Consider the following 50,821-nt stretch of genomic DNA (forward strand, 5'->3'; position numbering starts at 1 on the left):
ACCTCCTCCAACTCGAGGGCGTCGCGCGGCTGCTCGAGTACCCACCGGGATCGGCAGGCGTGTTCGAGGAGCAGTACCTCCGGGTGACGCGGCTGGCACGCCAGGTGTTCGAGCGCCGCTTCTACGGCACCACGTCGAAGCCGCCGCCCACGACCTGACCGGATGCCCGGCATCCCGGGACATCGCACCCTGTACTTCAGGCTGCGAGGACCGACAGCGTGATGGATGCCGCGACCGCGGCGAACATCCGAAAGGAAAGGTCTCCCATGTCAACACCCGTCTCGACTGATGCCCCCGTTCCGGTACCCGCGGCGCCGACAGTGGTCAGCCGCGGCTGGGCGGTGGTAGGAATCGTCGCCGCACTGACCTCGGGGGCAAGCGTCTTCCTCTCCATGAGCCTGTCGCCGGAGTACGTGCCAGGCTCGGTCATCACGTCCGAGATCATGGACGCAGGTTTCGCCGAGAAGCGACCGCTACTCGTCGCGTTCCACATCACGACCGTGGTCTCCGCACTGCTCCTGGTTGTGTTCGCAGCTGGCCTCCACCGGAGGCTCCAGAGTGTCCACCGAACGCAGACGCTCGCGCCGACCATCGCGCTGGTGGGCATCGCTCTGGTGTCTGTGGCTCAGCTCCTCGGCAGTGGCCTCGATACCGAGTTCTTGTTCGGTGTGGGGGATACCGCCATCAACCTTCCGTCCGATATCGGCATGTACTCGCACTGGATCGCCACGATCCCGTGGCTGTGGGCTGGCGCCGGCATCGCTGCCCTCGCCGCAGGGGCTTCACGACGCGGGGCGCTCGTGCCCGCGTGGCTCGCCGTCGTCAGCATCATCCTCGGCGGGCTCACCGTGCTCATCGCCGTGTCGCCGCTGCAGTACATGTCGGCGGGCCCCGGCATCCTGTGGCTCCTCATCGCATCGCTGGGGTTCACGCTGGGGGACCGGGCGCTGCGTCGAAAGAGCTAAACCGCCACGAACGCGCACGAGCCCGCCACGATTGACGTGGCGGGCTCGTGTGACTGACGTCGCAGCGATTAGACCGAGAAGTACAGCTCGTACTCGAACGGGTGCGGACGCTGGGAAGCGGGAATGATCTCCTTCTCCCACTTGTAGGCGATCCACGTGTCGATGAGGTCCTTCGTGAAGACGTTGCCCTCCATCAGGAACTCGTGGTCGGCCTCGAGCGCCTTGAGGCACTCAGCGAGCGAACCGGGAACCTGCGGGATGAGCTTGGCCTCCTCGGGCGGGAGTTCGTAGAGGTCCTTGTCGACGGGCTCGTGCGGCTCGATCTTGTTCTTGATTCCGTCGAGGCCAGCCATGAGCTGCGCCGCGAAGGCCAGGTACGGGTTACCTGATGCGTCCGGCGCGCGGAACTCGATGCGCTTGGCCTTCGGGTTGGTTCCCGTGATCGGGATACGGATCGAGGCCGAACGGTTACCGGCCGAGTAGACCAGGTTGACCGGAGCCTCGAAGCCCGGAACCAGGCGGTGGAACGAGTTGAGCGTCGGGTTGGTGAACGCGAGCACCGCGGGGGCGTGCTTGAGCAGACCACCGATGTACCAGCGAGCAACGTCGCTGAGGCCACCGTAGCCCTGCTCGTCGTAGAAGAGCGGCTTGCCGTCGTTCCACAGCGACTGGTGCGTGTGCATGCCCGAACCGTTGTCGCCGAAGAGCGGCTTCGGCATGAAGGTTGCGACCTTGCCCCACTCGAGGGCGGTGTTCTTGACGATGTACTTGAACTTGAGGATGTCGTCTGCCGCGTGCACCATCGTGTCGAAGCGGTAGTTGATCTCAGCCTGACCACCCGTTCCCACCTCGTGGTGGGCGCGCTCGAGGATGAGGCCGGCGTCGATCAGCTTGAGGCTGATGTCGTCACGCAGGTCGGCCTGCTTGTCGATGGGGCTGACGGGGAAGTAGCCACCCTTGTACGGGGTCTTGTTGGCGAGGTTTCCGCCCTCCTCGACGCGACCGGTGTTCCAGGCGCCTTCCTCGGAGTCCACCGAGTAGAAGCTCTGGTTCTGAGTCACGGAGTAACGAACATCGTCGAAGATGTAGAACTCGGCCTCAGGGGCGAAGTACGCGGTGTCTGCGATGCCGGTCGAGGCGAGGTACTTCTCAGCCTTCTTGGCGACCTGACGGGGGTCCTTGCCGTAGATCTCGCCGTTACGCGGGTTGTAAATGTCGAACACCATGATGAGCGTGCGCTCAGTGCGGAACGGGTCGACGTACGCGGTCGTGACATCGGGGATCAGCTGCATGTCCGACTCGTGGATGTTCGCGAACCCGCGGATCGACGAACCGTCGAAGAGCTGGCCGACGGAGAAGAACTCCTCGTCGACGGTGGACGCCGGGATGTTGAAGTGCTGCTGGACCCCGGGTAGGTCCGTGAAGCGAATATCAAGGAACTTGACGTCGGTGTCCTTGATGAACTTGAGCACTTCTGAAGAATCACTGAACATGTGAAGGACTCCAATGAGCTTGGTGCTGAACGGCAGCAGACGCGGCCACAACGAGGTTATGGTGCAGGGGTTTCGCGAGGGTCACGCAAATGTTTCCGGCATGTTACGCGTCGGTGCCGCGATAGTCTCGAAGCATGTCATCGAGCTCGTCCGTGTCGTCCGATTGGCCGGGCAAACGTCTCGGACTTCCCGAGACGGGGCCGCGCTCGGTGGGGCGTATCGGTCGTCGCATCGCTGCCCTCGCGATCGACTGGGGAGCCGCTGTTCTCATCTCGGTTGCGTTCTTCCGCTACGACCCGTGGGCGACTCTCGCGATCTTTGCGGTCACGCAGATCGTGTTCTTGCTGACTGTTTCGGGGAGTGTTGGACACCTCATCTTGGGCCTCCGGGTGGTACCCATCGCGGGAGGCTATCTCGGTGCGTGGCGCCCGTTCGTCCGCACCGCTTTGCTCTGCCTCGTCATCCCCGCGGTGATTTGGGACAAGGACCAGCGAGGGATGCACGACAGGCTGGCCGGCACCGTTCTGGTGCGTCGCTAACGAACGAGCGCTGATCGGCCGTTAGCGCGGGCGAGGCGCACGGGCCTTCATCGGGTCCATTCCCTTCGGGATCGGCAGTCCGTTCTTGCCGAGGGAGTTCAGTCGATTGGAGACTGCGAGCACCTCGTTCTTGCGGAGGGCCGACTTGAAACTGTTGAGCTTGGCCGGCAGCTTGTGCAGAGCTGTCGAGTCCTCGTCCGGACCCACGAAGACGAAGTTGATCGGCACGTTCGGGAGGATGCGTGCCACAACCTTGCGCTGGTCCTCGAGCATCGGGCGGGTTCGGCTCTGGGGGCCCTCGCCGATGAGCGCAACCCCTCCACGCCCTACCGCGCGGTAGACGGCATCCTGAGTCTTCGGGCTCACGGTGATGGGCATCTCGCTTGCCGTCCATCCACGACGGAGCGAACTCTTGAGTACCGCGCCCACCGCACCGGGCTGTCCCGCGATCTGTGAGTACGCCGCCCGCTCGGCACGACGGCCAAGCACGATGAGGAAAAGCAGAATTCCGCCCAGCAGGCCGGCGACGATGTAGAGGATCAGGCCGACGACGTTGGCGCCGGAGAGAAGGACGCCGAGGCCGATACCCGCAACGAGCGGCAGAACGAAGCTCGCCAGGAGGTACCAGATCGCCCTCTTGTCGTAGCGTGTGGTCATCTGGAAGACCTGGTACATCTGCTTGAGACGACCGGGCTCCTTCGGTGCCTTTGACGGGGACGAGGAGGAGGTGCGAGCCATACTCTCTAGGATACCGTCCTTCCGGAACCCGCCCGGCGGCGGCCATCGGGGGCCGGAGGCTACGTGGGGTGAGTGCGGGAGGGGGACTTCTCCTCCACAACGCTGCCGCGGAGCGATGTCTCTCGGAGTTCTTGTCATGGTGATGCGAGCACACCGAGGCTTGGCACGATCGGCGAATGGGCAGTGACATCGTCGGTGGATACCGGTTGACCCGCCTTCTCGCTGAGGGAAGGCGTGCCGAGGTTTACCTCGCTCACTGTGCGGAGCCCTCTGGCGAGGCCGAACCCGTTGCCGTCAAGCTCTACCGATCGGTTGCCGAACTCGCGGAGATCCAGGCCGAAATGGATGTCCTCGCTGCGGCGGCGGGTCCGCACGTTGTGCGCCTCATCGATGTCGCGTCAGCGCCGGACCGACGACCGGCGCTGATCATGGAGCGGCACGGGCCGCGAACTCTCGGGGAATTGCTCGCGTCGAGAACGCGCCTCGAGATCGGAGAAGCGGCAACGATACTGGTGCCCCTCGCGCGCGCAGTGGAGCGGATGCACGGTACTGGCGCCGTGCACGGTCGGATCTCACCGGAGAGTGTGCTGTTCTCGGCGGACGGCGCCCCCGTCCTCGCGAGGTTCGGCCGGGGACAGGTGACGGATGCATCGACCCCAGCCGAAAGGGACGCCAATCCTCTTTTCGCCGCCGACCTCGAGAGCTATCGCCGACTCGCCGAGGCAGTTCTCGCGCTGGCGGATGCTCATGAACTCGCCACTACCCTGATGCCCTCCACTTCGTCGGAGAGCTGGGCTGACCTTTTCTCGGCGCGGCTCTTCGAGCGAGACCGTCCTCGAGCTGTCGATTTTGAGGGCGCGGAGGACCGCCAGTCCTTCGCAATCGTGTCACACGCGAGCGGCCAGAACCCCGGACGGCGACGGGATATCCACACTGATCGCCGACCCGCTGCGGGGGCGGCGGATCGATGGGCGCGTGCCCTGCGTGTGACGCGGACCATGGCAGCCACCGTGCGCCCCCGCTTTTGGATAGTCGGCGCCGCTGCACTGGCTACATTGCTTATTGCCGTCATCGCGGTACCTCCGCCCGCCACCGACGCCGTGCCACCCGCGAGTCCGCGGGCGTCTCCGTCGACTACGTTGCCGCCGAGTGGAGTGGTGGTCTCAGACGATCCCGTTGAGGCAGTCGGGGAGCTACTGCTGGAGCGTGAGAAGTGCTTCGAGCAGGCGTCACTGCTGTGCCTCGACGGTGTCGATCATCTCGGATCGGCTGCGATGGAAGCCGATTCGCGGGCAATTCAGATGCTCCACGATGGAGCGGACGACGACGGTACCGTGCCGAGATTCAGGCACCCTGTCCAGGCAGAGCTCCGAGAGCAGCTCGGCGGTTCGGTAGTGGTCTCTCTGACGTTGGCAGAAAAACAACCGGCTTCGGTCCTGATGATCAGGACCGAAGCCGGTTGGAGGATCAGAGCGTTTCTGCTGTGATTCAGATGCCCAGGTTCGCGGCGAAGTCGCCCGACTCGAGACGCTTCTTCACCGCGGTGAGGAAGCGGGCAGCATCTGCGCCGTCAACGATGCGGTGGTCGTAGGAGAGAGCCAGGTAAACCATCGAACGAATGGCGATCGCATCGCCGCCAGCGTCGGTGACGACGACAGGCTTCTTGGTCACGATTCCCGTTCCGAGGATTGCGGACTGCGGGAGGAACACGATCGGTGTATCGAAGAGCGCCCCGCGCGAACCCGTGTTCGTGAGGGTGAACGTGCCACCTGCGAGCTCGTCGGGCTTGAGCTTGTTGTCACGCGTACGCTCGGCGAGATCGGCAATCTGAGTGGCAAGGCCTGCGAGGTCGAGCTCGCCGGCATCGCGCACCACGGGCGTCAGAAGACCACGCTCGGTGTCAACGGCGATGCTGAGGTTCTCCTGCGCGGGGTACACGATGGAATCGCCGTCAACGGTGGCGTTGATGATCGGATAGGTACGGAGGGCTTCGGCGGCCGCGAGGGCGAAGAACGGCAGGAACGAGAGCTTGACGCCGGTCTTCTGCTGGAAGTCGCCCTTCACCTTGTCGCGGAACTGAGCGACAGCCGTGACATCCACCTCGACAACGGACGTCAGCTGAGCGGACGACTGCATGGAGATGACGGCACGCTCGGCGATCACCTTACGCAAGCGGGACATGGGAGCGGTGGTACCGCGCAGCGGAGAAACCTCGACAGCGGTGGGCGCACTCGGTGCACTCTCCACCTGAGCCTCCGGTGCCGAGGTCGGCGCGGAGGCTTCGAGGATGTCCTGCTTGCGGATGCGTCCTCCGACACCCGTTCCCGTCACCGTGGCGAGATCGATGCCCTTGTCGTGGGCGAGCTTGCGCACGATCGGGGTCACATAGCCAGCAAACGAACCACTCGCTGCGGGAGCGGCCTCGGCTGCGGGTGCAGGCGCGGCGGGTGCAGGTGTCGACTCCGGGGCGGGCGCTGGTGCCGCCTCGGGCGCGGGAGCCGGTGCCGACTCGGGTGCGGGCGTTGCCTCCGGTGCAGGAGCGGCCTGAGGAGCGGGTGCTGCCTCGGGCGCGGGTGCCGCCTCCGGTGCGGGAGCGGGAGCCTCAGCGGCGGGAGCAGGTGCGACCTCAGCGGCGGGAGCAGGTGCGGCCTCGGGTGCGGGAGCGGGCTCCTCAGCTGCGGGGGCCGCCTCGGCTGCGGGAGCCGGTGCTGCTTCCGCAGCAGGCTCGGCCGGTGCAGCGTCGCCGCCACCCGAGCCATCACCGATCGTCACGAGCGCAGTGCCGACCTCAACGGTCTCGTCCTCGGCGACCAGGATCGCCTCGATCACGCCCGCGATCGGGGAAGGGATCTCAGTGTCTACCTTGTCCGTTGAAACCTCGAGCAGTGGCTCGTCGACCTCGACTCGATCGCCGACCTGCTTGAGCCAGCGGGTAACCGTACCCTCGGTGACACTCTCGCCGAGTGCCGGAAGGTTGACGGATTCGCTCATCAGTGATGCTCCTTATAACGCTTCTCGAATGAAAGCTTAGTTCGTGGGGTGGTGGACGGGTCAGATTCCGTGGAGCGGCTTGCCCGCGAGCGCGAGGAATGCCTCGCCGAGCGCCTCGTTCTGAGTCGGGTGCGCGTGGATGAAGGGCGCGATGTCCTCCGGGTACGCTTCCCAGTTCACGGCGAGCTGAGCTTCGCCGATGAGCTCACCGACGCGAGCGCCGATCATGTGCACGCCGACAACCGGGCCGTCGACAACACGTACGACCTTGACAGAACCGGACGTGCCGATGATGTGGCTCTTGCCGTTTCCGGCCAGGTTGTAGTCGTAGGCCTTGACCGACTCGGCACCGTACTTCTCGACAGCCTTGGCCTGGCTGAGACCGATCGATGCGACCTCGGGGTCGCTGTACGTGACCTTGGGGATGTTGAGGTCGTCGACGACGATCGGGTTGAGACCCGCGATCTCCTCGGCGACAAAGATGCCCTGCTGGAATCCGCGGTGCGCCAACTGCAGGCCGGGCACGATGTCTCCGACGGCGTAGACCCCGGGGACGTTGGTGGCGAGCCGCTCATTGGTGAGCACAAAACCGCGGTCCATCGCGATGCCCGCTTCCTCGAAGCCGAGACCAGCGGTGCTGGGGCCGCGCCCGACGGCAACCAGGAGGAGCTCAGCCTCGACGGTTTCACCGTTCTCGAGGGTCACGACAACGCCGTTGTCATCCTGGGTCACCGACTGGAAACGCACGCCGAGCTTGAAGTTGATTCCGCGCTTGCGGAAGGCACGCTCGAACTGCTTGGAGATCGCCTCGTCCTCGTTGGGCACAAGGTGGGGGAGAGCCTCGATGATCGTGACATCCGCGCCCCATGACTTCCATACGCTCGAGAACTCGACACCGATCACACCGCCACCGAGAACGGCAACCTTGCTGGGCACGAAGTCGAGCTCGAGCGCCTGCTCTGACGTGATGACTCGACCACCGATCTCCAGGCCGGGGAGCGTGCGGGAGTAGGACCCAGTCGCCAGGATCACGTTCTTGCCGGTGTAGGTGTCGTCACCGACCTGAACGGTCGTGGGCGAGACCAGGCGGCCAGCCCCCTCGACAACGGTGATGCCGCGGGACTTGATGAGGCCCTGGAGTCCCTTGTACTTGCTGGCGACGACCTCTTCGCGGTATCCGGTGACCGCGGCGATGTCGATACCGCCGAACGTTGTGGTGACTCCGTACTTGGCGGACTCACGCGAGACATCCGCCACCTCGGCGGAGTGCAGGAGGGCCTTGGTGGGGATACACCCGACGTGGAGGCAGGTACCGCCGAGCTTGTTCTTCTCGATCAACGCGACAGACATACCCAGTTGCGTGGCGCGCAGAGCTGCGGCGTAGCCGCCACTCCCGCCGCCGAGGACTACGAGGTCAAAAGTGTGCTCAGACAATGTGCAGCTACTCCTCTGTGGGGATCCATCGGTGAGGACCCGTGGCGTCGGATCCCGTGGTGTGTTCGGGCCCGAATTGAGAGGCGGACCATTCCGCCTAAAAAACCTTACTACCTGGCTGTCAACGACTCGGCCAGTTCGATGAGGGCTCTCACGGCGACCCCCGTCGGTCCCTTGCCGGTAAAGCCCCATCCCGCTGCGCCGTTGTTGGCGGGCCCCGCGATGTCGAGATGTGCCCACGGGATCGTGCGGCGGTTGTCCTCGGGGCCAGAGGATCCGACGAAGTCCCGCAGGAATGCCGCGGCAATGAGCATGCCGCCCGCTGTGTTGCCCGGCTTGATGTTCGCGATGTCCGCGATGTCCGAGTTGAGTAGCGGCCGCACCTCGGAGGGGATGGGCATGGGCCAGAGCGTCTCACCAACGCGAGTCCCGGCATCCACAACCTGGGTGACGAGGTCGGTGTCGCCCATGGTCCCGACATAACGATTACCGAGGGCGACGGATGCTGCCCCGGTGAGTGTCGCGACGTCGATGATGGCGTCGGGCTCCTCCTCGCTGGCCGCGACGAGCCCGTCAGCGAGGACGAGCCGGCCCTCCGCATCGGTATTGAGCACTTCAACGGTCTTGCCGCCACGGATGCGAATGACGTCGCCCGGACGTGTCGCGGTGCCCGACGGCATGTTCTCAGCGAGGCACATCCACGCTGTGATCTGAATCGGCGCTTTGAGTGCTGCTGCGGCGATCGTCACGGCGAGCACGGTTGCCGCGCCCGTCATGTCGTACTTCATCCCGATCATCGAGGTCGGAGGCTTGAGCGAAAGACCACCCGTGTCAAACGTGATGCCCTTTCCGACGAGGGCAAGGTGAGTGGTCGCCCCGGCCGGCGAGTAGGTGATCTTCACGAGGCGGGGCCCACGGCTGGATCCCTGACCGACGCCGACGAGTCCACCGAAGCCACCTGCGGCGAGCGCGTCGTCGTCGAGGATGTCGACGGAGAGGCCGGCGTCGGTTGCCAGCACACGGGCGCGATCGGCGAGGGTCTCCGGGTACAGGTCGGATGCCGGGGTGTTCACGAGATCGCGAACGGTGTGGACTGCCGTAGCGATAATGTGTGCGCGCTCGGCGAGCTCATCGTCGCCAGCAGCCGCCACGACGATGGACGACGCGGGTTCCTTTGTGCCCTGTAGCGACGCAGACCGATACTCAGTAAACGAGTAGGCGCCCAACGCTGCCCCCTCGAGAATCGCGAGTGTCTCCTCGGGGCTTTCGGACGGCAGGCCGAAGACGATGGACTCGATCCCGCGCAACTGGCGTGTTGCCGACCCAGCGGCGTAACGAAGATCATCCACCGTCACCGCGCCAGAACCTACGCCGACGAGCGCGAGACTCTCCGTCGCTGCAACATCACTGGGAATGCGTCGCACCTCGTCGAGCGCTCCCGTGACGCCGATGCTGTCGAGCGCCAGCGCGAGGGTTGCGAGCTCGGGGAAGTTGCCGAGGAGCTCTGGTCCCTCTTCCGTCTTTCGCACCCCCAGGACGAGGACGTCACCCTCGATGGAGAGCGGGGATTCAGAGGTGAGCGAGAGCGCTGGCACAGTCATCCGGCCATCGTACGGCGTGTTCGCTCACGGCATGTTTCTAGGCCCGAGGTGCGTGGTGGGGCGCAGTTACAGTTGAGTTATGCAAGATCCAGCGGGACTTTTCGACTTGTCGCTCGATGCGAATGAGGTTCCGAGCGGTCTCCCACTCGTTGCCGCACTGACCGGGTTTGCGGATGCCGGATCCGCGGTCACGCAGTTCAGCTCGCACTTGCTCGAGACCCTGCAGCACCGACCGATCGCGACATTCGACTCGGACGCCCTGCTCGATTACCGTGCGCGGCGCCCGACGATCTACTTCGATCAGGATCACGTGTCGGAGTACCGACCCCCGTCCCTCGCTCTGTACCTTGCAGAAGACGAACTCGAGCAGCCCTTCCTTTTTCTGACCGGTTACGAGCCCGACTTCCAGTGGGAGCGCTTCACGGCAGCGGTGCTCTCCCTGATCGATCGATTCCAGGTGCGTACGACCACGTGGGTACACGCGATTCCGATGCCCGTGCCTCACACGAGACCCATTGGCGTCACCGTGAGTGGCAACCGCTCCGAGCTGACCGACGCAATGTCGATTTGGAAGCCGCGCACGCAAGCGCCGGCTAACGCCCTGCACCTCATCGAGTATCGGTTGCAGGAGGTCGGGCACCCGATCGCCGGATTTGTTCTCCTGGTTCCCCACTACTTGGCGGAGACGGAGTTCCCGAGTGCGGTCGTGGCAGCTCTGGAAAGCGTGAGCGCCGCGACGGGGCTTCTCTTCGCCACCGATCAGCTCCGCGAGGAGGGCCGCGACTTCATTGCGCGGATCGAAAGCCAGGTGGAAGGCAACCAAGAGCTCGCCCGTCTCGTGGGCACGCTCGAAGAGCGCCACGACAGTTACATGCAAGACAACCCGCTCCGCTCGCCGCTTATCGACGAGGACGGCGAGTTGCCGACCGCCGACGAGATTGCGGCCGAGCTCCAGAACTTCCTGGCGTCGCGAAGCGACGGGGGAGAGGAACCCACCCCGTAGCGGTGCGGCTAGCATTGCGTCGGTGAACTCGCGGCGCTCCTGGCTCGTTTTCGCCGTCGCCATGACGGCGTATTTCGTCGCTGTGCTGCACCGTACGTCGCTGGGCGTTGCAGCCGTGGAAGCGACCGAGCGCTTCGGCGTCACCGCCGCGGCACTATCGAGCCTGGCAGTCGTTCAACTCGTCGTCTACGCCGCGCTGCAGGTGCCCGTCGGGGTCATGATCGACCGCGTCGGGCCACGATTTCTTATCGTCGTCGGCGCGGCACTGATGTGCATCGGTCAGGCGGTCCTAGCCCTCGCGCCGTCAATCGAGATCGCGGTGCTCGGTCGTGTGGGTGTGGGCGCGGGCGACGCCATGACGTTTCTGTCGTGCATCCGGCTCCTTGCGACATGGTTCGAAGGCAAAACTCTCCCGATCGTCACTCAAGTTCTCGGCACCGGGGGCCAGGTCGGTCAGATCCTCTCTGCGCTTCCCCTCGTGGCGGCTCTGCACACGTGGGGCTGGGAGTGGACCTACCTCGGTATCGCGAGTCTGTCCGTCATCGTTATCGTTGTGGTGCTCGTCGCGGTGCAAGGAAAACCACGCACCACCGACAGTGACGTGTCCTGGGGAGCTTCCCTTCGGCAACTCCGCGAGTCGCTCTCGAGACCAGGGACGCAACTGGGCTTCTGGTCACACTTCGTCTCGCAGCCCTCCGTCACGATGTTCTCGCTTCTGTGGGGTTTCCCCTTCCTGTCCATTGGACTCGGATACGGTCCAGAAGCCGCGGCGCTTCTCCTCACTCTCGTTGTGGTGGTCGCCGCAGTGTCGGGCCCGATCTTGGGTTTGCTCTCGGCGCGCTTCCCGCTGAGGCGGTCCTCGCTCGTGCTCGGCATCGTCGCTGCGATGGGGATCCTGTGGGCGCTCGTTCTGCTCTGGCCCGGCGCTGCTCCGGTATGGCTGATCGTTGCGCTCGTTGTCGCGATTGCCGTCGGTGGGCCGGGTTCCCTGATCGGATTCGATTTCGCGCGGACGTTCAATCCCCTCCGATCAATGGGGTCGGCCACGGGGGTTGTCAATGCTGGCGGGTTCACGGCGAGCTTCACCATCATGCTTCTTGTTGGCTTCGCGCTGGACGAGATCGACCGTGTGCGAGGGGGAACGGGCATCCCGGCCGAGCTCTATTCGCTGGACTCATTCCGAATCGCGTTCGTTGCGCAGTACCTCGTGATCGGTTTCGGAGTGGTCATGCTGTTGCGTGCTCGGCGACGCACTCGTGCGCGACTGCATGAGGAGGAGGGAATAACTGTCGCCCCCCTCTGGGTTGTACTGGTGAGACGCTGGCGCCGGCGCGAGAAATAGTGGGCGACGGCGAGGCCGCGACGACACCGCCTCGCGTCGAGTTCTCTAGGGCTATTCACACCGCGTGTCAAGAGCGCAGCCAAAGCGTGCAATAATTGTGGACAAGACCCGGTCTGTCTATGGGTGGATCATCTCGCGAGAGGTGGCCGTCGGCCCAAGACTTGACATGGGTCTTAGTACTGCCCTGAAACCCCTGAAAGGTGTTGGAATGGCAACCCGAACGACGACTGCTTCCGCCGAAAAGAAGGCTCCGAGAACGCGCAAGGCCGCCAGTGCCGAGCCCGAGGCGACAGTCGAGAGTGATAAGGACGAGCCGAAGGCCGCTCCCGCCAAGAAGACGGCAGCAGCGAAGGCTCCGGCGAGCAAGAAGCCTGCAGCCAAGAAGCCTGCAGCCAAGTCGACGCGCGCTTCCAAGTCCGCGAAGGACGATCCTGAGATCGACGCCGAGGACGCCGAAGATATCGAGGACGAAGAAGAAGTTGTTGTGGCGGATGAGACGCCGGACGAGGGCGAGGCGGTAGTCGAGGGCGCTGAGACCGCGAGCGACGACGAGGACGAGGAGAAGTCGACGGGCAAGGACGAGGAGCTTCCGACCGGGGCGCTTGTTCTGTCGCTTGTTGATGACGAGGACGAGGTCCCGGTCTACTCCGCGGCCATCACCGGTGCAACGGCTGATCCCGTCAAGGACTACCTCAAGCAGATCGGTAAGGTCGCCCTCCTTAACGCCGCTGAAGAGGTTGAACTCGCGATGCGCATCGAGGCCGGCCTCTTCGCTGAGGACAAGCTCTCGACGATGTCGGCCAGTGAGCAGCGCTCCCAGTTGGGTCGCGAGCTGCAGTGGGTCGCCAAGGACGGTCAGCGCGCGAAGAGCCACCTGCTCGGTGCGAACCTCCGTCTCGTGGTGTCGCTCGCTAAGCGTTACACCGGACGCGGGATGCAGTTCCTGGACCTGATCCAGGAAGGAAACCTGGGACTCATCCGTGCGGTCGAGAAGTTCGACTACACCAAGGGCTTCAAGTTCTCGACCTACGCGACATGGTGGATCCGCCAGGCGATCACCCGCGCGATGGCCGACCAGGCTCGCACCATCCGTATCCCGGTGCACATGGTGGAGGTCATCAATAAGCTTGCGCGCGTCCAGCGCCAGATGCTGCAGGACCTGGGACGCGAGCCCACCCCAGAGGAACTCAGCCGCGAGTTGGACATGACGCCCGAAAAGGTCATCGAGGTCCAGAAGTACGGCCGCGAGCCCATTTCGTTGCACACGCCTCTTGGCGAGGACGGCGACAGTGAGTTCGGTGATCTCATCGAGGACACCGAGGCGGTCGTCCCCGCGGATGCTGTCGGCTTCACGATGCTGCAGAAGCAGCTGGAAAGTCTCCTCGATTCGCTGTCCGAGCGTGAGGCCGGAGTGATCCGGATGCGCTTTGGTCTGGGCGACGGTATGCCGAAGACCCTGGACCAGATCGGCGACACGTTTGGCGTCACGCGCGAGCGTATCCGTCAGATCGAGTCCAAGACGATGGCGAAGCTCCGGCACCCCTCGCGGTCACAGTCGCTGCGCGACTACCTCGAGTAGGAACACGATCCTGACGGCCGTCGCAATCCTCGCTGGCCGCCTCGCACGGTGGCTGCTGCGCCTGCGCGGCGGCGGTTCAGCGGTGCCCGGGCGCGTGCTGCTCGCGCTGTCGCCTCGTTTTCTCTCTCGCGCTGTCGAGCGGATGCCCCTCGGGGTGGTGTTCGTGTCGGGTTCCAACGGCAAGTCGACCACGACGCACATGCTCGTGAGCATTCTGCGAGCCCACGGGGTGTCGGTGTTCTCCAATCCCACCGGCGCCAATCTTCCGCAGGGCATCGCGTCAGCGATGCTGGCATCCGTCCCTCTTGACGGCAGGCTTCGCGAGGACGTTGCCGTGCTCGAGGTCGACGAGGCCTTCGGGCCGCGCCTCGCCCGCCAGCTCGCGCCCCACAGCGTTCTGCTCGTCAACCTGCAAGTGGATCAGCTCAATCGGTTCTACGAGCCCGCGCGAGTTGCCGGGATGCTCGAAGACTTCGCGCGCGCTGCGACTGGTCACCTCGTTGTGAACGGGGACGATCAGAACCTCGTGGCACTCGCTGACCGGATCTCGGGATCGGGAGCGGTGCGGACAGAATTCGCCGTGGAACCGTCCCTGCTCGCGGCAGGTCCTGCGTGGCTCGCGCGTGGGGACAACCCGGCTCTCGCCGTGGCCACTGCGCGCAAGAACGCCGCGGTCACCGTCGAGGCGCTTACAGGTCGTTCGGCCACTCTCAGCGCTGCGGGCGAGGAGTTCAGCGTCTCGCTTCCGGCGCGCGGCCTCCACTACGCGGTTGACGCTGCCGCAGCATCCGCGATGGCTCTCGCACTCCTGGGTGACTCGTTCGAATCGGACGCGGTTTCGGCAGGACTCGCGGCAATGGAGCCCGTGTACGGACGCGGCGAAGTGCTCCGCGTCGGTGACGAGGACGTCGAGCTCCTGACGATGAAAAACCCGCCGAGTCTTCAGGTCAACCTCGACTATCTCGAGCGCTTCCCGGAGCAGGTCATGGTTGCCGTGGACGAGGGGACACCCGATCCTTCATGGATCTACGGGTCCGACCTGTCCATGCTCGACCACGTCGATGTCGTGACGGGAACAAAGGCGTGGCAGCTGGCCACACGATTCGGGTATTCCGAGATTGCCGTTCATCACGTGATACCCGACCTGGGTCCTGCGCTGGCTGCGTTCCTCGCGCTACCCCCACCGACGCGGGGCATGAAGACGATGATCCTCAACTACGAGCAGATGATGCTCGTGCGTAAACACCTGGGATACCTGGAGCTGGAGGGTTCGGCGTGATCTCCATCCTTCACCTTTATCCTCGGGAGCTGGGCATCAACGGCGACGTCGGAAACGTTCTCGCGCTGACCAAACGTGCGCAATGGCGGGGTGTCGACGTGTCCGTGCACAACCACGACGTCGGAGATGAGCTTCCCGACGAGGTTCACGTGGTTCACATCGGTAGTGGGCCAGCGTCGGGGGTGGACCTTGTCCGCTCTGATCTCGCGCGTATTGCCCCGCGCCTGCGTGAGTGGGCAGACGAGGGTGTGCCGTTCTTGGCCGTGGCGGCCGGTTGGCAGCTGCTTGGCCGCACCTTCACGGCGGAAAACGGCGAGCTTGTTGATGGCGCGGGAGTTCTTCCCACGGATGCCCGTGCGCGCGACAACCGCGTTGTGCGAGAAGTGTGGCGTGACGGAGTCGCCGGCTTCGAGAACCACGGTGTGAGCTTCACGACCGATGGGGTCGCCGCTGAGTGGCCGGTTGCGCGCTTCGGCTCCTCGCTGGCCACCACCTTGCACGGGCCATTCCTCCCCATGAACCCGGCCTTCGCGGACGACGTGCTCACGGTTGCCGCCGACCTGTCGGGCGATGTGCTCGGACAGCCAGAACCCGCTTTGGCAGAGGTGGACGAGCGTGCTCGGCTCTCGCGTGAGGCGGTCCGTTCGCGCGTCTAGTCGGGGCTCAGTCCCGATAGAACCGCGGCAGTCTTTCGCCTGCACGCGCGACGATCTCGTCTCCGATCGTCTCGCACCAGCGAGCCCATTCCTCAGCGGTCGCCTCGCCGTCGTCGCCCGGGCCGAACACGATGACGTCGTCGCCGGCCTCCGCGGCGGACTCGCCCAACTCGAAAGCGAGTCGATCGATGTCGACGGAGACGACACGGTGGCGGCGCCCTCGCACGGTGACTTCCCCCCGACCGGCGGCGTTCGGCGGGACGCCATCGGCGGTGCCGAGAGCAATGATGCCTTCGCCACCTTCCGTCTTTGACAGCGGTGCGCGCATGGTCATGACTCCGCGCAGTCCGAGGTCGCGCCCGCTTTCGTCGTCGAAGGGCGAAATGCCGTAGGCAGCGATTCCGAAACGCACGAGGTCCAGTCGAGCTTCTGGTTCGCGAATACCCGCAGAGCTCGCAGCCAAGTGGAGCAGGGGTGGGGTGCATCCGAGATCACGTGCGGTCTCCACAGCCTCCAGTAGTTTTGTGAGCGCCTCGGCATCGTCTTCGGGCGACGCGTCTGCAAGATGCGACCAGATTCCTTCGATGCGAAGGTAACCGTCACGCGCTGCGACCATGGCGGCCGACACGAGAGCGGGCCAGTCCTCGGGTCGAGCCCCGTTGCGGTGAAGCCCGGTGTCGATCTTCAGGTGCACACGAGCCGGCTTACCGTGCCACGCAGCCACGATGGCCTCGAGTTCCCACAGAGAGGAGATGCCGAGGTCGACGTCGGCTTCGATGGCACGTTCGAAGTCGGTCTCGGGGGAGTGGAGCCAGGCGAAGAGCTGGGCGTCGATACCGTCGCGTCGAAGCGCGAGCGCAGCCGGAACGTCGAGAACGGCGAGACTGTCGGCACCCGACTCGAGCGCGCGACGCGCCAGCGGTACCATCCCGTGGCCGTAGGCGTTCGCCTTGACAGCGAGCATGGTGCGCGAGGGCTTTGCGATCTCCGAAAGCACCCCCACGTTGTGCGCGAAGGCGCCGAGATCGATGTCGAGGCGAGGGCTGGTCATGAGTGCACCCGAGTGATTCTCGATCCCAGACCTGCGGTGAGGTCGAGTGCCCGGCGTTCGGTCACGACACCCCAATCGGTCGCTGTCGGATGCCCGAATCCCGGGTCGCCCCACAGCGTGACGTCGTCACCGACCGACACGCGCGCGCTCCCGCAGTCCACAACAAACTGGTCCATGGCAATGCGGCCGACGATCGGCGCGAATCGTCCACCGATCGCAACCGTGGCGCGGTTGGATGCCAGACGCGGGATACCGTCCGCATACCCGAGTCCGACGAGGGCGAGCGTTGTGGGCTCTTCGGTCCGATAGGTGTACCCGTAGGAGACTCCAGCTCCCTCCTCTGTGGGTTTAACAGCGATCACTTCGCCGACCAGTGTCATGACGGGTTTGGCTACGCCGTCGAACCCGTACGCGGCGTCGGCCGCGGTCGGTCGCACCGAGGGTACGGTCATGAGCATCGACCGCCGGATGCCGCGGGGCGGCGTATCACGCAGGCCGATGCGAATCGTCCCGATGCCAGCATCCACTGCTGCCTGTGCGACGTGGGTCAGACCGTGTCCGTAGGCGTCGGCGCGAGCATCCAGAACCACGGAGGAGTCCTCTGCCACGAGCGCGGCGAGGTTCGCCCGTAACGCTTCGAGGTCGATGCGTGCAACGCGCCTGACCCCAGAGGCAACGGTGCCCTGGCTCATCGAACTCTCGTGGTACTCCGCGATTACTCGGCGGAAGCGTTCTCGAGGAGCTTCGAGGACTCGTCGTGCCATGACAGAGCGTTCGGGTACAGCTTCTCCTTGAACTTCGCCGCGTGGTGCGCACAGAAGAGAAGCTCGCCACTGGCGAGGGTCACCCGAACGTAGGCCTGGGCTCCGCAGCTGTCGCAGCGATCGAGCGCCGTGAGGTTGCGCTCCAGTTCGTCGGTGCCGATGTTCTCGCTGGTGATCTGAGACATGATCTGCTCCTTACGACTGAATGCCCGGGTGGCGTGTATCAATACAAGCACGCCCGTGTTACCGCATTGCGTCATGAGACGGGTATTTCGCTGAACGCGTACGTCGTCCCCGCCGCTTAGGGTTGAGTGCCCGGCCTGTCAGATCGAGGAGAACGAATGGCATCGAACGACTATTCCGCACGGCATCTCTCGGTGCTCGAAGGCCTCGAAGCTGTGCGGAAGCGTCCGGGAATGTACATCGGTTCGACGGACTCGCGTGGGCTCATGCACTGCCTCTGGGAGATCATCGATAACTCGGTGGACGAGGCCCTCGGCGGTTTCGGTACCCGCATCGGCGTCATCCTTCATCCCGACGGGAGTGTCGAGGTGCGCGACACGGCGCGAGGCATTCCTGTCGATATCGAGCCCAAGACTGGCCTCACCGGAGTCGAGGTCGTCTTCACGAAGCTGCACGCTGGTGGCAAGTTCGGTTCTGGTTCGTACGCGGCCTCCGGTGGACTGCACGGCGTCGGGGCTTCTGTGGTCAACGCACTCTCCGAGCGACTCGATGTTGAGGTCGATCGCGACGGCAAAACCTGGGCGATGTCGTTCCATCGCGGCGAACCGGGTGTGTTCGCCGACGAGGGCGCTCCCACCCCGGACGCGCCGTTTACGCCGTTCATCTCGGGAAGTGAGCTCCGTGTGATCGGCCGCGTGGCCAAGGGCGTGACCGGCACGCGGGTGCGCTACTGGGCCGACCGTCAGATTTTTACCAAGGGCGCGTCGTTCCAGACCGACGATCTGGTCGACCGCTTGCGGCAGACCGCTTTTCTGGTGCCATCGCTCGCACTAGAACTGAGCGACCTCCGCGGCGAGGAGCCTCGCGCCGAATCGTTCCACTTCGAGGGCGGGATCGCGGAGTTCGTTGAGCACCTTGCCCAGGATGCCCCGATCACCGACACGTGGCGTCTGACAGGCGACGGTGCCTTCACTGAGACCGTGCCCGTGCTTCAGGACAACGGCGCAATGGTGCCCACGGAACTCCAGCGTGAGTGCACCGTCGACATCGCTCTTCGGTGGGGAACCGGCTACGACACCGTTTTCAAGAGTTTTGTGAACATCATCGCGACCCCGAAGGGTGGAACCCACCAGTCCGGATTCGAGCAGGGCCTCCTGAAGTTCCTCAGGTCCGAGGTGGAGAAGAACGCCCGTCGGCTGAAGGCGGGTAACGACAAGCTCGAGAAAGACGATGTGCTCGCTGGGCTGACGGCGGTACTGACCGTTCGCCTACCGGAACCGCAGTTCGAGGGGCAGACCAAGGAGGTGCTGGGCACGCCAGCTGTGCGTTCCATCGTCTCGAGTGTTGTGGCCAAGCAGCTGGCGGCACGATTTGGGTCGCCGAAGCGCGACGATAAGGCGCAGACATCCCTCGTCCTCGACAAGATCGTGTCGGAGATGAAGTCGCGCATCTCGGCGCGCGCACACAAGGAGACTCAGCGTCGCAAGAACGCGCTCGAAAGCTCGACCCTCCCGGCGAAGCTTGTCGATTGTCGGTCACACGATGTAGCGAATAGCGAGCTTTTTATCGTCGAGGGTGATTCCGCGCTCGGTACAGCCAAACTCGCGCGAGACAGTGAGTACCAGGCGTTGTTGCCCATCCGAGGCAAAATCCTCAACGTGCAGAAGGCCTCTGTGTCGGACATGCTCTCGAACACCGAATGCGCGTCGATCATTCAGGTGATCGGTGCGGGATCGGGGCGCAGCTTCGACCTCGAATCGGCCCGATACGGCAAGGTCATCATCATGAGTGATGCCGACGTGGACGGCGCCCACATCCGCACGCTTCTGCTCACCCTCTTCTTCCGGTATATGCCGGACATGATTCGTGACGGACGGGTGTACGCCGCCGTGCCGCCGTTGCACCGCGTTGTCGTCATCAACCCGGGCTCGAAACCGAACGAGACGATCTACACCTACTCCGAGGCCGAGCTGACCGCGGTTCTGGCGGGCCTGCGGAAGTCAGGAAAGAAATACCAGGACCCCATCCAGCGCTATAAGGGTTTGGGTGAGATGGATGCCGATCAGCTCGCCATCACGACGATGGACCGCACTCATCGCACCCTTCGTCGCGTAAATATCGGTGACGCGGAGATGGCCACCTCGGTGTTCGAGTTGCTCATGGGCAACGAAGTGGCTCCGCGCAAAGAGTTCATCATCGCGGGTCAGGGATTGAATCGCGACCGTATCGACGTGTGATGTTCACCCGCGCTTCCTAGGATGCGCGCATGCGTGTGGAGGTCACGGGGGGTGTCGTCGAGGGCGCCATGCGTCGCGGTCTGCGAATGTGGCGTGGGATACCGTACGCCGCGCCACCGATCGACGATCTCCGCTTTCGAGCACCCGCCCCGGTTGTGCCGTGGACCCGGATTCGTTCGGCCGCCGCGTTTGGCCCGGTAGCACCCCAGGACCGCAATGGACAGTTCGCCGGGCCACCAACGCACGTACCGATGTCAGAAGATTGTTTGACCATCAATGTGATCGCGCCGCCGTCTACGCAACAGGCGCCGCGACCGGTGATGGTATTCATCCACGGTGGCGCATACAGCGTCGGCTCCGCTCGCGAGATCCATGGTCAGGGTGAGGGGCTGGTGCGCGAAGGCGGCGTCGTATTCGTGAACATGAACTATCGCCTCGGCGCGCTCGGGTATCTCGACTTCTCCGCGTGGTCCACGCCAGAACGTCGCCTGGACAACAATCTTGGTTTGCGCGATCAGCTCGCGGCACTCGAATGGGTGCGCGACAACATCGCAGCATTCGGTGGAGACCCGGAGTGCGTCACCGTCTTCGGCGAATCGGCCGGGGCGAATGCCGTGACGACCCTCATGGCCGTGCCGAGAGCGGCCGGACTGTTCCAGCGCGCGATCGCTCAAAGTGCGCCAGCAAATGCGGTGTATCCAGCCGAGGTGGCCGCCGAGTGGGCGAGGGACTACCTCGAACTACTGAGCGAAGCTGTCGACGACAGCGATACCGAGAGTACGTCGGTCGAGGACGCGGCGTCGCTCCTCATGACGGCACCGGTCGACGCGATTGTTGCGGCGACAACACGGATGCAGCGTTCCGTGCCCGATTCCAGGCCCGGCACCATGCCTCTGGCCCCCGTCATCGACGGCGATCTTGTGACCGAACGCCCGCTCGATGTATTCCGAGCCGGACGACAGCACCCCGTTCCGCTCATCATCGGAACCAACGATCGGGAGGGTTCGCTGTTCCGCGGACGCCTTGACATCCTTGCGAGCAACCCGCGGCGCATTCGCGCCATCTTCTCTCGAACCAAAAAGAAAGCCAGAAAGGCACTCAAGGCACAGTATCCGGGCCTACCCGCGAGGCGCCCCGCTGCCGATTTCGGCGGAGATTTTGCCTTCTGGTACCCGAGCGTCAAACTCGCCGAGCGCCACAGCAGCATAGGCGCCACCTTCATGTATCGGTTTGATGCCACGACCCGACTTCTCAAGCTCACCGGCCACGACGCCACCCATGGCCTCGAACTCTTCGCGCTCTTCGAACGAATGAACGGTGCGTTCGGACGTGTGCTCGGGGCACTGGGTGGGCGACGAGGGTTCATCCGCGCGGGCGAACGGATGCGGGAACACTGGATCGCCTTCGCCCGCACAGGTCGTCCGCTCGAGTCGTGGCCGCGGTACACGAAGCGGCGGCGTCGAACGCTCATCATCGGCGAACGTGATCGGGTCGAAGAGGACCCTCGACACGACAAGCGCATCGCATGGCAGGCGTTCGTCCCGCACGTGTAGCGTTCTGGTCGGTCCACGTTCTCTCAATCGGACGTGGCGCCCACCGCCAACACGGTGCAAGAGTGAGTCGGTGAGTCGGGACCTTTCAGCGCGCGAGCCACTTCGTTCGGTCAGACTGTCTGCGGCGAGGGACGCGGGCCTCGTTGTTCTCGGCTACATACCGTTCGGTCTTGCCGCTGGCGCCGCCATGGCCTCGACCGGGGTCGATCCCGTGCTGGCCTTTCTCAGTTCGCCGCTGATCTTCGCGGGAGCGGCGCAATTGGCAGCGGTGCAATTGCTTGGCATGGGAACGGGAATCGCCCTTGTCGTCGCTACGGTCGCGATCATCAACGCTCGCCACCTGCTCTACAGCGCGGCACTCGCTCCGCACCTCGCAGAGTGGACTCCGCTGCAACGTTTCGCTGCCGCGTATCTGCTGGCAGACCCGGTCTACGCTCTTGCTGCAGCCCGGTTTGACGGTGAGGGCGGGGGAGGGGACGCCGATCGGAAGCGTGCCTACTACTTCACCGCCGGCCTGACGTGTCTCGTGGGGTGGACGGCTCTCGTCACCATAGGACTGGCCGTTGGCGGGCTCATCCCGGTGTGGGTGCCCCTCGAGCTGGCGATCCCGCTGACATTCCTTCTGCTCGCTCTGCCACTCATTCGCGACATGCCTGGGCTCGTCGCGGCAACGGTCGGCGGAGTGGCTGCCCTCGCAGCTCACGATCTGCCCTTCGGAGTGGGGATCCTCGTCGGCGCGGCTGCGGGGATCGCGGCGGGAGTTGTGGCGATGAATGTGAAGGACCGACGCGATGCATGAGCTGCTCGCCCTCATTGCATCGGGAGTAGTGACGTTCGCCTCTCGGGTGGTCTTCCTCGTCAACAGGAAGGTCCGACCTCCCCAGCGTGTCGCGAAGTACCTCCCCCTCATCGGCCCTGCCGTACTCGCTGCCATCGCTGTGCCCGGAATTCTCGCGCCGCGCGGTTCCCTCAGTCTCGCCGAAACGGTTCCGGCCATCGTGGCTGCCGTGGCCAGCTGGCTGTCGTGGCGCGCAAGCAAACAAATCTGGGTCGGTCTGCTCGCAGGCCTCGCGAGTTGGTGGGGAATCCTCGCGGTGCTCGCTGCGATGGGGGTCGACCGTTAGCCCGAGGTAGTCTCCGGGCTCAGCGCTTGTCCGATCGATCCCACAACCGCATCCAGTGGTGTACCGGATGCATCACGTCGAGCGCCGCTCGCGGGCAGAGTACGTGCGGCACCGTCGGTTCCTACCGCGAGTGCGGGAGACGGACCCGCCCAGGCGAGGCCGAGCACATCTTCGCCCTTGAGGAAGGCGTGCGCTCTCACGCCGCCCGTTGCGCGGCCCTTGCCGGGAAACTCGGACAGGTCGGAAACCTTCGCTCGACCAGCATCCGTGCCTGCAATCGTGGACGACGACGTCGATACTGTGGCCACGACGTTCTCGACTGCCGGATCGACGACTCCGAAATAGATGACGTTCGCACCGGCGGCAAGCGAAATACCCGCCATCCCTCCAGCCGCGAGACCCTGCGGACGGACCGTTGACGCGCCGAAACGGAGAAGCTGTGCGGAGGACGTGATGAACACGAGTTCCCGGTCGTCGGGGGCGAGGGCGGCACCGACAACATCATCACCGGGCTTCAGGCTCACGACCTCGAACTCCGGCCGCGAGGGCCACGCCCCCGGGGTCACCCGCTTGACGACACCCTGCCGGGTGCCAAGAGCAATCGGTATCTCGGATGAGAGCGGGACAAGCGCGACGATTGTCTCTTTCGCGCTGAGGGCGAGGTAGTCGGTGATGCGAGCGCCCGCGGCGAGCTGAATCGAGTTGGCGGGCACACTGGGAAGATCGACCGCCGTGAAGCGCACGAGTTTGCCGCTCGCCGTGATCGCACCGATCTCGGATCGTGTTGTCGTCACCACGCGTGATCTGATCGCGTCGTGTTTGCTGCGCCGGCGGGCTACCGCGGTCACAGGTTCTTCACCGATGTCGACGCGAATCGCTCGTCCTGTCGTCGACAGGAGCACCTCACACGGTGCATCGACGATCTCTAGCACGGGGGCGTTCTTCCGCGCCGATGACGTAGCGACGGAGGGGCGCGCCTCCGTGAGAAGGGTGCGTCGAGGTGTGCCGAACTTCTCGGCAACCTCATCGAGCTCTGCGGATACGAGAGCACGGATCCTCGCGGGGTCGGCAAGGATGGCCTGAAGCTCAGCGATCTCGGTGCGCAGGCGGTCACGCTCTGCCTCGAGTTCGATACGGCTAAAGCGCGTCAGTCGGCGTAAACGAAGTTCAAGGATGTAGTCGGCCTGGAGCTCACTGAGGTCGAAGACATCGATGAGCCTCGACTTTGCTTGCTCGCCGTCGTCGCTCGAGCGGATGACTTGAATGACCTCGTCGATGTCCAGGATCGCGACGAGGAGACCTTCGACGAGGTGGAGCCTTTCGAGGCGTCGTGCAAGCCGGTACTCGCTTCGGCGACGCACAACGTCGAGTCGGTGCTCGATATAGACCGTGAGGAGGTCTTTTAGGCCAAGCGTGCGGGGCTGACCCTCCACCAGTGCGACGTTGTTGATCGAAAAGCTGTCTTCGAGTGGGGTGAGTCGATACAGCTGTTCCAGGACGGCATCGGGGCTGAAACCCGTCTTGATGCCGATGACCAGCCGCATACCGTGTTTGCGGTCCGTGAGATCGGTGACGTCGGAGATGCCGTTGATCTTCTTGGCGTTGACGCCGTCCTTGATTTTTTCGATCACTCGTTCGGTGCCGACGAGATACGGAAGCTCGGTGACGATGAGTCCCGTCTTCCGAGCCGTAATCGGTTCGATGGACACGCGAGCTCGCGTTTTGAACGCTCCGCGACCCGTTGCGTAGGCGTCCTTGATTCCCTCGAGGCCGATGATCGTGCCGCCGGAAGGCAGGTCCGGTCCCGGCACGAAGCTCATGAGTTCGTCGAGCGTGGCATCCGGATTCTCGAGGAGGTGTCGCGCCGCGCCCACTACTTCGATGAGGTTGTGGGGTGCCATGTTCGTCGCCATGCCGACCGCAATCCCGGACGCGCCATTGACGAGCAGGTTCGGGAAGGCAGCAGGCAGGACACCCGGCTGCTGAAAGGAGTTGTCGTAGTTCGGAACGAAATCGACGACATCTTCGTCGAGGTTGTCGGTGAGCGCCAGCGCGGCCGCTTGAAGCCGCGCCTCTGTGTAGCGCGGGGCGGCTGGACCGTCGTCCAGTGAACCAAAGTTGCCGTGTCCGTCAATAAGCGGAACACGCATCACGAAGTCCTGCGCGAGGCGGACCATGGCGTCGTAGATGGGGGCGTCGCCGTGCGGATGCAGTTTTCCCATAACGTCGCCGACGACGCGCGAGGACTTCACGTGTCCACGATCGGGTCGCAGGCCCATCTCGGTCATCTGGAAGAGGATCCTGCGCTGGACCGGCTTCAGACCGTCTCGCGCATCCGGCAGGGCGCGTGAATGGATGACCGAATAGGCGTATTCGAGGAACGAACCCTGCATCTCGGCCGATACATCGACGTCCTCGATGCGTTCGCCAGCGGGCACGACTGTGGGGGGATTATCACGGGTAGCCATAAGATTGCCCCCATGCTACCGGCGCCCAAACCGCATGCGCCGAGCCTTGCCGACGTTCTGCCAAGTTGCCTCGCGAGCATCGGGGCGCAGCCGGGAACACTGGACCTGCCGCCCGCGGAGAAGGCGCTCGTCGTCCTCGTGGACGGCCTTGGAGCAGACGTGCTCGCGGCCCGCTCAGGGCACGCTCGCACCCTCGCTCGAGGCTTGGGTCGCACAACCATCATCGAGTCGGGGTTTCCTTCGACGACGGCCGCGGGTATCGCGTCACTCACCACGGGAGCATTGCCGGGAAGCCATGGGTTATTCGGCTACAGCGTGCTCGACCCTGTGCGTGACAGGGTTGTCAATCAGCTCAGCGGCTGGGACAGCGCCATGGACCCCCTGACGTGGCAGCCGCTTCTCACGCAGTTCGAGGTCGCGGTCGGCAACGGGTGGGATGCCGTGGCCATTGGGCCGCGACGCTACAGTGACTCGGGCTTCACGCGAGCGGTGCTGAGGGGAGCGCGGTACGTGGCGGGCGAATCGGTCGAGGATCGGGTGGACCGGGCGCTTGCGTGGCTGCGGCAGCCCGGACCGGGAATCGGGTACCTCTACGTTCCAGAACTCGATGTCGTCGCCCATGCGAAAGGGGTCGAGTCGGTCGAGTGGACGGCGGGACTGGAACTCGTGGATTTGGCAGTCCGGCGACTGGTCGGAGGTTTGGGGTCGCGAGACGGGCTTATCGTCACTGCTGACCATGGCGTGCTCGACGTCCCGCGGCACGCGCATGTCCTCGTTGACGAGCAGGAGGGCCTCCTCGACGGCGTACGGCACATTGCTGGCGAACCGAGGTGCCTCCAACTTCACCTCGATGAAACGGTTGACCTCGAGGTCGTCCTCGACCGTTGGAGGGACGCCGAAGGCAGTCGAGCGTGGATTGCCTCGAGAGCAGAGGTCGAGGCATCCGGATGGTGGGGCCCTGTGGCCCCGTCGTTGTCAGGTCGTCCCGGCGATGTCTTTGTGGCTGCGCGCAAAGCGGTCGCCTACTACGATTCGCGAACCGCCGGCTCTGCGCGATCGATGGTCGGTCAGCACGGCTCGCTCTCCCCAGCGGAGCTCAGAGTGCCGCTTCTGCGATTCGGAGCGTTCGCCTAGGCGGGATCCTCGTCAGGTCGAGCACCGAATACGATCTCGTCCCAGCTGGGCATCGACGCTCTGCCTTTCTTTCGCGCGGTCGGCTGAGGTGCGGTGGACCGCATCGACGAGTCGTCTTCCATGGGGGACAGAGGAACGTCGATTACCCGCACGGATCCCGTCGAGGGATGCTGCGAGCGGCCGCCATCGTCCGCGACGTCGCCTTCGACCATGGGTGCGGACTCTCGCTCACCGCGTCGACGGCGGAGTGCCTCGAGGAGATCTGCCGTCTGATTGCCGTGAACGGCCTCATCCATTCGAGCGCGTGCGATCGGCACCGGCTCGGGCGACGGAGAAACCGCCTCGGGTGCGCTGCTCTCGACGAGGAAGGCGCCGCTGTCGAATCGATCGCCCTCTGACGTAGTTTCTCCCGGAGCAACCGCGCGCAATCGAGGCACGAGTCCCGAGGCGGAATCGCCCTGCTGCGACAGCGTCACCGCTTCGGTGTTGAGCGGCACAAGCGACTGCTTCCGCGGGTCGAACTGCCACCGAGCATCCCGCTCGATTTGGTCTGCGATGAAGGACAGTTTCACGACCCAGCCGCTACCCGCTTCCTTCCAGCTTGCCCAACGCTCTCCGGAGCCTCCGAGGGCAGCCAGTCGTTGACGAATGACGATGCCGAACGTCGTGGGTTCTGCAAGCGGGTCATTGTCGGCGGCCGTTCGCACAGGGACGTCGAGCGCGGACTGGACCACAAATTCTCGTTCCGCAACGACAGGACCCTCAAACCGTTGGATGTAGTCCAGCGGTGCACCGGTGATCGCGGCGACGTCCTGTGCCGACATTCCGGACCGAATGTGGGCCTGAATGTCCTTGGGCGCGATCTTACGATCGGAGCCGATGTCTTGCTGGGGGATACGTAGTCTCGCCTGCAGCACATCCTCGACGGGGATGCTGTAACGCGTCCCTTCCGCGGACGCCACGATGAGCGAGGCCTCTTCGACCCCGATTACCCGTAGTTCTTGCATGCTGAACGACCTCCAGCCCTCACGACTCGGCTCAAGGATGACACGCACAGGGCACTATTCCCGGGAATAGAAAGGGCGTGCCGGAAGTTGGTGGGTGGGGTCGGATCGAAGCGGCAACAACGGTTTGCTATTCCCTACGGATTGATGCACACTGTCCCCGCCGTTTTCGATACGGCCCCCTCGTGAGTGGTGAATACAGAAGTGGAATGGCATGGCAACCGACTATGACGCCCCCCGGAAGACCGACGACGATTCTGAGTCGATCGAGGCACTGAAGGAGCGCGTTCCGGATAAGGCTTCGGCCTCGATCGATGCCGAGGATGCCGATAACCCGGGTAGCTTCGAGCTCGCTGGCGGCGACCTGTCAGACCTCGATGATCTTGACGTTGTGGTGCTCCCTCCGCAGGCCGACGAGTTCACGTGCGTCAGCTGCTTCCTGGTGAAGCACCGCTCGCAGATCGATCACGAGTCGAAGCTCGGCCCGATCTGCCTGGAGTGCGCCGCTTAGGAACTCGTTGATCGCACCTCGCGCACCACGCGCGCAAGTTCCTCGGGGTGACGCGACGACACGAGCCAGTACGGCGTCGGGTCGTTGTTGTCATCGATCGTCAGTCGAACGACGGGATCGACCCAGCCGCGAAGGAGCAGCCACGCTCGCGCGTCGAGTCCTGGGCCGCGCTGCCAGGTCGCATCTTCGCGGCGGTACACGCTCGTCTCGCCAATGAGCTCGATCGGGATACTCGCCTTCCCCGCACGAAAAACGCCGTCGACGACCGAGATGGTGGGCGATGCGGCGAGGAGAACCCCGATGCATCCGGCATACAGCACGAGTGCGACAACCACTCCCGCGACAAAGTTGATGGGGAGAAACACGAGAAGGCTCGCGGGTATCACGAGCGCAACCGCGACGAACATCCACGGGGCGGGCCACAAGCGCTCTCGGTAGGACGGCATACCTCCATTCGACCAGAGTTCCCTGCGGCGAGCGAACTGACGTGTCCAGACTTCTGCACTAGCCTCGATGCGTGGAATCACGTGTGGACGTCCTCATCTCGGCAGAGTACGTACCTGTCTACGCGCACCCGGGGGATGCGGGTGCGGATCTCCGGGCGGCTGAGTCGGTTGATCTGGCTCCCGGAGCCCGAGCGACTGTCCCCACGGGTGTAGCCATCGCCCTTCCCGACGGTTTTGCCGCTTTTGTGCTGCCGCGAAGCGGTCTCGCCGCCAAACACGGCATCACGATCGTCAACGCGCCGGGAACGGTGGATGCTGGCTATCGCGGGGAGATCCGCGTGACACTCCTCAACACCGACACCGAGGAGACGTTCTCCATTACCGCGGGGGACCGCATCGCGCAGCTTGTTGTGATGCCTGTCACCCGCGTCAACTTTGTGCCCGTCGAGACGCTCCCGGGCAGCCACCGCGGTGAGTCGGGCTTCGGCTCGACTGGCCGCCTCTGACCACCACCAGTGAGAAATCAGGAGACATCGTGACCGATACGGCGCCCGAAGCCGCTGAGCAGCCGAAGTCCGCTCCCACAGATCGCGCGAGTGCTGGCCCTCTCGACGAATCCGAGGCGAATCCGGTGCGACCCTACGTCGATCTGGGTGGCGTCAAAGTGCTACCGCGCACGGATCTCGCTCTTCGACTCGAGGTCGAGGAGGGCACAAAACGTGTTGTCGCCGTGAGCCTGGATTACGCCGGTTCGACGCTTCAGGTGCAGCCGTTCGCTGCGCCGCGTTCCAGCGGGCTGTGGCACGAGATCATGGCCCAGATTATCGAGCAGATCGACCGGCAGGGAGGCACCACCGTGGTGCAGCAGGGGCCGTTCGGTCCTGAGGTTGTCGCCCAGATTCCTGTGGCGGGGGCCGAGCCGCGGGCGGCGCGGTTCGTGGGAGTCGATGGCCCACGATGGTTCCTGCGTGGCGTGATTGCGGGGGAGGGAGTCTCAAACCCCGAGGCTGCAGCGAAGATCGAGGATCTCTTCCGTTCGATTGTTGTCGTGCGTGGCAACACGCCCATGCCGCCCCGCGACCTCATTCCGCTGTCGATGCCAGCCACGGGAGCTGGCGCGTGAGCACGCCCGACGACTCGAACGAGCAGTCAACTACCCCGAGCCTCAGCGAGAACCTCGCCATCGCTGCTCGCCGCTCCGGGCTGGGACGAGTTGCTCCCGGTGAGGCACCGAGCTCGCAGGCACTTCTGGCGGCAATGGGCGGTGTTCGCGGGATCGTGGAGTCGGTCTTACCGGGGGTTGGCTTCGTCGTTATCTACGCCATCACCGGGCTAGTGCTCCCGTCTGTGCTGATCCCCCTGGCCTTGGCCGTGGTGTTCATCATTGCCCGCGTGATCGCGCGGCAGCCCTGGACTTCATCAGTGGCTGGAGTACTGCTTCTCGGCGTCTCCGCGGGACTCGCTCTCATCACGGGGCGCGCGGAGGACAACTTCCTCATCGGTTTTTTCATCAACGGCATCTTCCTGATCGCTCTCGTGATCAGCATCGTGGTGCGTTGGCCGCTCATCGGAATCGTTGCCGCGCTCATCACGGGCGAGGGCACACAGTGGCGAGTAGACAGAGCAAAGTTCCGCGTCGCGCTCATCGCGACGATCCTGTGGTGCGGACTTTTCGCCACTCGACTGATCGTGGAGCTGCCGCTGTACTTCGCCGGAAACGCCGGGGCTCTCGCTACCGCGAAGCTCATTCTCGGTGTGCCTTTCTACGCTGCGATGCTCTGGGTGACGTGGCTCTTGGTGCGTACTGCGTGGTCCCGTCCCAGTGAGGACGAGGATGTCGCTGAGTCGGAAACATCGTGAGGTAAAGTATCTTGATGTCAAGATACTTTGATCGCTCATTCGACATATCCGTCATGATGCAGCGGTCTTAGGCTTACCTTGCTGGAACCCGTCGTTGGGTGGCCAGCAAGATGGACGCAGCCTCAGCAAGGGAGACCACCGTGTCATCAGTGAACAGCTTCGGATCGAAGTCCACACTCTCCGTCGGAGAGACCGAGTATGAAGTCTTCCGGCTTGACGCGGTGCCCGGTCATGAGCGGCTGCCGTTCAGCCTCAAGGTGCTCCTCGAGAACCTGCTTCGCACCGAAGACGGTGCGAACGTGACCAAGGCCCAGATCGAGGCCCTTGGCTCGTGGGATGCAGCCGCTGAGCCGAGCACCGAGATCCAGTTCACCCCAGCCCGCGTGGTGATGCAGGACTTCACGGGTGTTCCCTGCATCGTCGACCTCGCCACGATGCGGGAGGCGGTCACGGCCCTTGGTGGCGATCCCAACAAGATCAATCCGCTCTCGCCGGCAGAGATGGTCATCGATCACTCGGTCATCGCAGACCTCTTCGGATCCGAGAACGCCCTCGAGCGCAACGTCGAGATCGAGTACGAGCGCAACGGCGAGCGCTACCAGTTCCTTCGGTGGGGACAGACGGCATTCAACGACTTCAAGGTGGTCCCTCCCGGCACGGGAATCGTCCACCAGGTCAACATCGAGCACCTGGCCAAGGTCATCTACGACCGCACCGTGGACGGCGTGCTGCGCGCCTATCCCGACACGTGTGTCGGAACTGACTCTCACACGACCATGGTCAACGGTCTCGGTGTGCTCGGCTGGGGTGTCGGCGGAATCGAGGCCGAGGCCGCGATGCTCGGCCAGCCGGTGTCGATGCTGATCCCGCGGGTCGTCGGTTTCAAGCTCTCGGGTGAGATTCCGGCCGGGGTAACGGCAACCGACGTCGTCCTGACGATTACCGACATGCTCCGCAAGCATGGCGTCGTCGGCAAGTTCGTCGAGTTCTACGGTGAGGGCGTGGCATCCGTACCCTTGGCCAACCGCGCCACGATCGGCAACATGAGCCCGGAGTTCGGCTCCACTGCGGCGATGTTCCCGATCGACGACGTTACGCTCGACTATCTGCGCCTGACCGGGCGTAGCGAGGATGCCGTAGCTCTCGTCGAGGCCTACTCCAAGCTCCAGGGGCTCTGGCACGACCCTTCAGTCGAGCCGGTGTTCAGCGAGTACATGGAACTCGATCTCGGAACGGTCGTCCCGTCGATCGCGGGGCCCAAGCGCCCCCAGGATCGCATCCTTCTCTCGGAGGCCAAGTCCCAGTTCGAGCAGGACATCCTCAGTTACGCGACCCCGAGCACGTCAGAGGACATCGTGGACCTCGAGTCCAAGCACTCGTTCCCTGCCTCAGATCCGGGCGCTGTGCCTGGCGAGGAGGAGGACGAGACGCGTGAGGTTCACATCGCGAGTGGCGGCCCCGCAGCGGCATCCAATCCTGTGAAGGTGACAACGGACAACGGTTCGTACATCCTCGACAACGGCGCGGTGACTCTCGCCGCGATCACCTCGTGCACGAACACGTCCAACCCGTCGGTCATGCTTGCCGCAGGGCTCCTGGCTCGGAACGCGCTCGACAAGGGCCTCAAGCAGAAGCCGTGGGTGAAGACAACTCTCGGCCCCGGATCCAAGGTCGTCACCGATTACTACGAGAAGTCGGGTCTCGACAAGGCTCTGGAGGGCCTCGGCTTCTACACCGTGGGTTACGGTTGCACGATTTGCATCGGTAACTCCGGTCCTCTCATCGAAGAGGTTTCCGCGGCCGTCAACGAGCATGACCTTGCAGTCACAGCAGTGTTGTCGGGTAACCGCAACTTTGAGGGTCGCATCAGCCCGGACGTGAAGATGAACTACCTCGCTTCGCCGCCGCTCGTCGTGGCCTACGCCCTGGCAGGGTCCATGCACTTCGACTTCGAGACAGACGCTCTCGGCACGGACCATGACGGCAACGACGTCTTCCTTCGCGACATCTGGCCCTCGCCCGAGGAGGTGCAGTCGACTATCGACTCGTCGATCTCTCGCGAGCAGTTCATCAAGCAGTACGCCACGGTCTTCGACGGCGATGAGCGCTGGCGTAGCCTGCCCACTCCGGATGACGCGATCTTCCAGTGGGACGAGTCGTCGACGTATGTACGCAAGGCCCCCTACTTCGACGGTATGTCGATGGAGCTCACGCCCGTCACGGACATCACGGGTGCTCGCGTTCTCGCGACTCTCGGCGATTCGGTGACGACCGACCACATCAGCCCGGCCGGCAGCATCAAGCCGGGCACCCCGGCGGCCGAGTACCTCACCGCCCACGGCGTGGATCGCAAGGACTTCAACTCCTTCGGCTCGCGCCGCGGAAACCACGAAGTCATGATTCGCGGGACGTTCGCCAACATCCGTCTCAAGAACCTCCTTGTGAGTGCCGTCAACGACGGTGCGGTTGTCGAGGGCGGATTCACTCGCGACTTCACACAGCCCGGTGGACCGCAGTCCTACATCTACGACGCCTCTCAGAACTACCAGGCAGCGGCAACCCCGCTCGTCATCTTCGGTGGCAAGGAGTACGGTTCCGGTTCGTCCAGAGACTGGGCCGCGAAGGGCACGAGCCTCCTTGGAGTCAAGGCGGTCATCACCGAGAGCTTCGAGCGTATTCACCGCTCGAACCTCATCGGCATGGGTGTTGTGCCGCTGCAGTTCCCGGTGGGGGAGAGCTGGGAGTCGCTCGGCCTCGACGGAACCGAGATCGTCTCGATCGAGGGTCTGGAGGAGCTGAACTCCGGCGTCACCCCGAAGACGGTCAAGGTAACTGCCGCCCCCAGCGAGTTCTCTCCCGAGGGCAAAGAGACCGTCGAGTTTGACGCGATCGTGCGCATCGACACACCGGGTGAGGCCGACTATTACCGCAACGGCGGCATCTTGCAGTATGTGCTGAGGAGCCTCGTCTAGGGTTGGGTCATGAGCTTGCTCGAGGGAATCCACGGACCACGAGACCTCGATGATCTGAGTGTCGATCAGCTCACCGAGCTCGCTGCGGAGATACGCGAGTTCCTCGTTCGCGAGGTGTCGAAAACCGGTGGCCACCTGGGTCCGAATCTCGGTGTCGTCGAGCTGACGATCGCCATGCACCGCGTGTTCGACTCACCGCGTGACGCCATGATCTTCGACACCGGGCACCAGTCGTACGTCCACAAACTCCTCACGGGCCGGCAAGATTTCAGCCGACTGCGTCAGGAAGGCGGACTGGCCGGTTATCCGCAAAGGTCGGAGTCCATCCACGACATCGTCGAGAGCTCACACGCCTCAAGCTCGCTCTCGTGGGCTGACGGGATTTCTCGGGCATTCACCATGGTCGGCGAGGGTGATCGTCACGTGGTGGCCGTAGTAGGTGACGGTGCGCTCACGGGTGGCATGACGTGGGAAGCCCTCAACAACATCAGCGATGACAACAGTCGCAATCTCGTAATCATCGTCAACGACAATGGTCGGTCGTACGCCCCCACGATCGGTGGCATGGCGCACTTCCTCAATAACGTGCGCACGCGCCGCTCGTACCGCAACCTGTACTCGTCGAGCCGACGCCTGTTCGACAAGTTCGGCGCTCCGGGGAGGGCCTTCTACCGAGGCGTTCGCGGCGGCCTCCGTGGCTTCCTCGCTCGATTCAGCAACAACGAGGCCTTGTACTCAAACCTCGACATCAAGTACCTCGGGCCGGTCCACGGTCATGACGTTCGCGCGCTCATCGAGGTTCTCGAGCAGGCCAAGAACTACGGCGCTCCTGTGATCGTCCACGCGATCACAGAAAAGGGCAGGGGCTACGAGCCGGCGCTCATGGACGTGGCCGACCAGTTCCATGCGGTCGGGCAAATCGATCCGGAGACAGGCGAGCCCATCGAGGTGGCGAGCAAGCCGTCATGGACGAGTGTTTTCGCCGACGAGATCGTGCGGCTGGCCGACACCAATCCGCGGATCGTGGGTATCACCGCGGCAATGCTTCGCCCAACCGGCCTGCATCACTTGGCTGAGAGATATCCCGAGCGGGTACTCGATGTCGGGATCGCCGAACAGCACGCGGTCACGTCCGCGGCAGGGCTCGCATTCGGCGGGCTGCATCCGGTCGTCGCGGTCTATGCGACCTTCGTCAACCGTGCGTTCGACCAGATGCTCATGGATGTCGCGCTCCATCGCGCCGGGGTCACCTTCGTCCTGGACCGAGCCGGAGTGACCGGTCCCGACGGTCCGAGCCACCACGGGATGTGGGACCTCGCGATTCTGCAAGTTGTGCCGGGCATCCGTATTGCGGCACCGCGGGATGCGACTCGGCTGCGGGAGGAACTGGCCGAAGCGGTCGCTATCGAAGACGGACCGACGGTTATCCGTTTCTCGAAGGGCAGTGTCGGTACCGAGTACGACGCCGTGCGGCGAACGGACGATGGTGTCGATGTCCTGGTCGAGGCGCCACACAAGGACGTACTCATCGTCGCGGTCGGCTCCATGGCGAAGCTCGGCCTCGAGGTGGCACAGCGCCTTGCCGCTCAGGGCATCGGCGCCACCGTCGTTGATCCGCGCTGGGTGGTTCCCGTACCCGAAAGCATCATCGGGTTGGCCGCCGAACACCGGATTCTCGTGAGCATCGAGGACGGCGTCCGTGTTGGTGGCATCGGTACTCGTATTCGTCAGGATCTGCGTGCCGCAGGTGTTGACACGGCAGTCACCGAGCTGGGTCTGCCCGATGAGTTCCTCGATCACGGGAGTCGGGACTACATTCTCGAGCAGGTCGGACTCACGTCACAAGCCATCGCTCGCGATGTCGTGGCCCAAGTACTGGGAAGCAAAATCCCTGTCGCTCGCCCCCTCCCCGCCGACGTACCGGCGGAGAGGGAGACGAGCTACGACAACCCCTCGTAGAGACCGTTACGCGACGCCGCGGATGGGCGGGTGGTGGAACGTGTCCCCGAAGGCTCGCTCTGACGCACCGACACGGTCCAGGTACGGCGTGACGCCGCCCATCTGGAAAGGATAACCAGCGCCCAGGATCATGCAAAGGTCGATGTCTTCGGCGGCCGCGACGACCTTGTCCTCGAGCATCCGATGTATCTCATCGGCGAGACCGTCTTCGAAGCGCACCCTGAGCTCCTCGGCCGAGAGCGGTTTGGCATCGGCGGGGCGGTGCCGGTCGACTATTGCTTGAGCCTTCGGATCGATGCCTTTGACTTTGCCCTTGCCATCCTTCTCCAGGATGTGACCGTAGTCGGCGAGCTCGTGCAGTGCTGCACTTTCGAAGAAGCGCTCGGGGAAAGCAGCGTGATGTGTGTCGAGAACGTGCGCGCCAACCTTGAGCCCCACGAGCTCGAGCAGCACAAAGGGATCCATGGGAAGCCCGAACGGTCGAACTGCCTCGACGACCGTCTCGAACGACGTACCCTGCTCGACGGCGTGCATCGCCTCACCGAGCACCTTCGCGAGGACACGGTTGACGACGAAGCCGGGAGTATCGCGAGTGATAACCGCGTTCTTTCGGAGGTTCTTCGCCGTCTCCATGGCTGTCGCGAGCGCCGCATCCGTCGTGTGCGGGGTCTTGACGACCTCGATGAGTGGCATCACGGCGACAGGGTTGAAGAAGTGGAAGCCCACGACCCGCTCGGGGTTCTTGAGCTTCGCACCAATCTGCTCCACCGAGAGAGAGGAGGTGTTGGTCGCGAGGATGGTCTCGGGTGAGATGTACTGCTCGACGTCGGCGAAAACGGTCTGCTTGGCCTCGAGCTCCTCGAAGATCGCCTCGATCACCCAATCGCACTGAGCGAAATCGGCCTTGTCGGTTGTGCCCGTGATGAGGGCCTTGAGCCGGTTGGCTTCGTCGCCGGAGATTCGACCCTTCCCCAGCAGTTCGTCGATCTCACCGCGGATCCACGCGACACCTTCGTCGACACGGGCCTGATCGAGGTCTGTGATGATCACGGGCACCTGCAGGCGACGTACGAAGAGCAGTGCGAACTGGCGAGCCATGAGACCGGCGCCGATCACGCCCACCTGGGTTACCTTCTGCGCAAGTTCCCTGTCAGGAGCCCCGGCCGGCCGCTTGGCACGCTTCTGTACGAGGTTGAACGCGTAGATGCTCGCGCGAAACTGGTCGCCAGAGATGAGATCGGCCAAAGCCTCGTCCTCGGCCGCGAAACCAGTTTTCTTGTCGGTGTTCTTCGCAGCCTTGAGCAGCTCGAGTGCGCGGTACGGCGACTTCGCAACGCGACCGATGCGGCTTGCGAGCATCTTCTCGGCGATGCCGATGGCGATATCCCACTTGGCGACCCGCTCGATCTTGCCCGGCTCGTTCTTGCGCTTGACCTTGATCTTTCCGGAGATCACTCCGTCAGCCCAGCGGATCGAGTCCTCGAGGAAGTTCGCGGGTTCAAACATCGCGTCCGCGATGCCGAGTTCGAAGGCCTCAGGACCCTTGAGCATCCGGTTGTTCTTGAGCGGATTCTCGATGATGACCTTGAGCGCGTTCTCGATGCCGATCAGGTTGGGCAGCAGCCACGCGCCACCCCAGCCAGGGATGATACCCAGAAAAACCTCAGGTAGAGCCAACGCCGGAACCGAGCTGTCGATGGTGCGGTAATCCGCATTGAGCGGGATCTCCACACCGCCACCGAGGGCGAGTCCGTTGATGAACACAAACGACGGGACTCCGAGTTCGGACAGCTTCCCCAGTGCCCAGTGGCCCAGCTGAGCCATCTGGAGCCCTGTTTCGCGATCGGGGATCTCACTGACCTTCGAGAGGTCAGCGCCGGCAGCGAAGATGAACGGCTTACCCGTGACGGCGAGACCGGCGATCTCCCCCCGTGATGCCCGTTCCTTCTGCTCATCGAGGACTCCGGCGAACTCGAGAAGAGTCTGGGGTCCGAGAGTGTTCGGCCGCGTGTGGTCCTTACCGTTATCCAGGGTCACGAGAGCGAGAGTTTTGCCTCCTGAGAGGGGGATATCGCGAACGTAGGAGTGCGTGACGACTTCGTCGGTCGACAGCGCGGCAAGCTTGGCGAACCGTTCTGACGTGGCGATGGACATTACTTTGCTCCCTTGTAGTGCGGGTTCTCCCAAATGACACTGCCGCCCTGGCCGAGGCCGATGCACATCGCGGTGAGCCCGTAACGGACATCCGGTCGCTCGGCAAACTGAGCCGCGAGCTGAATCATGAGGCGCACGCCGGAGGAGGCGAGCGGATGCCCCATCGCGATAGCACCGCCCCACTGATTCACACGGGGGTCGTCGTCGTCGATTCCAAAGTGATCGAGGAGGGAAAGCACCTGCACGGCGAAAGCCTCGTTGAGTTCGAACAAACCGATGTCGTCGATGGTGAGACCAGCTTTGCGCAAGGCCTTCTCCGTCGAGGGCACGGGACCGATACCCATGATCTCGGGCTCGACCCCGGCGAAAGCGAAACTCACCATGCGCATCTTGGGGGCGAGCCCAAGTTCCTTTGCCGCGTCGGCGCTGGCGATGATGCTTGCCGTTGCTCCATCGTTGAGGCCGGATGAGTTGCCCGCGGTCACTCGACCGTGTGGGCGGAACGGAGTCTTGAGTCCGGCGAGGCCTTCCATGGTGGTCTCGGGGCGTAGCGCTTCGTCGCGGGTCGCGAGACCCCAGCCCTCCGCGCTTCGGATCGCCACCGGGATGAGGTCGGGCTGGATCTTTCCGGCCTCGTATGCCGCTGCGGCCTTGTGCTGACTCAGCATCGCGAAACGGTCGGCACGCTCCTTGGTGAGCTGTGGGAATCGGTCGTGGATACGTTCGGCCGTGTTACCCATGTTCAGGGCATCCGCGCTTACGAGCTTCTCCGCGAGGAATCGCGGGTTCGGGTCGGCTCCGAAGCCCATGGGGTGGCGCCCCATGTGCTCGACACCGCCAGCGATGCCAATGTCGTAGGCGCCAAAAGCGATTGCTCCCGCGATGGTGGTGACGGATGTCATCGCGCCGGCGCACATACGGTCGATGGCGTAACCCGGCACGGAGCGGGGGAGGCCTGCGAGAAGTGCGGCCGTGCGACCGAGGGTCAGCCCCTGATCTCCGGTCTGCGTCGTGGCGGCAATGGCCACGTCATCGAAACGTTCCTTGGGGATGGACGGGTTGCGTTCCAGTAGACCGATCATCGCCTTGACGACGAGATCGTCCGCTCTCGTCTCCCAGAACATACCCTTTTCGCCAGCACGCCCAAATGGTGTGCGGACGCCATCGACGAACACGATGTCACGTGTCTCGGCCACGGTGCCTCCCTTACGACTTCGTTGGTCGACACGATCCTAGATTCGGCCCTGTGGGCGACCGTGATCCTTTGATTCTTCCTACGAGGTGGGTTCGCTCGGCCGCTCGGCGTTTTGGTCGGCCTCGACAAAGGCTTGCGCGATTACCTGTGCTGTTGCCGCAATCTGCCAGGGTCGCGCGCCAAGCTCCTCGAGTGCGAGCCCCACGGCTTCGGGCGTCACGGCCGTTGGCGGTGTCCATGCGACCCGGCGCAGGGTCTCCGGCGTCAGGAGATTCTCGACGGGAAGCGACATCTCCGTCGCGATCGTCGTAACCGCGAGGCGGGCTTTCTTGAGCCGGGCATCCGCGACCGGGTTCTTCTCCGCCCACACCCGGGGTGGGGGGACGCTGTCACCTTGGACACGAAGGGCGGGGAGGTCTGTGGTCGTTACTCCAGCCTGGATCGCATTCCACCAGCGGTCGATCTGAGAGCGGCTGGCTCGTCCGGTGAACTCTTTCATTCCCGCGAGTTGACGTTTGCTCTCCGGCAACACTCGAGCTACTGCTGACAGGGCTGAGTCGGGAACGAGCCGCCCGGGTGCCGTATCGATCTCTCGTGCGTAGGCGTCGCGTGCGATCCATAATTCACGAGCGACAGCGAGATTTCGCTGACCTCGGACCGTGTGGAGCCCGCCAAGGCGGCGCCATGGCTCGGCACGCGTGATGACGAGGTCGCGACCGAGGACCGACTGGAACTCCTGCGCGGCAATCTCGGACTTTCCGGCCTCGGAGAGGATGTCATCCAATTTGTCGCGCACATCGACGAGCAACTCGACGTCGAGAGCGGCGTACACCAGCCACGATTGGGGGAGCGGGCGAGTGGACCAATCCGCGGCCGAGTGCTCCTTGGCAAGGTGGATGCCCAGCAGCTCTTCAACGACAGTGCCGAGGCCGACGCGAGGCATACCCGCGAGTCGAGCTGCGAGTTCGGTATCGAAAATTCGGCGAGGGTCCAGCCCAACTTCACGAAGACAGGTCAGATCCTGGCTTGCGGCATGGAGTACCCACTCCTCATCGATGATCGCCTCGTTGAGTTCGGAGAAGTCGCCGATCGCTGGGGGATCGAAGAGGAACGTGCCCGATCCACGGCGGAAGACCTGAATGAGATAAGCGCGCTGGGAGTAGCGGTAGCCGGATGCGCGTTCTGCATCGATCGCGATCGGTCCGTGACCTTGTCGGATTGTGTCCACGGCCTCGAGATATCTTTCGCGGTCTGCGATGACGTCGACGAACTCGTGCTCGGCCTGAACGGGTACCTCTGCCCGCTCCGTTGCGGGCGTCTCCTCCGGACTACTCACGTCCTACTCGGCGGGCAGACAACAGACTCACTCCCTCAACGGCCGGCGGTAGGCCGGCAAGCATGCACAACAGGTCACCCCAGCTTTCCACATGCGACGCAACGAGTTCGTCCGCGGGTGTCCATGACGCACGTATTTCGACCTGGGCACCGTCACCCTGGGCTGCGAGCTCGCCGAATCCCGTGGACAGGATGCGCGTGGCCGTGCCCGATGCGGCGCTATACGCCGCGCCGCGATTGTCGAGAGCGTCGATGAGCCACGACCATGCGACTTCAGCGAGGAAGGGATCGACCCCCATCTCGGTCTCGAGCGGGGCCTGCACGTAGCAGATTACGCGGAACACTCCGCCCCATGCCTCCGGTGCCGATGGGTCGTAGAGGAGCACAAACCGGCCGGTCCCCATGTCAGAATCGGCGCCGTGCCGAGCCGGTTTAACGTCCGCGGCAAGCGCGAAAGACCACGGAGCGAGAGTGCTGGGGGCAGGGATCTCCGAGAGCAGGAGTTCTGGCCGGAGTTCGGCCGAACGAATGGCCTCGATCGCACCAGCGAAGGGTCGCGGAGACTGCGGAGACTCAGACACAAGTGAAGATTATGCTTGCAGCCAATGCAAAGCTCTGAGGCACGCCGGTCGTCGTCACTGCGGAGGGGATCGTCGTCACTGCGGAGGGGATCGTTGTCACCGCGGGTGTCATTCCTTCGCGGTGCCTTGGTCGCCGGGGTGGTCCTCGGTGCGGTCGGGGTGGTTGCCGCGGCGAGCGCTGCGGCCGTTGCCGTGTACTTCGCCCGTCGCATAGTGACCCCGCCGCGGCGTCCTGCCGAAGACCAGGCAATTGTCTCTGCCGATTCCTCGACTGTGCTGCTCACACGATCTCCCGACTCCCAGGTGCCGGGCCGATACAGTCTGTTTTTCGACGATACGCGTGGCCACGCGCGGATCGGAGCGATTGTCGAGCACACGCAATCCACGGTTCGCCGTGAGGTCATCACCGTTGATCGCGGGAATCTGAGTCTGGCGCGTCGAGGGCGGATCAGCGGGTGGTTTTATCTCGGGCCGGAAGAGTTCGGCCTCCCGTGGAGTGACGTCGACATTCCCACGGATCTGGGTCCAGCACCCGCGTGGTTGATCCCGGCACCCGACGAATCGACGCGCTGGGCGATCCACGTTCATGGTCGCGCAGTCCGCCGGGAAGAGACCCTCCGTTCCGTGCCGACGTTTCACAATGCTGGCTACTCATCGTTGTTGATCTCGTATCGCAACGATGGCGATGCTCCACGATCGCCGGACCACCGATACGGGCTCGGAACGACGGAGTGGAGGGATGTCGACGCCGCGATACGGTTCGCCTTAGCTCGCGGTGCCCGGGAGATCGTCCTCGTGGGGTGGTCGATGGGTGGGGCTACGGTCCTCCAAACGCTCACACGATCCACGCTGGCAAGCTTCATCACCGGCATCGTGCTCGATTCGCCCGTGATCGACTGGGTGACGACTCTGCAGTTTCAGGGGATCGAGAATAGGTTGCCACCGCTCGTTCGCGCTGGCGCGATAGGGCTCCTTCGCGAGACATGGGGTGGTGTTCTCACGGGCCAGGCGCAGCCGCTCGATCTCCATGGGCTCGATCTTGTGGCACGCGCCGACGAACTCACGTCACCGATCTTGCTCTTTCATAGTGAGGACGACGGCTACGTGCCTGTTACGGCATCGGATGCACTGGCCGAAGCGCGGCCTGACATCGTTACCTACGAGCGCTTTTCTGTGGCGAGGCACACGAAGCTCTGGAACTACGACGCCCCCCGGTGGGAGGGAGCGATCAGTCGTTGGTTGAACGACCTCGCGTGAGCCACCGCGCAAAAACGAAATCGTCGTCGTCGATCACGAGCTGTTCGAGGGACAAGGGATGCTCGCCAACGCCGGTGGCAGCAAAACCCGTGGGCGACGCATCCCGAAGTACCGGACTCGTGGTGATGCACAGCTCGTCGACGAGGCCCTCGTGCACGAGAAGAGAGGCGAGAGTCGGTCCGCCCTCGCAGACGATCGACCGGTAACCAGCCGATCGCGCCGCCGACACGATGTCGACGCCACGGAGGGTGGTTTCCTCGGTCGGGACCGAGAGCACCTCGGCTCCGGGGAGAGAAGTTGCAACCCTGTCCGTCGCCGATTCTGGGCAGATCACGGTTACTGCCGATGGGTCAGAAAGTTGATGCCCGTCTAGGTTGCCGCTCGACGTGACGATCGCGAGGCGAGAGGAGCGCGGCAACTGGTAGCCCTCCGCTCGCACCGACTGCGCGCCCGCGAGAATCAGGTCGCCCAGCTGCCGTATCACGCCGAGTATGCGGCGGTCGGTGGGGCTGGACAGCGACGTCGACGTGTGGTCGGAGCCCGTCGCGTTGCCGCTGATACCGAGGACGAGGTTGATCCTCAGCCAGTCGTGCGTCGGGGGCCGATACCACTCGAGTAGCCGATCGCGCGAGTCCGCGGCATCCGTATCGATTTGCTCGGTCGGAGCCGGATGCACGCGCGTGAGGATCACGCGTCGATCTTCTCTCGCACCTGGCGTTTGGTTCGACCAAGAAGTGCTGTCATACCCCTGATCCGCAGAGGGCTCACGGCTTGAGTGAGACCGATGGTGTCCGGGTAGTCGTCGGGAACGGCGAGTACTTGTTCCGCGCTCAATCCCGCCAGCCCCTGCACCAGGATCGAGGCGAAGCCGCGAGTCGTCGGTGCTTCACGAGGCGCGGTGGCGAAGAGATGCACGATCCGGTTGTCGTCGACCTCGACGAAAATGAACACGGGGGACTGGCACTCCTCAACACGTTCGAGGAGATCCGGATGCTCGGCATAGCGGCCGGGAAGCTCAGGAAGCTCGTTGGCGAATTCCAAGAGCAACTGCAGGCGGTCTCGAACCTCGAGCGACAGGAACTCCTCGCGGATTGCCGCCAGTTGCGCCGGTAATGGGTCAGTCACGGCTTCACCCTACTTCGAGGAGGGAACCTCACCCGGTTCTACGCCCTTAACGATGGGAACACGCACCGCCGATCCCCACTCTGTCCATGAGCCGTCGTAGTTGCGTACCTTCTCGAAGCCGAGGAGGTGCTTCAACACAAACCACGTGTGACTCGACCGCTCACCGATGCGGCAGTAGGCGACGATGTCGTCGCCCTCGTTGAGGCCCGCACCCGTGCGGTAGATCTCGTCGAGTTCAGCGACGGCGCGGAACGTGCCATCGTCAGCAACGGCCTTGGCCCAGGGAACGTTCTGCGCGCTGGGGATGTGTCCCGCGCGCAGGGCGCCTTCCTCCGGGTATGCGGGGGCCGTCGTGCGCTCACCGCTGTATTCCTCCGGCGATCGAACGTCGACGAGCGGGTTGCCGAGGTGGGCGAGAACGTCGTCTTTGTAGGCACGGATGCCCGAGTCGTCGCGCTCGACGACGGGATAGTCGACCGGTGCAGGAGTGGGTACCTCCGTCGTGTACGGGCGGCCCTCCGCCTCCCACTTCGCGCGGCCACCGTCGAGCAGTCGGACATCCTCGTGGCCGAAGAGGCTGAACACCCAGAGCGCGTACGCCGCCCACCAGTTGTTTTTGTCACCGTAAATGACGACGGTTGTGTCACGTGAGATGCCGCGAGATCCGAGGAGCTCCGAGAATCCCTGGCCGTCGATGTAGTCGCGCTGGACCGGGTCATTGAGGTCGGTGTGCCAGTCGATCTTCACTGCCCCCGGGATGTGGCCGGTCTCGTACAACAGCACATCCTCGTCTGACTCGACGACAACGAGCCCGGGTGTGCCCAGGTGCTCCTGCAGCCACTCCGTTGTGACGAGGCGTTCCGGGTGCGCGAACTGCGCGAGTTGCGGTGCGGGATCGAGTTCGACGGCCATGGTGACTCCGGATCTGTCGTGGAAGAACGAGCGCTAGTCTTGGAGCGCCCGCTGTCGAATCTACGCGTCCCTGACCGAGCATTCAGCGGTGCCTGTAAGAGTTCGACACAATGACTTGCACCGGCTCGGCCACGCCGATCGGTGGGACCGGACCCAACCCATGACTGTGCCGCATCAGACGGCTCCCACGCGTCTCGTCGACCGGCTACCCGAACTCTCGGGCGACCAGATGGTTGCCCAGCTTGTACCTCCGCCGCAGTTCGCCGGGGCGACTCTCGAGTCCTACCGACCGGATCGCGACTATCCCTCCCAGGGAGCCGCGGTCGCGGCCGTGCGTGCCTTCGCGACGGGCGGTGGCGCCGGCGGCGGGCTTTTCAGCAGGCGTAAGCCAGTGGCCAAGCCCGGAATCTACCTCGATGGCGGCTTCGGGGTCGGCAAGACCCATTTGCTCGCGGCCCTGTGGAGCATGGTGAAAGGGCGTAAGTACTTCGGGACGTTCATCGAGTACACCTCTCTCGTCGGAGCGCTGGGATACGCCCGAGCCGTCGAACTCTTTCGGGGTGCCTCCCTGTTGTGCATCGACGAGTTCGAGCTGGACGACCCGGGGGACACTCGCCTTATGGCGAGGCTGCTAGGGGAGCTCGTCGCATCCGGAACTCGCATCGCGGCGACGTCGAACACTCCGCCCAATGCACTCGGGGAGGGTCGATTCGCCGCGCAGGACTTCTTGAGGGAGATCGATTCCCTCGCGGCGAAGTTCGAGACGTTGCGTATCGATGGACTGGACTACCGCCGCCGGTCGACGGATGCCCACGCCACAGTCTCGGCGGATGTCTCTGAAGATCTCGCCGCGGTGAGCGGCGCGACGACCCTCGACGACTTCACGGAGTTGCTCGCCCACCTGGCGCGTGTGCACCCCTCACGTTATGTCGCGCTCGTTGACGGGCTCTCCGCGATCGGCCTGACGGGAGTGCACGAACTGACAAGTCAGACGGATGCTTTGCGCTTCGTTGCCTTCGTCGACCGCCTCTACGACGCGCAGGTCCGTGTCATCGCGGACGGTGTTGCATTGGATGCGATCTTCCCCGAAGAAATGCTCTCCGGCGGATACCGCAAGAAGTATCTGCGGGCAACGTCCCGCTTAGTGGCGCTCACCAATATCGACGCTTAACTCACAGCACCTCGGCCGGTCCGCGAAACACAGTGTTTACATTTCGCCCTTTCGCGTAACAGAACCGAAACACCCGAGGCACATCGGGCGAAACCTCTCGTGACCAAACTGGTCGGCGTACCCGAGGTGAGATCCCGCCTATGGACCCAACGGTGCATCCTTCGCAGCAACAAAGAGAGGTACACACATGGATCAGGGCAACACCGCCTTCATTCTCCTGGCAGCAGCACTCGTGCTGTTGATGACCCCAGGCCTGGCATTCTTCTACGGCGGCCTCGTCAAGGCGAAGAGCGTCATCAGCATGATGATGATGAGCTTCGGTGCGATCGGCCTCATTGGAGTTCTTTGGGCGATCTACGGTTACGCGATCGCATTCCCGGGTGCTGAGGGGACACTCTTCCCCTGGGCGATCGACACCGGTGCGATCGGCCTTGCGAACGTGCTTGAGGCGCCCGAGGGGGCAGCATTCCCGCCGCTCGCCTTTGTCGCATTCCAGGCGACCTTCGCAATCATCACCGTCGCTCTCGTCTCCGGCGCCATCGCCGACCGCGCAAAGTTCGGCGCGTGGATGGTCTTCGCAGGCATCTGGGCGACGCTCGTGTACTTCCCGGTTGCGAGCTGGGTGTTCAACTTCGGCCTCGCTGAGGAGGGCGGATTCGCGTACGGCGGCTGGACCACGCATGGTCTGCAGGAGGTCTTCGGTCTCGGCGTCATCGACTTCGCCGGTGGTACCGCGGTGCACATCAACGCCGGTGCTGCGGCCCTGGCGCTCGCACTCGTCCTTGGCAAGCGTGTTGGTTTCGCCAAGGGTGCACACGTGCCGCACAACCCGCCGTTCGTTCTTCTCGGTGCTGGCCTCCTGTGGTTCGGATGGTTCGGTTTCAACGCCGGCTCCGAGCTTGCTGCCGACAACACTGCCGCGCTGGCATTCGTGAACACGATCGTCGCGCCCGCCGCTGCTCTGCTTGCCTGGCTCGTCGTGGAGAAGATCCGCGACGGCAAGCCGACGTCGATCGGCGCCGCTTCCGGTGCGGTTGCGGGTCTCGTCGCCATCACCCCCGCGTGTGGTTCGCTGACCCCGATGTGGGCGATCCTCCTTGGTGTCATCGCCGGTGCCGTCTGTGCCCTGGCCATTGACCTCAAGTTCAAGCTCGGCTTCGACGACTCGCTCGACGTTGTGGGTATCCACCTCGTCGGTGGACTCATCGGAACCCTGTACCTCGGCTTCTTCGCGACCGGCACCGGCATCTTCACCGGTGGAGACGGAACGCAGCTTCTGGTTCAGGCGATCGCGGCTCTCGCTGTGCTCGTGTACTCCTTCGTGCTCGCCTTCATCATCGGCTTCGTGATCGAGAAGACGATGGGCTTCCGCGTCAAGAACGAGGACGAGATCGCTGGCATCGACACCGTGGTTCACGGCGAAGAGGGCTACGTCCTCGCCGACACCAAGTAACTCAGCACAGCGCTGACACGAGAGGGTGTCGCTCCACGGAGCGGCACCCTCTCTGCGTGTCCAGAGCCAATGACGGGTAGCGTGAGCACACGATGAACAACGCGCAGTTGGTTCTCCCGGCATCCCTCGCTCTCATCGCCGTTCTCGCGAGTCTTGCCGTCGTGTACGCGCGCTTCGCTCCCGCCCGGTCGACAGGGTTCAGCATGACCGTATCGGCTCTCACAGCGGCGTTGGGGGCGGCAGCGTGGTTGTCCATCGCTCCGCTGGTTGCCCCCGGAGTTGTCTCGAGTCCGCTCTATGTGCCCATCGGACTTCTCGGCGCCATCGCCACCATGATCGCGTCGCTAGCTGTGCGATCGGGGAGTGGTTCTCTCATCACCACAAGCATCTTCGCCCTGTCGTGGGCGATCCTCGTGTCGGTTCCCGTCGAGATGGTCACCTTCTTCACGGGCCTCGGGGGTGTGGTGGCACTGGATTATGGTGGCTCGCTCATCATGAACGTCGCAGCTGGGGCTGCGGTCGCGGGTGTCCTCCTCATCGGGGTATCCCGGCCTCGGGGCCTCCGCGCGATCGTGCTCCCGCAAGCCTGGGTGGTCGTGGCCGTTGTCGTTCTCATGGTGGGGTGGATCGGCTGGCTCGTGGCGGGCGAACTCGCCATTGACGATCTGTCCACGGCCATATTGGTCAACGGTGCCCTGGGGGTGGCTGGTGGCGTGACGGGGTGGCTCGCCGTGCAGCGAATGAGTCATCAGAGCACAACCTGGGGAGGCTTGCTCGCGGGAGTGACAAGTGGACTCATTGCCGTGACGGCCGGGGCGCCCATCATTTCGCCGCTCGCCGCAGTCTCGTTCGGCATGCTCGCCGGGGGAGCAGCATGTATCGCGACTGTTCGCTGGATCAGCGTGACGCGTCAACCCCAGTGGTACTTGGTGGGTTCCCACCTGATCGCAGGCGCGGTTGGCGTTGTGCTCATCGGCATCCTCGCCAGTGGCACTGGCTTCGTTTTCACCGGCCAGATCCTGCCGGTTCAGAATCAGCTATTCGGAAGCATCGCCGTTGCCGCCTACTCCGGTGTCGTGGCCATGCTGCTGTGGTTGGGTCTCCGGACCGGCGAGAGGGCGATCATCCGCCGTCGCGAGGGCCACTGACTCACCGAGTGCCTCGCGTGCCAGGAGCGTGGCTCCTGCCACCGCGGCCGGCATCATGATGACCGCGCCGAACGGCACGAGGAAAGATATGTACGTCGCTGCGCCGAATCCGACCGTTCGCGCGCGGCGCTGCCTTAGTGCTGCGCGCCTGGCCCCGAACGTCATCCCGCGGCCGTCGAAGGCGAAACCCGTGAGTTCGAGCGCGAGAAACCAACCGCCAGCCAGGGCGCCCACAACGGGGGCGAGGATCGGCCCGACGAGCGGAATTGCTCCCACCACGAGCAGCAGGATGCCGAGCCCAACGGTCGGCACCGCCAGGCGGAGTCCGCCGAGAATCCCTCTCCACAGCCCCGTCCAAAAACCCACCGGGCTGCTCGGGACGGCACCGAATCGGCGTTCGACGTGAGTCCAGATCTTTTCGTAGAAGACGCTCCCGACCGCGAGCGTGAGTGTGGTGAACGCGTAGATGGCGATGAGGACGGCCGCCGCCAAAAGGGCCGCGCCTGCGAGCACACGAACACCGGTGAGAAAGGGCTCATCCCAGGTGTCTGCGAAGGGGGTGATGGCGGATGCCAATCCCTCGAGGTTCACTCCGAGCGCAATGATTCCGATTCCGAGGGCTGCACCGACTATGAGGGCGGGGAGCATCCCCAGCACCATGAGCCTCGGCGCGGTCGCCCACACCCGCAGGCCGCGGAAGAGAAAACCGATCCCGGAGGCGAAGTCCCGGAGGACTCCTCGCCGTTGCTCGACCTTCGCCACGGCACTCAGACTATGTGCTCTCGAAGCCGGAGGAGGGATGATCTGGTGGGCGATACCGGACTCGAACCGATGACCTCTTCCGTGTGAAGGAAGCGCGCTACCAACTGCGCCAATCGCCCGCGGCCTCAATCTTGCCACAACTTCACGACCCGCCCGTCACACGAATTGGCAGTGCCCGCCGTCATCGGCTACAGTCGTCTAGCACCCAGCAATGAGTGCAGTGCGGATGTGGCGCAGTGGTAGCGCATCACCTTGCCAAGGTGAGGGTCGCGAGTTCGAATCTCGTCATCCGCTCGGAGTGAATCAGGTAACGACCCTCGGGTACCGGGCCTGAAACACACACGGTGGCGTGGCCGAGAGGCGAGGCAACGGCCTGCAAAGCCGTGTACACGGGTTCGAATCCCGTCGCCACCTCGGAGATGCTCCTGCATCTTCCACCTCGGAACCAGATCCGAAAAACTCTGGGCGATTGGCGCAGCGGTAGCGCGCTTCCCTGACACGGAAGAGGTCACTGGTTCGATCCCAGTATCGCCCACCACAACATGACTCCCGCAGTACGCCTCGTGAGTGCTCGCACGGTGGATAGCTCTGCTAGCGTCAACGTCAGGGGACTTCGGGGGCACTTCACCGTCGTGAGTGGAGTGAAATGCCCCGTCGTACCCGTAGACGTCGCCTTGCAGTCAAAATCGCGCTAGGTGCCGTCGGCACGCTGGCTGTCGCTGGTCTCGTAGGTGTTGCCGTTTTCGGCTCTGCGCATCGCGTCCCTGCGCCCGAGCCGTCCCCCACGGACGCACAGACGACGCGCACCGGGTACACGTTCGGCGGTGCGACCTCGACGCACGTTTTCACCGAAGAGGAGGGCATCCTTCCTTTCATCCAGCGCATGCCCCTGCAGATCACCCAGGACGCCACACGTTTTCGTGTTCATGTCGCCAATCAGAACCTCCGGCTCGACGAGGCCATCCCGGGGGAGGTCAGACTCGGCGGCATCTGGATCGCACCTGACGAGGTTGACCCACGGGCGACGGACAATGAGCCGAGCGGAGTGCTCAGTGAGCTTCCGGTCCGCATCATGTCTCCGATGCTCCTTGTCGACGGCGAGGAGTACGTGGGACCGTGGATCGACTCAAACCGCTACGAGCTGGATGCCGAGAGGTTTCACCTGCTGTCGATGGCGGCCGCCTTCGACGGTACGCAGCCGGTCGTCACCACGTTCTCAGGCTCCTGGATCTCTGGCGGTGCCGATTCGGTTGCCGAGGCTACGAGGCCCGGTGAATGGGGCAATGGGATCAGTCTTCTCGACATCTGGATCGAGTTCGACTACGAAGGGCGCGCTCCGACCTTGCTCGTCTACGGCAGTTCCCTCTCAACACCCGGCAATGGGGGAGAGGCTCCCACCTACGGAGAACCCGACGCGTGGCCGGGACGGTGGGCTCGGCTTGCCGACGGGGTGGCGCTGAACAGCGCAGTCTCGATGGGCACGATCGATCACTACGTCGACGACAACCGTCTCACCCGTCGTTTCGCCGAGTTCGCTACCGACGCTGTTGTGCTCTGGACGGCTTCGAACAGCCTCGGCAGAGGGGACCCGTTCGACCAGGTCCGGGATGACACCCAAGCAACGGTCGATCGGCTGCGTGTTGCCCATCCCGAGGCGAAGATCGTCATCGCGACGGAGCCTGGCCGCAACGACTTCGTCATCCCCGATGAGTACTACCAGGATCGCCTGCGCTACAACGAGTGGGTGCGCTCTCTTCCGGACGGCGTTGACGGCTTCGTCGACCTCGATGTGCTTCTGAGTGACCCCGCCGACAACCATCTGTTGTCACAGGAGTACGATTCCGGAGATCTCGTGCATCTCAACGAGTCGGGGCACATCGCTGTTGCGGAGGCAGTTGACGAGGTCTTGCTCGAACTAGGAGTGTACTGATCGGGGAGGCGGATGCCGTGTTGATTTCCGTCCACGTGCATCCCGGGTCACGCCGGCCCGGCGTCGGAGGCGAGCACGCTGGAGCGCTTGTGGTTCGCGTCGCCGAACGAGCGGTCGACGGACGGGCAACTCGCGCGGTCGAGGCGGCGCTGGCGAGCGCTTTCGGGGTCAGGCTCTCCGACGTTCACCTCGCTCACGGCGCACGAAGTCGTGAGAAGCGCTTCGAGGTGATCGGCGCAAGTGAAGCGCGTCTCACCGAGCTCTTGACCGCGTGACGAAGGGTGTGCCGCGCGCTACTAAAGTTGTTGCGTGAGTAAGACCGGATTCGACCTCTTCACCGACCGATGAGTACTACCAGGATCGCCTGCGCTACAACGAGTGGGTGCGCTCTCTTCCGGACGGCGTTGACGGCTTCGTCGACCTCGATGTGCTTCTGAGTGACCCCGCCGACAACCATCTGTTGTCACAGGAGTACGATTCCGGAGATCTCGTGCATCTCAACGAGTCGGGGCACATCGCTGTTGCGGAGGCAGTTGACGAGGTCTTGCTCGAACTAGGAGTGTACTGATCGGGGAGGCGGATGCCGTGTTGATTTCCGTCCACGTGCATCCCGGGTCACGCCGGCCCGGCGTCGGAGGCGAGCACGCTGGAGCGCTTGTGGTTCGCGTCGCCGAACGAGCGGTCGACGGACGGGCAACTCGCGCGGTCGAGGCGGCGCTGGCGAGCGCTTTCGGGGTCAGGCTCTCCGACGTTCACCTCGCTCACGGCGCACGAAGTCGTGAGAAGCGCTTCGAGGTGATCGGCGCAAGTGAAGCGCGTCTCACCGAGCTCTTGACCGCGTGACGAAGGGTGTGCCGCGCGCTACTAAAGTTGTTGCGTGAGTAAGACCGGATTCGACCTCTTCACCGACCG

At 64.0% G+C, this 50,821-nt stretch carries 47 protein-coding genes and 4 tRNA genes (1 of these 51 running past the window's edge); 31 read left to right on the plus strand and 20 right to left on the minus strand.

Annotation, left to right across the window (positions count from 1 at the left end; genetic code table 11):
• Positions 1–158, plus strand: the 3' end of a protein-coding gene (locus LH407_RS13935) for a bifunctional [glutamine synthetase] adenylyltransferase/[glutamine synthetase]-adenylyl-L-tyrosine phosphorylase (RefSeq protein ID WP_322133382.1). Its footprint begins 2,782 nt before the window's first position; only the last 158 of its 2,940 coding nucleotides appear in the window; its start codon lies beyond the left edge, outside the window; its stop codon occupies positions 156–158.
• Positions 159–266: 108 nt separating this feature from the next.
• Positions 267–965: a hypothetical protein gene (locus tag LH407_RS13940; protein WP_322133381.1), complete on the plus strand. Its 699-nt coding sequence runs from the start codon at positions 267–269 to the stop codon at positions 963–965.
• Between the two features lie 68 nt (positions 966–1,033).
• Here LH407_RS13940 and glnA read toward each other — a convergent pair whose 3' ends face one another.
• On the minus strand, positions 1,034–2,458 hold the full coding sequence (gene glnA, locus LH407_RS13945) for a type I glutamate--ammonia ligase (RefSeq protein WP_322133380.1): 1,425 nt from the start codon (positions 2,456–2,458) through the stop codon (positions 1,034–1,036).
• A gap of 134 nt (positions 2,459–2,592) precedes the next feature.
• Between glnA and LH407_RS13950 the strand changes: the two genes are divergently transcribed.
• Positions 2,593–2,997: an RDD family protein gene (locus tag LH407_RS13950; protein WP_322133379.1), complete on the plus strand. Its 405-nt coding sequence runs from the start codon at positions 2,593–2,595 to the stop codon at positions 2,995–2,997.
• Between the two features lie 21 nt (positions 2,998–3,018).
• Here the strand turns inward: LH407_RS13950 and LH407_RS13955 are convergent, their stop codons facing one another.
• On the minus strand, positions 3,019–3,735 hold the full coding sequence (locus tag LH407_RS13955; protein WP_322133378.1) for a DUF4191 domain-containing protein: 717 nt from the start codon (positions 3,733–3,735) through the stop codon (positions 3,019–3,021).
• Between the two features lie 176 nt (positions 3,736–3,911).
• On the opposite strand from LH407_RS13955, the gene LH407_RS13960 reads away from it, so the two are divergent.
• On the plus strand, positions 3,912–5,222 hold the full coding sequence (locus LH407_RS13960) for a protein kinase domain-containing protein (RefSeq protein WP_322133377.1): 1,311 nt from the start codon (positions 3,912–3,914) through the stop codon (positions 5,220–5,222).
• Position 5,223: 1 nt separating this feature from the next.
• On the opposite strand, the gene sucB is transcribed toward LH407_RS13960, so the two are convergent.
• The 3 genes from sucB to LH407_RS13975 all read right to left on the minus strand — a co-directional run bounded on the left by sucB (position 5,224) and on the right by LH407_RS13975 (position 9,761).
• A complete protein-coding gene (gene sucB / locus LH407_RS13965) occupies positions 5,224–6,726 on the minus strand; it encodes a 2-oxoglutarate dehydrogenase, E2 component, dihydrolipoamide succinyltransferase (RefSeq protein ID WP_322133376.1) in 1,503 nt (500 codons plus the stop codon).
• Positions 6,727–6,786: 60 nt separating this feature from the next.
• Positions 6,787–8,160, minus strand: coding sequence for a dihydrolipoyl dehydrogenase (gene lpdA, locus LH407_RS13970; protein ID WP_322133375.1), 1,374 nt, complete (start codon positions 8,158–8,160; stop codon positions 6,787–6,789).
• Positions 8,161–8,270: 110 nt separating this feature from the next.
• A complete protein-coding gene (locus LH407_RS13975) occupies positions 8,271–9,761 on the minus strand; it encodes a leucyl aminopeptidase (protein ID WP_322133374.1) in 1,491 nt (496 codons plus the stop codon).
• A 79-nt stretch (positions 9,762–9,840) separates the two neighbouring features.
• On the opposite strand from LH407_RS13975, the gene LH407_RS13980 reads away from it, so the two are divergent.
• The 5 genes from LH407_RS13980 (at position 9,841) to LH407_RS14000 (ending at position 15,620) form a co-directional block, all read left to right on the plus strand.
• Positions 9,841–10,764: a proteasome assembly chaperone family protein gene (locus LH407_RS13980; RefSeq protein WP_322133373.1), complete on the plus strand. Its 924-nt coding sequence runs from the start codon at positions 9,841–9,843 to the stop codon at positions 10,762–10,764.
• 22 nt (positions 10,765–10,786) lie between these two features.
• Positions 10,787–12,106, plus strand: a complete 1,320-nt coding sequence (locus LH407_RS13985) for an MFS transporter (RefSeq protein WP_322133372.1) — start codon at positions 10,787–10,789, stop codon at positions 12,104–12,106.
• Positions 12,107–12,314: 208 nt separating this feature from the next.
• The gene (locus tag LH407_RS13990; RefSeq protein ID WP_322133371.1) at positions 12,315–13,685 is read left to right on the plus strand and encodes an RNA polymerase sigma factor; all 1,371 of its coding nucleotides are present in this window, start codon (positions 12,315–12,317) and stop codon (positions 13,683–13,685) included.
• 82 nt (positions 13,686–13,767) lie between these two features.
• A complete protein-coding gene (locus LH407_RS13995; protein ID WP_322133370.1) occupies positions 13,768–14,964 on the plus strand; it encodes a Mur ligase family protein in 1,197 nt (398 codons plus the stop codon).
• Entirely contained in the window at positions 14,961–15,620 is a 660-nt protein-coding gene (locus LH407_RS14000; protein ID WP_322133369.1) for a type 1 glutamine amidotransferase, read from the plus strand. Before LH407_RS13995 ends, LH407_RS14000 begins: the two co-directional genes overlap by 4 nt.
• A gap of 7 nt (positions 15,621–15,627) precedes the next feature.
• Here the strand turns inward: LH407_RS14000 and LH407_RS14005 are convergent, their stop codons facing one another.
• The 3 genes from LH407_RS14005 to LH407_RS14015 are packed head-to-tail and all read right to left on the minus strand — an operon-like array spanning position 15,628 to position 17,620.
• The gene (locus tag LH407_RS14005) at positions 15,628–16,671 is read right to left on the minus strand and encodes an alanine racemase (protein WP_322133368.1); all 1,044 of its coding nucleotides are present in this window, start codon (positions 16,669–16,671) and stop codon (positions 15,628–15,630) included.
• Positions 16,668–17,435 carry an alanine racemase C-terminal domain-containing protein gene (locus LH407_RS14010; RefSeq protein ID WP_322135025.1) on the minus strand — a complete coding sequence of 256 codons (768 nt, stop codon included), beginning with the start codon at positions 17,433–17,435 and terminating at the stop codon, positions 16,668–16,670. Before LH407_RS14010 ends, LH407_RS14005 begins: the two co-directional genes overlap by 4 nt.
• A complete protein-coding gene (locus LH407_RS14015; protein ID WP_322133366.1) occupies positions 17,387–17,620 on the minus strand; it encodes a DUF7455 domain-containing protein in 234 nt (77 codons plus the stop codon). The genes LH407_RS14010 and LH407_RS14015 overlap by 49 nt, the downstream gene beginning before the upstream one ends.
• 156 nt (positions 17,621–17,776) lie before the next feature.
• On the opposite strand from LH407_RS14015, the gene LH407_RS14020 reads away from it, so the two are divergent.
• The 4 genes from LH407_RS14020 to LH407_RS14035 all read left to right on the plus strand — a co-directional run bounded on the left by LH407_RS14020 (position 17,777) and on the right by LH407_RS14035 (position 22,532).
• The gene (locus LH407_RS14020; protein WP_322133365.1) at positions 17,777–19,855 is read left to right on the plus strand and encodes a DNA gyrase/topoisomerase IV subunit B; all 2,079 of its coding nucleotides are present in this window, start codon (positions 17,777–17,779) and stop codon (positions 19,853–19,855) included.
• 29 nt (positions 19,856–19,884) lie between these two features.
• Positions 19,885–21,408 (plus strand): carboxylesterase/lipase family protein, encoded by a 1,524-nt coding sequence (locus LH407_RS14025; protein WP_322133364.1) that lies wholly within the window; start codon positions 19,885–19,887, stop codon positions 21,406–21,408.
• 70 nt (positions 21,409–21,478) lie between these two features.
• Complete coding sequence (locus LH407_RS14030; RefSeq protein ID WP_322133363.1) at positions 21,479–22,207, plus strand: AzlC family ABC transporter permease; 729 nt, start codon at positions 21,479–21,481, stop codon at positions 22,205–22,207.
• Positions 22,200–22,532 carry an AzlD domain-containing protein gene (locus tag LH407_RS14035; RefSeq protein ID WP_322133362.1) on the plus strand — a complete coding sequence of 111 codons (333 nt, stop codon included), beginning with the start codon at positions 22,200–22,202 and terminating at the stop codon, positions 22,530–22,532. The genes LH407_RS14030 and LH407_RS14035 overlap by 8 nt, the downstream gene beginning before the upstream one ends.
• On the opposite strand, the gene LH407_RS14040 is transcribed toward LH407_RS14035, so the two are convergent.
• Positions 22,529–25,000, minus strand: coding sequence for a DNA gyrase/topoisomerase IV subunit A (locus tag LH407_RS14040; RefSeq protein WP_322133361.1), 2,472 nt, complete (start codon positions 24,998–25,000; stop codon positions 22,529–22,531). The genes LH407_RS14035 and LH407_RS14040 overlap by 4 nt on opposite strands.
• 12 nt (positions 25,001–25,012) lie before the next feature.
• Here LH407_RS14040 and LH407_RS14045 point away from each other — a divergent pair, with 12 nt between their 5' ends.
• The gene (locus LH407_RS14045) at positions 25,013–26,134 is read left to right on the plus strand and encodes an alkaline phosphatase family protein (RefSeq protein WP_322133360.1); all 1,122 of its coding nucleotides are present in this window, start codon (positions 25,013–25,015) and stop codon (positions 26,132–26,134) included.
• Here LH407_RS14045 and sepH read toward each other — a convergent pair.
• The gene (gene sepH, locus LH407_RS14050; protein ID WP_322133359.1) at positions 26,131–27,141 is read right to left on the minus strand and encodes a septation protein SepH; all 1,011 of its coding nucleotides are present in this window, start codon (positions 27,139–27,141) and stop codon (positions 26,131–26,133) included. The two genes, LH407_RS14045 and sepH, sit on opposite strands and share 4 nt — an antisense overlap.
• Before the next feature lie 211 nt (positions 27,142–27,352).
• On the opposite strand from sepH, the gene LH407_RS14055 reads away from it, so the two are divergent.
• Positions 27,353–27,649: a DUF4193 domain-containing protein gene (locus LH407_RS14055; protein ID WP_322133358.1), complete on the plus strand. Its 297-nt coding sequence runs from the start codon at positions 27,353–27,355 to the stop codon at positions 27,647–27,649.
• Here the strand turns inward: LH407_RS14055 and LH407_RS14060 are convergent.
• A complete protein-coding gene (locus LH407_RS14060; RefSeq protein ID WP_322133357.1) occupies positions 27,646–28,095 on the minus strand; it encodes a DUF3093 domain-containing protein in 450 nt (149 codons plus the stop codon). The genes LH407_RS14055 and LH407_RS14060 overlap by 4 nt on opposite strands.
• A gap of 71 nt (positions 28,096–28,166) precedes the next feature.
• Between LH407_RS14060 and dut the strand changes: the two genes are divergently transcribed.
• The 5 genes from dut (at position 28,167) to dxs (ending at position 34,886) form a co-directional block, all read left to right on the plus strand.
• Positions 28,167–28,601 carry a dUTP diphosphatase gene (dut, locus tag LH407_RS14065; RefSeq protein WP_322133356.1) on the plus strand — a complete coding sequence of 145 codons (435 nt, stop codon included), beginning with the start codon at positions 28,167–28,169 and terminating at the stop codon, positions 28,599–28,601.
• Positions 28,602–28,630: 29 nt separating this feature from the next.
• Entirely contained in the window at positions 28,631–29,218 is a 588-nt protein-coding gene (locus LH407_RS14070; RefSeq protein ID WP_322133355.1) for a DUF3710 domain-containing protein, read from the plus strand.
• Positions 29,215–29,955: a DUF3159 domain-containing protein gene (locus tag LH407_RS14075; RefSeq protein WP_322133354.1), complete on the plus strand. Its 741-nt coding sequence runs from the start codon at positions 29,215–29,217 to the stop codon at positions 29,953–29,955. The genes LH407_RS14070 and LH407_RS14075 overlap by 4 nt, the downstream gene beginning before the upstream one ends.
• A 140-nt stretch (positions 29,956–30,095) precedes the next feature.
• Positions 30,096–32,927, plus strand: a complete 2,832-nt coding sequence (acnA, locus tag LH407_RS14080) for an aconitate hydratase AcnA (RefSeq protein WP_407650589.1) — start codon at positions 30,096–30,098, stop codon at positions 32,925–32,927.
• Positions 32,928–32,936: 9 nt separating this feature from the next.
• Positions 32,937–34,886, plus strand: coding sequence for a 1-deoxy-D-xylulose-5-phosphate synthase (gene dxs / locus LH407_RS14085; protein ID WP_322133352.1), 1,950 nt, complete (start codon positions 32,937–32,939; stop codon positions 34,884–34,886).
• A 6-nt stretch (positions 34,887–34,892) separates the two neighbouring features.
• On the opposite strand, the gene LH407_RS14090 is transcribed toward dxs, so the two are convergent.
• From LH407_RS14090 to LH407_RS14105, 4 genes are all read right to left on the minus strand, one after another.
• The gene (locus LH407_RS14090; RefSeq protein WP_322133351.1) at positions 34,893–37,040 is read right to left on the minus strand and encodes a 3-hydroxyacyl-CoA dehydrogenase NAD-binding domain-containing protein; all 2,148 of its coding nucleotides are present in this window, start codon (positions 37,038–37,040) and stop codon (positions 34,893–34,895) included.
• Complete coding sequence (locus LH407_RS14095) at positions 37,040–38,236, minus strand: thiolase family protein (RefSeq protein ID WP_322133350.1); 1,197 nt, start codon at positions 38,234–38,236, stop codon at positions 37,040–37,042. Before LH407_RS14095 ends, LH407_RS14090 begins: the two co-directional genes overlap by 1 nt.
• A 78-nt stretch (positions 38,237–38,314) precedes the next feature.
• On the minus strand, positions 38,315–39,571 hold the full coding sequence (locus LH407_RS14100) for an HRDC domain-containing protein (RefSeq protein WP_407650590.1): 1,257 nt from the start codon (positions 39,569–39,571) through the stop codon (positions 38,315–38,317).
• Positions 39,564–40,151, minus strand: a complete 588-nt coding sequence (locus LH407_RS14105; RefSeq protein WP_322133349.1) for a DUF3000 domain-containing protein — start codon at positions 40,149–40,151, stop codon at positions 39,564–39,566. The genes LH407_RS14100 and LH407_RS14105 overlap by 8 nt, the downstream gene beginning before the upstream one ends.
• A gap of 105 nt (positions 40,152–40,256) precedes the next feature.
• Between LH407_RS14105 and LH407_RS14110 the strand changes: the two genes are divergently transcribed.
• Entirely contained in the window at positions 40,257–41,408 is a 1,152-nt protein-coding gene (locus LH407_RS14110; protein WP_322133348.1) for an alpha/beta hydrolase family protein, read from the plus strand.
• Here LH407_RS14110 and LH407_RS14115 read toward each other — a convergent pair.
• Genes LH407_RS14115 through LH407_RS14125 form a run of 3 tightly spaced genes read right to left on the minus strand, consistent with a single transcriptional unit; the run spans position 41,380 to position 43,445 of the window.
• Positions 41,380–42,099, minus strand: coding sequence for a dihydrofolate reductase family protein (locus tag LH407_RS14115; RefSeq protein ID WP_322133347.1), 720 nt, complete (start codon positions 42,097–42,099; stop codon positions 41,380–41,382). The two genes, LH407_RS14110 and LH407_RS14115, sit on opposite strands and share 29 nt — an antisense overlap.
• Positions 42,096–42,533 carry a SufE family protein gene (locus LH407_RS14120; protein WP_322133346.1) on the minus strand — a complete coding sequence of 146 codons (438 nt, stop codon included), beginning with the start codon at positions 42,531–42,533 and terminating at the stop codon, positions 42,096–42,098. The genes LH407_RS14115 and LH407_RS14120 overlap by 4 nt, the downstream gene beginning before the upstream one ends.
• A 9-nt stretch (positions 42,534–42,542) precedes the next feature.
• On the minus strand, positions 42,543–43,445 hold the full coding sequence (locus LH407_RS14125; protein WP_322133345.1) for a sulfurtransferase: 903 nt from the start codon (positions 43,443–43,445) through the stop codon (positions 42,543–42,545).
• A gap of 160 nt (positions 43,446–43,605) precedes the next feature.
• Between LH407_RS14125 and zapE the strand changes: the two genes are divergently transcribed.
• From zapE to LH407_RS14140, 3 genes are all read left to right on the plus strand, one after another.
• Entirely contained in the window at positions 43,606–44,616 is a 1,011-nt protein-coding gene (zapE, locus tag LH407_RS14130) for a cell division protein ZapE (protein WP_322133344.1), read from the plus strand.
• 187 nt (positions 44,617–44,803) lie between these two features.
• Positions 44,804–46,069: an ammonium transporter gene (locus LH407_RS14135; protein ID WP_322133343.1), complete on the plus strand. Its 1,266-nt coding sequence runs from the start codon at positions 44,804–44,806 to the stop codon at positions 46,067–46,069.
• A 92-nt stretch (positions 46,070–46,161) separates the two neighbouring features.
• Positions 46,162–47,217: a hypothetical protein gene (locus tag LH407_RS14140; RefSeq protein WP_322133342.1), complete on the plus strand. Its 1,056-nt coding sequence runs from the start codon at positions 46,162–46,164 to the stop codon at positions 47,215–47,217.
• Here the strand turns inward: LH407_RS14140 and LH407_RS14145 are convergent.
• Both LH407_RS14145 and LH407_RS14150 read right to left on the minus strand, forming a co-directional pair.
• Entirely contained in the window at positions 47,107–47,979 is an 873-nt protein-coding gene (locus LH407_RS14145; protein WP_322133341.1) for an EI24 domain-containing protein, read from the minus strand. The genes LH407_RS14140 and LH407_RS14145 overlap by 111 nt on opposite strands.
• A 43-nt stretch (positions 47,980–48,022) precedes the next feature.
• Positions 48,023–48,098, minus strand: a tRNA-Val gene (locus LH407_RS14150).
• 103 nt (positions 48,099–48,201) lie between these two features.
• Between LH407_RS14150 and LH407_RS14155 the strand changes: the two genes are divergently transcribed.
• From LH407_RS14155 to LH407_RS14185, 7 genes are all read left to right on the plus strand, one after another.
• A tRNA-Gly gene (locus tag LH407_RS14155) sits at positions 48,202–48,273 on the plus strand.
• A gap of 49 nt (positions 48,274–48,322) precedes the next feature.
• A tRNA-Cys gene (locus LH407_RS14160) sits at positions 48,323–48,393 on the plus strand.
• A 49-nt stretch (positions 48,394–48,442) separates the two neighbouring features.
• Positions 48,443–48,517, plus strand: a tRNA-Val gene (locus tag LH407_RS14165).
• A gap of 108 nt (positions 48,518–48,625) precedes the next feature.
• A complete protein-coding gene (locus LH407_RS14170; protein ID WP_322133340.1) occupies positions 48,626–49,909 on the plus strand; it encodes an SGNH/GDSL hydrolase family protein in 1,284 nt (427 codons plus the stop codon).
• Between the two features lie 17 nt (positions 49,910–49,926).
• Complete coding sequence (locus LH407_RS14175; protein ID WP_322133338.1) at positions 49,927–50,184, plus strand: DUF167 domain-containing protein; 258 nt, start codon at positions 49,927–49,929, stop codon at positions 50,182–50,184.
• A gap of 107 nt (positions 50,185–50,291) precedes the next feature.
• Complete coding sequence (locus LH407_RS14180) at positions 50,292–50,477, plus strand: SGNH/GDSL hydrolase family protein (protein WP_322133339.1); 186 nt, start codon at positions 50,292–50,294, stop codon at positions 50,475–50,477.
• A gap of 17 nt (positions 50,478–50,494) precedes the next feature.
• Positions 50,495–50,752, plus strand: a complete 258-nt coding sequence (locus LH407_RS14185) for a DUF167 domain-containing protein (protein ID WP_322133338.1) — start codon at positions 50,495–50,497, stop codon at positions 50,750–50,752.
• Positions 50,753–50,821: the final 69 nt, after the last annotated feature.

It is taken from the genome of Antiquaquibacter oligotrophicus (assembly GCF_020535405.1).
GTDB classification, from domain to species: domain Bacteria; phylum Actinomycetota; class Actinomycetes; order Actinomycetales; family Microbacteriaceae; genus Rhodoglobus; species Rhodoglobus oligotrophicus.

Excerpts from the sequence above, each read along its gene's own strand:
- LH407_RS13975 (WP_322133374.1), bottom strand. The coding sequence starts at position 9,761 with ATGACTGTGCCAGCGCTCTCGCTCACCTCTGAATCCCCGCTCTCCATC.
- LH407_RS14140 (WP_322133342.1), top strand. The coding sequence starts at position 46,162 with ATGAACAACGCGCAGTTGGTTCTCCCGGCATCCCTCGCTCTCATCGCC.
- LH407_RS14055 (WP_322133358.1), top strand. The coding sequence starts at position 27,353 with ATGGCAACCGACTATGACGCCCCCCGGAAGACCGACGACGATTCTGAG.
- LH407_RS14035 (WP_322133362.1), top strand. The coding sequence starts at position 22,200 with ATGCATGAGCTGCTCGCCCTCATTGCATCGGGAGTAGTGACGTTCGCC.
- dxs (WP_322133352.1), top strand. The coding sequence starts at position 32,937 with ATGAGCTTGCTCGAGGGAATCCACGGACCACGAGACCTCGATGATCTG.
- LH407_RS14125 (WP_322133345.1), bottom strand. The coding sequence starts at position 43,445 with ATGGCCGTCGAACTCGATCCCGCACCGCAACTCGCGCAGTTCGCGCAC.
- LH407_RS14060 (WP_322133357.1), bottom strand. The coding sequence starts at position 28,095 with ATGCCGTCCTACCGAGAGCGCTTGTGGCCCGCCCCGTGGATGTTCGTC.
- sucB (WP_322133376.1), bottom strand. The coding sequence starts at position 6,726 with ATGAGCGAATCCGTCAACCTTCCGGCACTCGGCGAGAGTGTCACCGAG.
- LH407_RS14010 (WP_322135025.1), bottom strand. The coding sequence starts at position 17,435 with ATGGCACGACGAGTCCTCGAAGCTCCTCGAGAACGCTTCCGCCGAGTA.
- LH407_RS14170 (WP_322133340.1), top strand. The coding sequence starts at position 48,626 with ATGCCCCGTCGTACCCGTAGACGTCGCCTTGCAGTCAAAATCGCGCTA.
- LH407_RS14135 (WP_322133343.1), top strand. The coding sequence starts at position 44,804 with ATGGATCAGGGCAACACCGCCTTCATTCTCCTGGCAGCAGCACTCGTG.
- LH407_RS13960 (WP_322133377.1), top strand. The coding sequence starts at position 3,912 with ATGGGCAGTGACATCGTCGGTGGATACCGGTTGACCCGCCTTCTCGCT.
- LH407_RS14005 (WP_322133368.1), bottom strand. The coding sequence starts at position 16,671 with ATGACCAGCCCTCGCCTCGACATCGATCTCGGCGCCTTCGCGCACAAC.
- LH407_RS13990 (WP_322133371.1), top strand. The coding sequence starts at position 12,315 with ATGGCAACCCGAACGACGACTGCTTCCGCCGAAAAGAAGGCTCCGAGA.
- LH407_RS14090 (WP_322133351.1), bottom strand. The coding sequence starts at position 37,040 with ATGTCCATCGCCACGTCAGAACGGTTCGCCAAGCTTGCCGCGCTGTCG.
- LH407_RS13950 (WP_322133379.1), top strand. The coding sequence starts at position 2,593 with ATGTCATCGAGCTCGTCCGTGTCGTCCGATTGGCCGGGCAAACGTCTC.
- sepH (WP_322133359.1), bottom strand. The coding sequence starts at position 27,141 with ATGCAAGAACTACGGGTAATCGGGGTCGAAGAGGCCTCGCTCATCGTG.
- LH407_RS14020 (WP_322133365.1), top strand. The coding sequence starts at position 17,777 with ATGGCATCGAACGACTATTCCGCACGGCATCTCTCGGTGCTCGAAGGC.
- zapE (WP_322133344.1), top strand. The coding sequence starts at position 43,606 with ATGACTGTGCCGCATCAGACGGCTCCCACGCGTCTCGTCGACCGGCTA.
- LH407_RS13940 (WP_322133381.1), top strand. The coding sequence starts at position 267 with ATGTCAACACCCGTCTCGACTGATGCCCCCGTTCCGGTACCCGCGGCG.
- glnA (WP_322133380.1), bottom strand. The coding sequence starts at position 2,458 with ATGTTCAGTGATTCTTCAGAAGTGCTCAAGTTCATCAAGGACACCGAC.
- LH407_RS14045 (WP_322133360.1), top strand. The coding sequence starts at position 25,013 with ATGCTACCGGCGCCCAAACCGCATGCGCCGAGCCTTGCCGACGTTCTG.
- LH407_RS13955 (WP_322133378.1), bottom strand. The coding sequence starts at position 3,735 with ATGGCTCGCACCTCCTCCTCGTCCCCGTCAAAGGCACCGAAGGAGCCC.
- LH407_RS14040 (WP_322133361.1), bottom strand. The coding sequence starts at position 25,000 with ATGGCTACCCGTGATAATCCCCCCACAGTCGTGCCCGCTGGCGAACGC.
- LH407_RS13980 (WP_322133373.1), top strand. The coding sequence starts at position 9,841 with ATGCAAGATCCAGCGGGACTTTTCGACTTGTCGCTCGATGCGAATGAG.
- LH407_RS14025 (WP_322133364.1), top strand. The coding sequence starts at position 19,885 with ATGCGTGTGGAGGTCACGGGGGGTGTCGTCGAGGGCGCCATGCGTCGC.
- LH407_RS14015 (WP_322133366.1), bottom strand. The coding sequence starts at position 17,620 with ATGTCTCAGATCACCAGCGAGAACATCGGCACCGACGAACTGGAGCGC.